Source organism: Bacillus cereus group sp. BfR-BA-01331 (genome assembly GCF_022663915.1).
In the GTDB taxonomy this organism is placed as follows: Bacteria; Bacillota; Bacilli; order Bacillales; family Bacillaceae_G; genus Bacillus_A; species Bacillus_A mycoides.
In genome coordinates, this window is sequence record NZ_JAKUGJ010000006.1 from 288358 (window position 1) to 332268 (window position 43911).

Sequence of the window (43911 nt, forward strand, 5' to 3'; positions counted from 1 at the left end):
TAATATGTCGCGCTGCCACTCTTCTAGCTCACGGCTGTATTCTTCAATAAAGAGTAGTAAATCTTTTTCTGGTTGCGGAGGGATTTTCTTCTTTTTATGCATATTAGGTCGTTCTCTCTTTTTGTTTCGATCATCTAAATTCCATAAATCATCGTACTGTGATATCTTTTTCTTTTCTACATCCTCTTCTAAATCTTCAATACTCCATGCAAGTTTCGGGCGCATAAGTGACGGGTCAATATGTTCTTGAATGGCAAGTACTGCATCCAAGAACGTTTCTACCTCTTCTTTTCCGTACTTATGCTCATATGCTTTTACACGTTCAGCTGTTGCTGACATGCTCTCCACCATATCACGTTTCGTATTAGAAAAACGAACATTATTTTTGAAGAAGTCACAGTGCGCTAAAACGTGCGCCACGATTAGTTTATTTTGAATTAAAGAATTCGTATCTAATAAAAAGGCGTAACATGGATCAGAGTTAATAACGAGTTCATAAATTTTACTAAGTCCTAAATCGTATTGTAATTTCATTCTGAAAAATTGCTTTCCAAAACTCCAATGTGAAAACCTCGTCGGCATCCCATATGCACCAAATGTATAAATAATTTCCGCTGGACATACTTCATAACGCATCGGATAAAAATCAAGCCCAAATCCAGTCGCAATTTCCGTAATTTCCGCAATCGCATATTGCAGCGCTTTATCTTCACTTGCTCTCATTATTTTCCCTCCTTACACTTTCCCTTAAGAAAGTGTATGATGAGGAACAAGCTTTCATGAGGATTGATTGCATAATAAAAAGACACCCTCTTAAAAAACGAGAATGCCTCTTTCTAATTAACCTTCAATAATCTCCATCTTCTCCGTAATCGGCGTACGAGCTTTTCCTTCTGGTGCTTTATCGAAATAGCCGATATGAAGAATTCCAATGACGCGTTGACCTCTTGTTAAACCGATTCCTTCTATAAATAGTGGATTGTAGTTTAATCCACCTGATTTCCAAACGCACCCTAAGCCGCGTTCCCAAGCAAGTAATTGGAAGTTTTGCATAAATGCACATGTTGCAGCGTAATCTTCGTCACGTTGAATTTGACGCGGATCTTCATTAATGTAAACAACGATTTGTGCAGGTGTGCTTAAGAAACGATCAGATAAAATCTTGCCGCGTTTCGCTCTTTCTTCTTCTGTGAAAGAGTTTAATACTGCGTCTACTAATTTCTGACGGCCTTCTCCAATGTATAATTTACAATTCCATGGTTCACGGTGTTTATGATTCGGTGCCCATGTTGCGTCGTTTAATAGTTCAATTAATAGCTCTTTTTCTACTGCTTTATCTGTAAATGTACGAACAGAACGTCTTTCTTTAATAACGTTTGCGATGGAAGTATATGTAGTCATATTTTTCTCTCCCTTATTTTTATCTATATGTATAAGTTTTTTATTGATATTGATTTTCAATTTCGATTATAACCTAGTTTTTCACTATTAATCAATGTTTTATGTTGGAAAACCATGAAAAACTTCTTTTTATACTGTGAATAAAAAAACTTAACTTGTTCACAAGTTTTTCACATTTTATGGAAATGATATGTGTAAGTTTTCCACATTACCCATCTAGGAGGAGTTTACATGTATAAGAAAATCGCAGTAAGTATGACTATGGCAGCATTATTGTGCGGGATATCTGTCTTTCCTGCTTCTGCTTCCGCTGCCACGCCAAAAGAAGTAACAATGCACCATCATAAGCCTATTTCAGAAGAAGAAATGCAGTCGCTCGAAAAACTCGGCTATAATAAACATGAAATTTGGAAAGCTGCCCACATTGCAAGAATAAGTAAAAAAGAAATTAAGGACGTTTTAGCTTACTATAAGCAAAATAAATCTTGGAAGAAAACAGCCGAGCATTTCGGTGTAGATCCAAGTAAATTGAAAAAGCATCATATGAATAAAGAAACGAAAAAAGCACTACTGCAAGAATTAGCAAACATGCACAAATCTACACCTGATCAGCTAAAACAAAAAATGAAAGAGTATAACATCGGCTTACGTCAGCTCGCGGTATTAACAATCATCGCTCAAAAAAGTAATACCCCTCTCGATGATGTACTAAAAATGAAAAAAGATGGCATGGATATTAAACAAATTGCGGAAAAATTAAATGTTAAAAAAGAAGATATACGAGCAGAGATGATTAAATTAGTACAATCTATTAAAGAAAAGAAAACAAATTAATATGCCAAAAAGGAAGAGATATTCATTACTCTTCCTTTTCTTTATCCCGCTATTTGTGGGCAGTAAAACTCCCACCTCAAAATTCTGCTGGAGCAAAGAGGTTAGGTTGGAGTCGGGCTGCCCGTAAAAGCCCGATTGGTGCGGGCTAATAATCAGTGGGGAATGAACAAAATCCCACTGATTAAAGTTTCACTTTATGAACTTTCAGTTTTCAAGTATAAATTCCCGTCTTTCCCAAAAACTAACACAAGTAAATGGTGCATGTCAGGGGTGAGAAAATGTTTCGTTCAACATCTAAAAAGAATAAAAAAACAATCTGTTCCATTCCCGAGTTTATCCACACGATGAAAGAATCTAGTGATTTCGTTTCTTATAACGTAGTAGACGATGGGACATTATGTTTGTTTTATTATAAATCTACAGTAGAATCACTTATTATTAATCGATTCATTTTAACACCTATCAAAAAAGAATTAGATCACATTCAAAATATAAGTGACATAGCAAATATCGTCACACTTGAGGAGATTATCACCAATCCTTCTATTGATGATATCCGTGAAAAACTGTTAGGTGGATATGTACTTTTGCAGCTAAAAGTTAATTCCAAAGCAGCCGAATATGCACTTCTTCGCGCTGAAAGTTTAGCTTTAGGTACACGATTATATAACGATACAGAAAATGAATATAGTGTAATCGGTCCCAAAGTCGGATTCGTTGAAAATATTGATACAAATACACACTTACTTCGCCGAAGTATTATAACGGAGCAATTAGTTTTTAAAGAAGTTGTAGTTGGCTCTATATCAAAAACAAAGGTCATAGTTGCTTACATCGAAGGCATTACAAATGATCAGCACGTCAATACTGCGATGCAGCGCCTACAGGGCATTGACTTTGATGTTCCTTTCGATGCGACTATGATCGAACAATTTATTAGCGATAATAGTAACTCTCCCTTCCCTGTTTTACTACCTACAGAGCGCTTAGATCGTTCTGTTTATGCACTCATTAATGGCGGTGTTGTCATTTTAACAGATGGTTCACCCTATGCATTAGCTGGACCGGCGACATTACTCGATTTCTTCGTATCTCCAGAAGATTATTATTTACCATGGATAGCAGGCTCATTTCTTAGATTGGTTCGTTTTTTCGGAGCAGCATTCTCCCTATTTTCATCAGCTATTTATACAGCTGTATTAACGTATCACTATCAAATGATTCCCGCAGATTTACTTGGACCAATTATTTATTCCCGAGCCAATGTACCATTCCCACCTGTTTTGGAGGCACTTTTTTTAGAAATTACAATCGAATTACTGCGCGAGGCTGGAGCTCGTTTACCGACTAAAGTTGGTCAAACGATTGGTATTGTTGGGGGGATTGTCATTGGCCAAGCATCTGTTGAGGCTGCTTTAACGAGTACTATTTTATTAATTGCGGTTGCGTTATCTGCGCTTGCTTCTTTTACAACACCAACAGTAAAAATGTCTTCCACTATCCGGATATTACGATTTCCCCTCATCATTTTAGCTGGAGCATTTGGAGGTGTAGGGCTAATCGTCGGATTTGTATTCATATTAGCTCATTTAATTCGCTTAAAATCACTTGGATCACCTTATTTATTACCTTTATATCCATTTCGCGGGTTAGGTACAGCTGAAGGGCTCCTTCGTCTTCCATTTAGTCAAACTGCAGGACGGGCTTCTTTTCTAAGACCAAAGAAGAAATGGCGCTATGATCCAAACCAAGCGAAAGAAAAACGCGACGGTGAGGAAAAATGAAAAATATTTTATTACGCTTTTCCATTATCATTTTAATTTTTCTATCCGGCTGTACACAACCTAACATAGTAGATACACAGCGGATTATTCATGTGGGTGGATTCGATATAACGAAAGAGAAGAAATTTCGTGGGACGATTCTCTATCCAGATTACACAAAAGGAGTGCAATCAAAACCAGAAACTCAATCCACTACCGCTGGTACCATTGAAACAATCTCTTCACTTCTAAACGCAAAATCACCACATACGATTGCTGTAGGTCAAATGCGCGTTGTCCTATTTGGAAAATCATTCGGTGAACGTGGAATCGGAGATATTATTAACAACTTACAACGTGACCCTAACATTGGCCGAGATGTGCAGCTAGCGCTTGTAGACGGTTCAACAGAAGAATTACTTAAACATGTCAAAACAAATGGATCGCTATATCTATCTGATTTATTGGAGCAAAATATAGAAACGGAGACAATCCCTCGGATGGCCTTAAATATTTTTCTATATGATTTTTATTCATCTGGCTGCGATCCATTTCTTCCTTACATTCAAGTTGCAGAAGACAAGTCTGCTTCCATTAAAGGACTCGCTTTTTTAAAAAAGGATAAAGTAGCTATGTATACAGATAAAACAGGATCTTTTTTATTTAAATTACTCATTAATCCAACTAACAATGGACGTTACGAAGTTCCGATACGTCAAGGTAAACATAAAGGCTTAATCGCAACCCAAAACTTATCTGGAAATAGTGTTTGTTCCCTTTCCGAAGCCGGTGACATTCCGAAAGTTCACATTCGACTGAAATTAAATGGACTTATAAAAAATGCCCCTGACTGGCTTGATTTATCAAAGAGCGAAAATGTAACTTACGTAAAAAAACATGTAGAAAAGACACTTGAAAAACATTTAAACGAATTAATAAAACAATTCCAAGAAAAAGAAATCGATCCAATCGGTATACGTGAAGAAATTCGTAGTCACTCAAGAAAATGGAGCATGAAACAAATTCAAGAAATGTATCCTAGCGTAGACGTTGCAGTTAATGTGAAAATTAATGTCGTACAATCTGGTATCGGAGAATAGTGAGGTGCTGTAATGGCTGGACAAGATAAAACACATACTGTTTCCCCTTATTTCACATTTCTTCTATTACACTCCCTTCAAATTGGAGTAGGTGTGTTAGGTTACCAAAGGATTATTGCACAATATGCCGGTTATGATTCTTGGATTTCTCTTATTGTTGCGGGCATTGCAACTCATATCGTGCTATTTTGCATGCTTAAAATGTTAGAAAAAGATAATGATTTAATGAATATTCATACGACATGTTTCGGAAAGTGGACTGGAACATTTTTGTCCGTATGCTTTGCTGCATACCTTCTATTATTTTGCCTTACTGTCCTTCGTACATATATTGAAGTCATTCAAGTTTGGGTCTTCCCTACAATTAAACCGTGGAAATTAACTTTATTATTTTTACTTGTGACTTACTACGTAATTAAAGGTGGTTTTCGCTCTGTAACAGGAATGTGTTTTTGGGGCGTCGTAATACCGATTTTCGTCCTATTTTTCTTAGTTTTCCCAATGAAATACGCGCATGTCCGTAACATTCTCCCAATTCTAACTCATTCACCTTTAGAAATTCTAACTGCAGCGAAATCATCTGCATTAGAATTTCTTGGATTTGAAGCAATTCTTATTTTTTATCCATTTATAAAAAAAGAAAAATCATTAAATAAATGGGCGCATGGTGGTATTGCTTTTACAACAATTCTATACGTAATACTAGCCATCGTTTCCCTTATGTACTATAGCCAAGGACAACTACATCATACAATTTGGCCAACATTAACAATGCTAAAAATCATAAAGATTCCTTTTATCCAAAGGTTTGAGTACATCATTATTTTCATATGGTATCTTATTATTTTACCTAATCTTTGTTTAACAATTTGGTCTTCTTGTTGCATTAGTAAAAGGTCTTTTCATGTACCATTTAAAATTACACTTCCATTTTTTATTGCAGCTATATTTATTTCATCCTTATTTTTCACAAACCGTGAAAGTATTAATACATTAAATACAGTACTGTCTCAAGCTGGTTTATATATTGTATACGCTTATATCCCAATTTTATTTCTATTCCATTCACTACGATGGCGCTTCAAAAATCAGTCGAAAAAATCTTCACCCGACACACCATGATATTTGATACAATTTGGTTAATACATTTGTAAAGGGGACAAGCGAATGAAAAAGTATGTATTTTCTTTACTTGCAGTACTGAGCCTAATTCTTGCTGGATGCGGAAGTACTAGTACAAATGACAAAAAATCTTCTGAATCAAAAAAAGAACATGATCATGCCACGCACACTCAGCAAGCTGATATTCAAGAAAAAACAAAAGGAGTCGACACACTCCCTACCTTTCTAGACAAGCTTGATCCGCAAATGAAAGATATCTACACTGTCGCTGGACAAAATGCAGAGCTATTAGATTGGATTCCATGTTACTGCGGTTGCGGTGAGAGTGTAGGACATAAAAACAATAAAAACTGCTTTATTCGTGAAATTAAAAAGAATGGTGAAGTTGTTTGGGATTCCCACGCAACAACTTGTGTCAACTGCCTAGAAATCGCGGTTGAATCGGCTTCTATGAAACAAAAAGGAAAATCAACGCTCGAAATTCGTAACTATATCGACAATAAATACAAAGAAGGCTATGGCAAGCCAACACCTACGCCAATGCCAAAAGCATAAAAACGAGGAAATCCCTCGTTTTTCTCTTTTCATTCACCTTTTTTCTTAACAAATTCTTTCAAGTGTATTTCTCCTTACTTGTCACACACTATATATAACTCCTCGGTAAGGAGGGTACACAGTGCAAACATATAACGACTATGATAAAGCTCTCTATTACACGTATTGCTGTAATTGGGATAAATTACTCGTTCTCATGGTTCAAACGAACGATCAATTATTTTCTAAGCGTATTGAGCATTTTTTACACGCTTATCAATACAGTAAAGAACTACCAGAAGTTGATAAACAATTGCAGCTCCTATTTCAATATATTGACCACGCATCCCAAAAGTCACATGTAGAAGAAGTAGAGCAAATTCAAATGTAAAATATAGCGCTATTCTCTTTATGAGAATGGCGCTTTTTAAAATGTTCATATCAATAAATGTTTCTCCTCATAAAACTTTTATTGATAAACATATTTTTTCTTTCTTTTCCCTACTACTTCATACTATAATTTAGTATGTAACTATTATAAGTGAGGTATAAAATATGGGACGAGAAAAAAAGCAAGAATATGCTTTACTTACTGCATGGGGAGCTTCGTTTATTGCTACATTAGGAAGTCTATACTTTTCCGAAATTATGAAATTTGAGCCTTGTGTCCTTTGTTGGTATCAACGTATTTTTATGTATCCATTTGTTTTATGGCTCGGTATCGCTGTAGTAAAGAAAGACTATCGCATTGCAAGTTATTCTTTACCAATCGCAAGTATTGGTGCTTGTATTTCTTTATATCACTATGCAATTCAAAAAATCGCAGCATTTTCAGCTGCTGGGGCAGCTTGCGGCCGCGTACCTTGTACGGGAGAATACATAAACTGGTTCGGCTTTGTGACAATCCCGTTTTTAGCACTTATCGGCTTTATCACAATCGCTGTTTGTAGCTTCATCGTAATTAAAAACAAATAAGGAGATGAAAGAATGAAAAAAATGCTTATATTTGGCGGTATTATTATCGCCTTGTTTGCAGCAATTTTCGCTGTAACACAAATGGAAGAAAAAAATGCTTCAACAAGCCAAAAAATTGATAATGCTACTGATAGTAAGACAAATGGCCCTGACTACTATACAAATAAAATCTCTCTTTCAGATCTCCAAAAGAATTTAAAAGAGAAAAAAGAAGAAACAGTATACTTTTATCAAACATCTTGCGTTCATTGTCAAAAGCTATCTCCTATCGTAGTACCAATGGCTAAAGACTTGAATGTTGATATGAAAGTTATGGATATTGAAAAATTAGATGCTCCTTGGGATGAATATAAAATTAAAGGAACTCCAACAATCATTCATTTTAAAGATGGTAAAGAAGTGAGCCGTATTAGCGGCGAACAACCGGAAGACAAATTAAAAGAGTGGCTTGAGCAAACGAAAAAATAATAAGAAAAGGAAACTCCTTCTATACATGAAATGCGTGTAAACTCCCACACTAATGTATAAGGAGGGGGTTTTATGCCAGAAGTGAAATGCTCTGTTTCCAATTGCTCATTTTGGGGACAAGGTAACCTTTGTCAAGCAAGTGCAATCGTTGTTCAACCTGATGCACAAGAAGCAGGTCAAATTGAAAACAGTTCATATACAAACGCTACTTTAACAAACGAGACGCTTGAAAGTTCTGTAACAACGAGTGTAGAAACGTGTTGTCATACATTTAAACCGAAATATTAAACGTAAAAGCATACGATTAGTCGTATGCTTTTTTACATTCCTCTCCAAACATCATGCATCATAAAAAAGTACAAAATAACGAGAAGGACCGTCCCGCATAAAGTAATGCGTCGATATACACTCTTCTCCCCTTCCCTCGCTTTAACAAATGCCCAAATAAATCCGACGAACAATATTAAATCAATATATGGAACATAAAAGGAAAAGACGAGTAACGCATATAAATACACGATAAATAAACAAGTCGTGATTAAGAAAATTTTAAATGCAAATTCACTTTTCATAATGTGACCGCCCCCCAGTCTGTACTGTATTATATTCAGAAAAACATAATAGTTGCTGTTTCAATTTTTTCATCTCACTATTTACAGGCGCTCGATTGGTATGAAATCATTAAAACCAACTAAACTTCATCACAAATAAGCTACCGTCTATTTACGGTAGCTATTACGGGACATTATATTTCCGTTTATATAGGTTACTTAAAATCGAATAAGGTAATTGTTCATAACGAATTTTTTCTCCTGTTTCATCTACAATATACAAATTGTTTCCTATATAATAGGTTCCATCTTTTCGTTTGGAATACACTGTGTATCTTTCATTTGGCAATACTGTTTTTACTTTCGTCAATTGTCCATTTGGTTCTTGCCAATATATATTTACACGATCTACTAACGTAAGCATTCCAATTTGTTCTTCTTCTACTTTACGACCATTCCAGCTCACAACACGATAACCTAGCTTATATGCTTCATATTCGGGACTCGTATGAAAACGAGAAATAATTACTTTCGTCTGTAATTGTACCCGGTCGTATAACCATTGTATGTCCCGATCGTGCATGCGAATACAACCATTCGACTCCCTGCTTCCAATCGTCCATTCCCGATTTGTTCCATGAATTGCATATTCCTTTTTATCTAGACCTAACCACCTCGTACCGAGAGGGTTATTCGGAGCACCCCCAGCTATTTTTTTACGATGGTATTCTTTATTTTTATATTTAGTTATAATACAAAAATTACCCTCAGGCGTCGGGGTCCTGTCTCTTCCTGTCGTTATCGGAAATGTCTTAGTATAGTTTCCATCTTCAAAAAAAGACAGCTGATTCGTCGTAAGGTTAACTAATATTAAATGATCTGTATTAGCAAAAACGCTAGCTGGCAGGCAGAAAAATAGGATTACGATAAACCATACTTTCTTCATCTAAATCCTCCCTAGCACTAACATCATAATAAAGTGAAACTTTACTCGGTGGGAGGGTTTGTCCATCCCCTACTGAATATTAGCCTTCACCAATCGGGCATTTACGGGCAGGTATCTCCCACCTAACTTCCTTGCATTCGCCGAATTTTGAGGTAGGAATCTTACTGCCCGCAAATAGCGGGATAAATGCAATTAGCTTTACTTTGCTCTTATAAATGAAAACTATCCATTCACAATTACTCCACCATTTACATGCATCATCTGTCCCGTTACATATGCCGAATCACTAGACGCTAAATATACATATGCAGGCGCTAATTCATACGGCTGACCAGGCCTTTGCATAGGAACATTACTCCCAAACTGTGATACTTTTTTCTCATCAAAACTGGATGGAATAAGCGGTGTCCAAACTGGGCCTGGTGCAACACCATTTACACGAATTCCTTTTTGTACTAACGACTGAGATAACGATCTTGTAAAAGCGACAATTGCTCCTTTCGTTGCAGAATAGTCGATCAACGTTTCATTTCCTTCATACGCAACGATAGATGCCGTGTTTATAATTACATCCCCTTTCTTTAAATGAGAGAGGGCTGCTTTTGCAACATGAAAATAAGAAAAAATATTAATACGGAACGTTTTTTCTAGCTGTTCCGCTGTAATATACTCTAGTCCTTGCTGCGGATATTGCTGTGCGACGTTATTCACAAGAACATTTAGCCCCCCTAGCTGCTGGGCGGTCTCTTCTACAATCTCTTTACAATGTTGTTCATTACTCAAATCTCCCGGCAATAATACACAATTCACGCCTTCTTTTTCCACAAGTTGTTTCGTCTCAGTTGCATCTTCGTCCTCATCTAAATAAGCAATCGCAATATTTGCTCCTTCTTTTGCAAAAGCGATAGAAACAGCTCTTCCAATCCCGCTATCTCCTCCTGTAATTAATACATTTTTTCCTTTTAACTTTTCACTTCCTTTATAATTTGGATCTTCAAACTTTGGAAGAGGATTCATTAACGATTCAATACCAGGTTGTTTATTTTGATGTTGTGCTGGCATTGTTAAAAAGTTTTTTTGCTGCGGCATAACTTCCTTCAACTCCTTTCCCCTTATAATGCGCACAATAAAAAAAACTACTTACACATTAAAAAACCGAAATTCACACACAGTTTTACGATTAATATTCGAATTTACGACATAAAATATGAGTTGTTCTAAAGTTTTTATGCAAAACTATTGCAAAATAGTTAAAAAACGAATATTATATATAACTGTTGTGAAAATTATTCGTAAAAAGAAAGGATGTTTATATGTTTAACCTTTCAAAACATAAAACTTCTATTAAAACTGAAATTATGGCAGGTATTATTACCTTTTTAACAATGGCATATATCATTGTCGTAAACCCTGTCATCCTTGGGGATGCAGGTGTTCCGTTTGAACAAGCATTTACAGCTACTATTATCGCCGCTGTTGTCGGAACATTATTTATGGCAATCTTTACAAACTTACCAATCGCAATTGCACCAGGTATGGGATTAAATGCTTACTTCTCTTACTCTGTTGTAAAAGCTCATGAAGGCATGACTTTCGCGATTGCATTCTCTGCTGTATTCGTAGCAGGTATGATTTTAATTTTGTTATCATTCACATCTTTCCGTACGAAATTAATGGAAGTAATTCCTGAGAACTTAAAACATGCACTTACTGCTGGTATCGGTCTTTTTATTGCTTTTATCGGTTTGCGCTTAACGGGAATTGTTACAAAAAATGATGCAAACTTAGTTGGGCTTGGCGATCTTCACTCTGCTCCAGTTCTACTAGCATTAGCTGGCCTTGGAATTACAATTATCCTTATGTCTTTAAATATAAACGGGGCACTATTTATCGGAATGTTATTAACTGGTATTATCGCTTACTTCACAGGTCAATTAACATTTTCAAGCGGCGTTACATCAATGCCTGGATTACCAGAAGGAATTATCGTTTCAAATCCAATTACTGCTGTATCTGATGTAATTAACTACGGATTATACGGCGTTGTGTTCTCATTCTTCCTTGTTACACTATTCGATACAACAGGTACACTACTTGGCGTTGCACAACAAGGTGGATTTATGAAAGATGGAAAGCTTCCAAAAGCAGGACGAGCTCTTCTATCTGACTCATTCTCAGCAACAATTGGAGCTATGTTCGGAACAACACCATCAACAGCTTACATTGAATCATCTGCTGGTGTTGCAGCTGGTGGTCGTACTGGTTTAACAACTGTTACAGTAGCTGTTCTATTTGCATTAGCAGCATTCTTCGGACCGTTAGTGAGCGCTGTTTCTGGCGTTTCAGCTATTACAGCACCATCACTAATTATCGTTGGTAGTCTTATGATGGGCTCAGTTCGCCACATCGATTGGGATACATTCGATGAAGCATTCCCAGCATTTTTAGTAATCTTAAGCATGCCACTTACATCAAGTATCTCAACAGGTATTGCACTTGGATTTATTTCATACCCACTTATGAAAGTGGCAAAAGGACAATTCCGTGCTGTTCACCCACTTGTGTATTTATTCGGGATCTTGTTCGCTTATCAATTAGTTTTCTTACCACATTAAAATCCCTCGTTGTGAGGGATTTTTTATTTACAAAAAAACATTTGACAACAGCATACACTTATGGAATAATTCGAAATAGTTAAATATTCGATGTCTTATCAAGAGCAGGTGGAGGGATGAGCCCTACGAAGCCCGGCAACCGACCCATTTATGGGCACGGTGCTAATTCTTACAACACATTGTGTTGAAAGATAAGAGTAATATGATAAGACGTCTTTTCTATATGAAAAGACGTTTTTATTTTCACTCCCTCCTCTCTTTTCTTAATTTAGGAGGGATTTTTTTATGAAAAAATTATGTTCCACCGTACTCATTATTCTCTTACTCGCATTAACAGCTTGCACAAATGAACAAGATGCTATCTCTTCACAAAAGCAACAAACGGTGAAGAAAGAAGCTACTACAGCAGCAAATCATTTACAAACAGAAATTCCAAGCCAAGTAAAAAACCCATTAAAAATCGCATTAATTATGCAAATGTCCATCGGAACTTTTTCCTCTCAATATATTGAGGGTGTCAAAAAACAAGTCGAGCTATTCGGCGGCAGTGTGCAAGTCTACAATTCTGATAATGATTTAGCAAAAATGGCAGCAAATCTAGATACTGCTATTAATTCAAAAGTTGATGGTATTTTAATTGATCACGGTCGCTCTGAAGCACTAAAACCCGGAGTAGAAAAAGCATTACAAGCGAATATTCCTGTAGTTGCATTTGATAACGACCTACGCTTACCAGGCGTAACGATTATTGATCAAGATGACTATAGTCTTGCATGGAAATCATTAAAAACGTTAGCGGAAGATCTGAATGGACAAGGGAATATCGCCGTCGTATGGGTTGGCGGATTTGCTCCAATGGAACGTCGCAATGTTATCATTGATGCTTTTTATAAACGTTATCCAAATATAAAAGAAGTTGCACGCTTTGGTACCGCTAGTAATAACACACCACTTGATACGCAAACACAAGTAGAGGCTTTACTAAAAAAATATCCGAAAAAAGGTGATTTACAAGCTATTTTCGCTTCGTGGGATGAGTTTGCTAAGGGGGCCGTCAAAGCACTCGAACAAGCTGGTCGTACAGATATAAAAGTATACAGCATTGACTTAAGTAATGAAGATTTACAACTCATGCAAAAAGAAAATTCACCTTGGACTGCTACGGCTGCAACCGATCCAGCTGAAGTCGGTAAAGTTCAAGTGCGTTTCTTATACAAGAAAATCGCTGGTGAACAAACGCCAGATATTTATTCACTAGAACCTTATTTAGTAAAGAAAAATAGTTTGCCACAAGAAAATATAACGATGGATCAATTATCAAAACATATAAACGGTTGGGGAGACTCGAAAGATGCATATTCACCTTGGATGAAAAAATTAGAGAAGGAGAAAAAATGATGACATTCTCTCTTCAAAACATTACACATTCTTATCACATCTCTACCCCTGTACTAGAAAATGTTTCTATTAACATACAAAAAGGAAAAGTTCACGCTTTACTAGGAATGAATGGTGCAGGAAAAAGTACTTTACTAAAAATAGCAACTGGTGAAATTCAACCCGTTGCTGGGAATATAAAAATTGATAATCAGTCTATTTCCTTTACTTCACCACGCGATGCAAAAAAGCATGGTATTTCTTTCGTAACACAAGAAGTGGATCACGGACTTATTCCTGGATTATCTGTATTAGAAAATGTACTAATCGATCATTTAGCAATGCAAAATAAAGTACTATTTTCAAAGTCAAAATTAGTCTCACTCGCTAAACAACATTTGCAAACTGTACAGGCTGATTTAAATGTTTCGGAAGATGTTTCAAACTGCTCATTACATGAAAAACAATTACTTCTTATCGCAAGAGCTTTATCCAACAATACAAATTATCTTTTATTAGATGAGCCTACTTCTTCTCTTGGACCGAAAGAAGTTGAAACCTTCGGGCAACTATTAAAAGATTTAACATCGAAAGGAATTGGCATCATCTTAATTTCTCATCGTTTATCAGAGATTCGAAATTTCGCGGATGATGTAACCATATTACATAACGGTAAAGTTGCAATTTCTGAAGCGATTACAAAGGTTACAGATCAACAAATTGTGGAAGCGATGACTGGAAAACAACTTACACTTCCTATTAATAGAGCGCCAAAACGAGGGAACGAAGAATTATTTAAAGTACAAGAACTTCCATTACACAAAGACCATTCTCCTCTTTCTCTCACCGTACGGAAAGGTGAAACTGTTGTGATATACGGATTAATTGGCAGTGGCAAAACAACACTTGCTGAAACGTTATTTGGTACTCATCATACTTATCACGCAGAAATAGATGGTCAAACAATAACAATTAAAACACCGCGAGATGCGATTAAAGCAAAGATCGCACTTGTACCAGAGGAAAGAAGAAAACAAGGCGTATTTCTTTCGGAAGATATTATAAGCCACACTAATTTACACCAATCAGGTTGGAGACGAAAGCAAACCGAATTAAATAATGCTACTACAGCAATTTCTTCTTTCAGCATTTCACCCAATGACCCAAAAGCATTTATTCATTCACTTAGCGGTGGAAACCAGCAAAAAGTCTCCATTGCAAAGTGGCATGGATTCAAACCGAATCTATTTCTTTTGGACGAGCCAACTAAAGGTGTAGACATAGCTGCAAAACAAGACATTTTTCAATTCATTCGCAACATTACAGATGGCGGAAGTTCCGTAATTTACTTCACAGGAGAACAAGATGAAGCACTACATATCGCTGATCGCATTTTTATACTCGCAAACGGAGAATTTGTAGGTGAATACTTACCAGACGAACTATCTCCTGAACAGCTTTTACATTTATCTGAAGGGAGTTATTCCATTGAATCTCGTTCATAAAACAAAAACTAAGAAACTATATTTACCTACTCATCTTTTTTATCAATTTAGTACGATTGCTATCATTATAGGTGTTACAATTTTCTTCTCTATCGTCAACGATTCTTTTTTAACATACAACAATATTAGTGATATTTTACGTTCCATTTCTATCGTAACGTTACTTGCAATTGGTGTTACCTTTACATTAATTGTAGATGGATTTGATTTATCAGTCGGCTCTACCGCTAGTTTAGCAACCATTGCCGCTGCTTCCTGTCTCATTTTATATCGACAAGAACTATTAGTCACACTCCTTGTTCCTATTCTTTGTGGGCTATTAGTTGGATTATTAAATGCACTACTCGTTATCCGCATTAAACTACCAGATTTACTAGCTACATTAAGTATCATGTATATCGTGAATGGACTACACTTAACATTTTCAAAAGGATCTTCTATTTATGAAGGAATGTCTGGTGCCAAAGGACATTTTATTCCATCCTTTTTATTTATCGGTCAAGGTTCTGTGTTAGGAATTCCAGTCCCTGTCATTATCATGCTTATCGTCGTTTTAATTGCATATGTATTTTTAGAAAAAACAACGTACGGTCGTTTCTTTTATATGACAGGTGGGAATCGAGAAGCTGCTAGACTAGCTGGTATTCCTACTGATCGTTACCGTGTATATGCTTATATGATTAGCGGTTTACTTGCCTCTATTGGCGGTATTATTCTATGTAGCCGCGTTGGAACAGGACAAGTTTCAGCTGGCGCCCCATTATTAATGGATGCAGTTGCAGCTGCCTATATCGGTTATGCAATGTTCGGTGCTAAGAAACCAAATGTCATCGGAACATTTCTTGGTTCCGTATTAATTGGAATCATATTAAACGGCCTTACAATGATGAACGTTCCTTATTATGCGCAAGATATCATTAAAGGCAGTATTTTAATTGCAGCTTTAGCCTTTTCATTTATTAAAAAGAAGCGTAAATAAAAAAGTAGCGCATCGAATTCCGATGCGCTACTTTCCTTTTGCAACAATCAAACGAACTACTTTCAATGCAAGAAGTAAAAGACCGTTCACAATCGCTGCAATCCCTAAGAAGACCGCTATCATCAGCTCTTCCATTCCGTTATTCAATACAAACATAACAGAAGAAATGACAGCCAAAATAAACAATATTAACGTTGGTATATATTTAATAACAGGCTTCTTATATGATTTTTTTGAAAGAAGAAACGTAATTAACAACGTCATAATGAAAACAAAAGATTGCCCGTAGTTAACCCTCACTACTAGCCAATCACTTGACTAGCAGGGCTTACTGATATATTTAATTCACTTTGGTTATAATTGGTTAAATAAATCGTAACAGTTAGTTACCCTTTATATACATTTTCCATATGTATCACCTCTCCACATACTTTTATCCATATTACACCATTATATTTATTGAATATTGCCATCAAGTAGTCGTATTGTCCTCTGGCAGTATGCAGCTACCTTTTGATCGTGTGTTACAACTAGTACCGTTTTTCCTTGTTTATTAATTTCTTTTAAAATGCTCATAATTTTTTTCCCGTTTTCTTGATCAAGAGCACCAGTCGGCTCATCTGCTAGGATAATTTTTGTATCTTGCGCTAATGCTCTTGCTATCGCCGTTCTTTGCTGCTCTCCTCCTGATAACTCGTAGGGATATTTGTTAATATGTCTCTCAAGCCCTACCATTTCCAGCATTTCTTTTGATATTTGCATACGTTTCTTATGAGAAATCCTTCTATATACAAGTGGAAGCATTACATTTTCAATAATTGTATAATCATCTAGTAGCGAAAAGTTCTGAAACACAAATCCAACTTCCTTATTTCTATACTTATGATAGTTTGATTTTAATGTACTAGTATCCATGCCATCTAAAAAATACTTCCCAGTAGAAGGGCTATCAATTAAGCCAATAATGTTGAGAAGAGTAGATTTCCCCGAACCAGATGGCCCCATAATAGCTATCATTTCACCTTTCTCTATTGTAAGATTAATATCTTTTAAAGCACTAAAATTACTCTTTCCGAAGTCCTTAACCACATTTGCGAGCTGAATCATCTATAACACCTCTTTCATATATGTATTTTTTATTTTTAATACATTGAAGTAAATAATTGCATATATAATGAGCATCATTATAATTGATAACGCACTTATAGCAATTAATGATTCTTTAGAAACTTTTAACGTTCCAAAAAAAGATACCGTGCTATTCTCGAAATCTTTCTGAATATTAATTATTCCGCTATTATCCCATTGAAAATACATAGTTCCTATACATATTGATAAGATGAATAGCAACATATACTCAATAATAAACGGAAGACATATTTGAAAAGTACTTGCTCCTAATGCTGATTTAATAGAAATATTTTTACGCTCCATATAAAGCGCTGCCATTGATGTTAATAAAATAGATATAAATGAAAAGGATAAGACTGTACCGCTTAATAATAAGGGGTATGACATATTATCAATGCCTTGCTTTTCGTTTTCTAACAATTTATTCGGATTTGTAACATAATACGAATACCCCTTACCTTCTGTTACCTTTAATACTTTCTTTTGAAATTCATTTATATCCATTTTCTCATTTATTTCTATAATTAACCCATTATATAAAAGTTCTACACTGTGGAATTCTATTTCTTCTGTTCCAATGGGTAAAATAGCCATGTTATCTAATAATGTAATACGATTGTCTAATATTTCACCACTCCTAGGATGTGTAAAGGGTGAATTTTTTTCTAAAAAACCAATTACTTTTAGTTTCGTTTTTCCAGATGGTATGACATCACCAATAGATACTTTTTCTTTATAATTAGCACCTAATATAACCGGCCTAATATTGAATACTGATTTATGAAATTCCCATTCCTCAAAATATCTTCCTTGTGAAAGTCGTATATGAAAATATTTATTAATACCTTTATCAACAAGCAGAGTCTTTATCGTTTCATTTTCTTTATTTAAGGTAAATGAATATTCACGAAACAAATAATTTGTTGTATTTGTAATTGGTATCGTATTAGATAAACTTTGAATGAAATGTTGATAGTCATTTTTTGCTTTTTCTTCGCTAAACAACGTTATATCTTGTGTTGCATAAAGTTCATAGAAATTGTCATTAGTCGATAAACCGTTTGCTACTGTCATCATTTTTCGATATCCCGAAAGGTTACTAATAAATTCTATAGCTGAAGAAAATGCAATAACTAAAGAAATTACTATAATCACACTCGGTAACAGCCGTTTTTTCATAGACCGTATAGAATCAAGTATAAAAAACATGAAGACCTCCTATGTTCTTAAATGTTTTCCGGGATATATATTTATAATGTGCTTGATCGGAATTAAAGTAACAAACATTGTAAGAAATATTATAAAACCAACATTACATATCAATACATATAGTGTTAACGGTTTTGATAAGTATGTCTGAAAATACGTATGAATTGTTCCAGAAAATATTTCTAAAGTAAGAAAAACCAACAACATCGCTGCTAGAGAAACCAACAAAATTTGAATATATAGTTCGCAGTAAATAGATCTATTAGACGCACCTACTGCTTTTTTTAACGAAATCTCCCTTTGTTTCTTATAAATCCAAAATAAGACTGCGGAAATGCCAGAAACTATTGCAACAAGAATAAACTTATAATAATATTTATTTGCTGAATCTATATCTGTTACATTTAGTTCCTGAAGATCTCGTTCATTCAGTATTTGAACCTCTCCCGAAAGCACTTCTTTGCTCCTATTTATAAACGTTTTTATTTCGTTATGAATAGATGATGTAGGGTTAACAACTGTTAATTGTAATTGTTTACTAGCGATAATACCTTTTTTAGATATATTAGGTAAGTTTTGAAGTGGAATGTATATGTCTGATACACCGACATCACTGTCTTTCCTCGATACAGTTCCTATTTTTTTATATGTATCATCAAATTCATATAATTCCTCTACATTTGTTTGATCACCAACAACCATATCACTTGAATTTCCACGATAAAAATATTGCCCTTCAGAAATATATGGCTTCCAATAATAATCATCTTTTAAGTTCAAAGCTATAATTTTTATTGCACCTGAACTATTCAATGCTTTTAAATTCTCTACGTAAATATCACTTTTTACAAAAGTATCTTGAATGAAAGGAATGATTGATTCAAGCTCTGTTTCATTATCTATAGGAACTGTTAACATTTGATTCTTTTCTGGAAAACCGATTTGAAAAGCAGATATGAAATTTCGTTTAGATTCCGTTAAAAGCGCGGCAACTGATATAGAAAGAAAAGAAATAAAAAATGACATAAGAAGAATTATGGAAAACAGTTTGTTGCTTTTTATATTTTTAAAAGCTAAATACATACTTTGGCTCCTTTTAAATAAGAAGGAGATGATATACATCCCCTTCTCCTTATCCAAATATTTATAAAGACAACTGTTTAATGTTTTTTACCACTGTAATCGTAAGTTACCATTACTATCAAAAGTACCTTTGTGTGTATCTTCTTGATAGTCATTATTCTCATTAGCATAATGCTCAGAGTAGAGTCCTTTTGCACCAAAGGCGTTATATGCACCATTACTAACAGTAGCATTTAATGCTCTTCCAGATTCATGGGATCCTAACTTATCCGAGGCGCTTTCAATATATGAATAGCTTCCTTTTGAATTAATAAAAGAGATTGCTACTGAACAGCGAGATGCATTTTGATTCGTAGTCGTTTGAGCTCTGTAAGATAGTAGATTACCGCTTTTGTGACCACTTAAAGTTGGATAGAATGCACTTGTTGAGATTGATGTTGCTAATAATACTAAAGTCGTAATTGAAAAAACCTTTCCTTTCATTAACAATCACCTCATAAATTAAATAGTTTAGTAGCGCTACATCGTCATAATACCCTTCAAGCAAATTTTGCTCAATAATAAACCCATATGTTTTACAAACTCTTTAAACACTTAAACATTAATACATTTTTAAAAAGTAACGTATAAGTAGCAATACAAAAAAGGCTGCAGAGAACTCCTTCTCCACAGCCTAATTATTATTTTTGCAAAAACGCCTGTAAATCTGCAAATTGTCTCTTTGCATCTTCATAGCCTTGCTCATATAAACTTTGTAATTTAGCCGTATCCTTTTCCATACGATCTACTTGAAGCGGCACTTCTGGGCGAATAACAAATAAATTACCCGCTTGCTCTTCTTTTTCAATGTAGTGAAGTGTTTCATTATACACTTCATAACGATTCAGCATCGTATTTACAAGGTTTGGATACTTCTTATAAGCCTTTGCTGCAATCCAACCAAATTTTGATTTTTTCTTCGCGTAACCATGATTTCTCGTCAAAATAACGACTGATTTTTTAAATCCATCTTCCTGTGCTTTACGAACTGGGATCGGATCTGAAATCCCGCCATCTAACAATTGCTTACCTCGGTAGTTTACTGCCGGTGCAATGAAAGGTAATGAACTAGATGCTTGCAATAAATTTAGTGCATCATCATTCGTTCCCTCTTTTTCAAAATAAACAGACTGTCCTGTTTCACAATCAGTTGTTCCTACAAGGAAACGCTCTGGACTATTAAAGTATGTTTCAAAATCAAACGGTACATGCTTTTCTGGAATTTCATGAAAAATGAATTCCATATCAAATAGCTGACGTTTTTTCCACAAGTTTTTATACGATAAATACTGCGGATGTGATGCATAATCAATATTTACTGTTTTATTTCTATTTCTTTGTCTGGAAAGATACGACGCTGCATGACAAGCACCAGCTGATACACCAATTACATATGGAAAATATAAATCTTGTTCCATAAAATATTCTAATATCCCGCCCGTATATACACCACGCATACCGCCGCCTTCTAATACTAATCCCGTATTTTCAAGCATGTTATTCTCTCCTCTTTATATATATTGACTCTTTAATTATTCACTATGTTAAGTATCTTTTTCTATTATATATGAGTTCTTTCAGAAATTATATTTAAAAGGCTTGAAATGGAGGGATTTTTTCTTCCAATTATATTTCCAAATGACCAGAGACATCCTTTATAAACCTTTGAATAAAATCTTGCTCTTCTTTCGTATATCCATCTAAAAGTAACAGCCACTTTTCTTCAGCTTGTTTATGCAATTTTTCATGAGCTTTATATATTTCATTTCCTCTTTCCGTTAAGCGGAAGAAAATTTCTTTTTGATTATCTAACATTTGCATTTTCTCAACGAATTGCTTTTGAAACAACTTTGTACAAATTTTAGAGATTGCACCCTTCGTCATTCCCATTTCTGTCGTAATAGCCGTTACATTCATAAGACCCTTTTTTCCGATACACTCGATAACATGTAACTCAGATAAAGACATACCGCTTACACCTGTCTCACGAAGAAACTTCTCATTATTTCCTTTCAACTGCTCTTCTTTTTTATGAAAAAGTGTACGAATATCCGAAAGTATTTCCATTTGTTTCGCTGTACGTTCCAATCCGTTCGCCTCCTAAGTTTCCAAAGAAACAATTTAACTATATACCATTTTAAAATCATTTCTCCATCTTTACAAGTTAGAAAATCATGTTAAAATTAATTTAGTTTCCAAGGAAACTAAATGACAAGGAGGTTAACATTATGGAAAAAACCAAACTGAATTTCATTTTATATGTTGTCTGTATGAGTGCCTTACTCGGTTCCTTCGCTCAAAATATTTATACACCTATCTTGCCGATGATTCAAAATTCGTTTCATACTTCTCTTTATCTTGTAAATTTAACCGTTTCACTTTTCACATTCGTTCTTGCGGTTATGCAGCTCATATACGGACCTTTAATTGATACAAAGGGCAGAAAATCTGTCCTTATCCCTAGTTTAATTATTAGTACAATCGGCTCAATTGGTTGTGCTTTCTCACCTAACATTTACTTATTTCTATTCTTTAGAGCTGTTCAAGCTTTAGGAATAGCGGCTATACCTATAGTTGCAGCAACTATTATCGGTGATTTATTTGAAGGAAAAGAACGCGGAGAAGCGATGAGCCTTTATCAAATGTTACTTGCTCTCGCACCTGCGATCGGCCCTCTCATAGGTGGTTATCTCGGCAGTATAAATGGCCACTTATCTGTATTTCTGTTTTTATCTACAATTGGCATCATCTTATTAATTATAAACATTTCACTACTTCCAGAAACAAAACCAAATGTAATTGAGCAACCTAAAGCAAAAAAGAATTACTGGCTTATCTTAAAAAATAAAACTGGATTTTCTATTACACTTATTGGCTTTATTCAATTTTGTATGTATTTCTGTTTCCTCGTTTTTTTGCCTAGCATATTAACAAATATATATCATCTACACGCAAGTGAAATTGGTCTTATGTTTGTACCAATGTCCCTTTCTATTATGTTAGGAAGTTATGGCTACAAATTTTTGCAAGAACGGTTCACAACAAAGCAAGCTTTATTCATTACTAGCTTCTTCAATATTATATGTATCACTTTATTCTCTTTCACATATAGCATCAATATCCCAATCATCATTATCGTTACCTCTTTATACGGTTTTAGCATGGGACTCTCTATGCCAACTCACACTACTTTATTAACGGAAGAATTCGTACAAGAACGCGCAACAGCTATCGGTATGTACAACTTCATTCGCTATTTTGGCATGGGTACAGGACCTATTGTAGGTGGGTTTCTTTTATTTAATCAAAATTACTTTTGGATTTTCTTTATAGGAGCAGTTACATTTCTACTTATAGTTTTATACGCAATGAAAATGTTACATTCCCATGCTGCACAAAAAGCAAAATAGAGACCTATAGATGGTCTCTTAAGCTCTTTGATCAGCAACGATATGAATATCAATACACTTCGTTTGTCTCATAATTTCATTTACAATAGAACCTTTTCGTATTTCTTCCCACCGTGTTCTCGCCGATTGCCCGAGTAAAACTTGTGTCACCTGTAGTCTTTTTGCAACTTCAATAATAACATCAGCGGGCTTTCTTCCCTTTGCTTCTTCTAATACAAAGCTCGCATCAAATTGATTCGTTAGCGATTTCCATTCTTCAATCGTTTGCTTTTTGCCAGCTGAAATAGAATCTATATTTTCTCTTTCAACGTTTAACACATACAATTCAGCATTTAACCGATCAGCCATGCGCCAACCTCTCCGTATTAATTTCTCTGCTGTTGAACTGTATTGTACACAAACGAGAATTTTTTCTTTCACACCGATCGGTTCTATTACTGTTTGGCTAATTTTCTCATCCATATCATCTGCAACTTCTCGAAGTGATAACTCTCTTAATGCCCCTAAATTATTTATCGTAAAGAAGTTTTGTAAGCTTTGTTGAATTTTTTCTTCCTTATATATCTTTCCATCGATTAATCTCTTCCGGAGTACCTCAGGTGTTGCATCAACAAGTTGAATTTCATTTGCTTTTTGCAAAATAAAATCTGGAATACGCTCTCTTACTTTTACATTCGTAATTTGAGCTACAATGTCATGAACACTTTCTAAATGTTGAATATTAAATGCTGATAATACAGATATACCGGCATCTAACAATTCCTGCACATCCATGTAACGTTTCTTATTTTTCGACCCGGGAATATTACTATGCGCAAGTTCATCCACAACAACAATTTGTGGTGCCCGCTTTATAATTCCTTCTACATCAAGCTCATAAAATACTTTCTCTTTATAATCTATTTCTTTTAAAGGAACTTTTTCTAAATCAGCAATTGCTTCTTCTGTCTCTTCCCTCCCATGTGTTTCAATTAAACCAATTACAATATCAATACCATCCTTTTTCATTTCTCTAGCATCATAGAGCATTTTATAACTTTTCCCTACTCCTGGAGCCGCTCCTACATATAGCTTTAACTTCCCTCGATTTTGTTGACGAATGTATTCTAGATACTCTTCTGGTGTTCGCCTTTGAAACGTCGGTTTATAGTCATCCGCATACAAAACACTCACAACCTTTCTTTCGAAACAACACTACCTCAATCCGTTAGATTGAGGTAGCACTGTTACTATTTCATTAATTTCTGTAATTCTAAATTTAACTTTAAGACGTTCACGCGATCTTCTCCAAACAAGCCAAGTGCAGCACCTTCCGTTTGATCCTTAATCAGTTGATTCAGCTTTTCTTTCGGAATATTCGTTAATTTCGAGATGCGATCTACCTGCACAGAAGCCGCTTTTGGACTAATGTCAGGATCAAGCCCTGAACCCGAATTCGTCACTAAATCTATCGGTACTTCTGTAACTGGAACAGCCCGGTTTTGTTTCTTCCAGTCTTCAATACTTTTCTCAACTCGTTTTGCTAAATCTGGATCAGACGGCGCATAGTTATTTGAGCCAGATGCTTCTGCTTTATATTCTATACTAGAAACACGTCCATGAAAATAACGTGGATCTGTGAAATTTTGACCGATTAATTTTGAACCAACTACTTCATCCTTATCATTATATATAAGACTTCCATCCGCATTATCCTTCATTACCGCTTGCGCAATACCAGTTACAATAAGCGGGTATACAAGGCCGCACAAGACTAAGAACGTAAAAGTAATACGAATAATTGGTGAAAGTATACTTTGTTTTTCCGCCATCTTTTTTCCCCTCTTCCTTATATGAACAAGCCGACAATCATATCAATTACTTTAATTCCAATGAATGGAACGATCACTCCGCCAAGCCCGTAAATGAGTAAGTTTCTGCTAAGCAATGCATTAGAACTCATTGGTTTATATGCGATACCTTTCATCGCTAGCGGAATAAGTAACGGAATAATAACCGCATTAAATATTAATGCTGATAAGATTGCTGAAAGCGGTGATGTTAATTTCATAATGTTTAATGCTTCCATTTGCGGAATCGCAAGTGTAAACATTGCTGGAATGATTGCAAAATATTTTGCAATATCATTCGCAATACTAAACGTCGTTAATGCACCTCGTGTCATTAACAATTGCTTACCGATTCCTACAACCTCAATAATTTTAGTTGGATTCGAATCTAAATCGATCATATTTGCTGCTTCTTTCGCAGCTGTCGTACCACTATTCATCGCTAACCCAACGTCAGCTTGCGCTAATGCCGGGGCATCATTTGTACCATCACCTGTCATCGCTACAAGTTTACCTTTATCTTGCTCTGCTTTAATAACTGCAATTTTATCTTCTGGTTTACACTCGGCAACGAATTCATCTACCCCTGCTTCTTTTGCAATTGTTGCTGCTGTTAATGGGTTATCCCCTGTACACATAACCGTTTTAATTCCCATTTGGCGCAATTGTTCAAAACGCTCACGCATACCAGGTTTTACTGTATCCTTTAAATAAATTAAACCGTAAATACGATCATCCACTGCAACTACAAGTGGTGTTCCACCCTCTTTTGAAATTAAATCTGCTTTTTGATTCACATCTTTCGGAATCGTTCCGCCTTTTGATTGAACCCATTCAATAACGGCACCAACAGCACCTTTTCTTACTTTCGTTCCATCCTGTAAATCAACACCACTCATTCTCGTTTCTGCTTTAAACGGAACAAATTCACCTTGTTCTGCAAGTTCTCTATTATATGATATAGATTTCGTTTGTACATATTCTATAACTGATCGACCTTCTGGTGTTTCGTCTAAAACTGAGCTAATCGCAGCCCATTTTCCTACTTGCTCAATCGTTTCATTCCCTACAGGGAGTAGTGTATGTGCCATCCGGTTCCCGAAAGTGATCGTACCTGTTTTATCTAAAATAATTGTATTAATATCACCCGCAGCTTCTACTGCTTTCCCTGACATTGCTAATACATTGAACTTTGTTACGCGGTCCATCCCAGCAATACCAATTGCCGATAATAACCCACCAATTGTCGTTGGAATGAGACAAACTAACAATGCAACAAGTACAGCTGTATCAATTTGAAACCCTAAATAATTTGTGAAAATCGGCAACGTCACAACAACGATTAAGAAAATAAGAGTTAAGCTCGTTAATACTGTATTTAAAGCAATCTCATTCGGCGTTTTTTGACGAGCAGCTCCTTCTACTAAAGAAATCATTTTATCAATAAATGATTCACCAGGATTACTCGTAATCACAATCGTAATCTCATCACTTACGACCATCGTACCGCCTGTTACTGAACAAAAATCGCCACCTGCTTCTTTTATAACAGGAGCTGATTCCCCTGTAATTGCTGATTCATCTACAGACGCTAATCCTTTAATTACTTCACCATCATTCGGAATCATTTCCCCTTGTTTTACAATAACAACGTCACCTTTTCTCAGCTCAGTTGCTGAAACTTGAACAATGTCTCCATTTTCTTTTACAACATTTGCAAACACATCTTTCTTCGATTGTTTTAAAGAATCAGCTTGCGCTTTACCACGCCCTTCAGCTAAAGCTTCTGCAAAGTTAGCAAATAAAACTGTAAATAATAGAATGAGAGAAACTGTTATATTAAACCACCCTGGTACACTACTAGAACTACTTGGAAGAAAGGATAAAATTAACGTAATGATAAATCCAATTTCCACAACGAACATAATCGGATTCTTTATCATTACTTTCGGATTCAATTTCGCAAAGGATTGTTTCATCGCATGTGTCACGATATCACGATCCATCGTTTTCGCTTGTCTAACCTCATCTTCTACAGCATGTATTTGTGACTGATCTACTTGTTTTTCTTTTACTACTACCGGTCTCATCATTTACCCTCCATTACTTCAATGTAAGAAATTCTGCAATTGGGCCGAGTACTAACATCGGGAAGAATGTTAACGCACCAACAATTACAATTGTTCCGATAAATATCCCTCCAAATAAACCATTATCTGTACGGAACGTTCCGACTGTTTCTGGTACTACCGTCTTCTCTTTCAGTGAAGCTGCAACAGCTAGCATCGTAATTAAACTGAAATAGCGTCCTAAAAACATAACTAAACCAGTCGTAATATTCCAAAACGGTGTATTATCCCTCAATCCTTCAAATCCAGATCCGTTATTCGCAGCTGATGATGTATACTCATAAACAACTTGCGTTAAACCGTGGAAACCGGAATGAGAAATTGCATCCGTTCCTAAACTTGTTGAAAGAGCTAATGCCGAAAATCCTAAAATAAGCAATGGATGAAATAATATCGTTACCGCAATTAATTTCATTTCCTTCCCTTCAATTTTCTTACCTAAAAACTCTGGTGTCCGTCCAACCATTAACCCAGATATAAAGACTGCAATAATTGCATACATGATAATGTTAACAAAGCCTGCTCCAACACCGCCGTATACTGTATTTAACATCATATTTACGAGTGGAACTAGACCACCAATTGGTGTTAACGTATCATGCATCGTATTAACGGCCCCTGTTTCCGCAGCTGTCGTTACTGTCGCATAAAGGGAAGAAAATACTGTTCCAAATCGGACTTCTTTTCCTTCTGTACTTCCTTGTACATGTTCGATACCCATTCCATTTAACACTGGATTTCCATGTAATTCAGATGTTGTAATCGTTATAAATCCTAGTAAAAATACCATGAATAGTGAAACGAAAAGGATACGACCTTGTTTTTTATTTCCTACCATTCGTCCGTACGTAAATGGAAGTGCTGTTGGCAATAACATCATAAGCATCATTTGCAAAATATTACTCATTTGCCCTGGATTTTCAAAAGGATGTGTAGAGTTTGCCCCGAAAAATCCACCGCCGTTATTTCCAAGTTCCTTAATTGAAACGAATGATGCAACTGGACCACGTAAAATACTTTGCTTCGCACCATCAATTGTTTGTGCTGTAACTGCTCCATCTAACGTTTGTGGTACACCAAGTGCGACAAAGACTAACGCCGCAATAAATGCGATAGGAAGAAAAACTCTCGTTAATGCTCTCGTAAAATCAACGAAAAAGTTACCGAGTTCTTTTCCAGCGAGTCCTCTTATAAAAGCCATAACGAGCGCTAACGTCGTTGCTGGTGCCGCAAACATTAAAAATGTAATTCCGACTAATTGTGATAAATAAGATAAACCATTTTCGCCGCTATAATGCTGTAAGTTTGTATCAGCCATAAAACTAATTGCCGTATTAAAAGCGAGCGTAGGCTCCATCCCTTCAATATGCGCTGGATTTAATGGCAATACGCCTTGTAATCTGAAAATGAAATATACGACAACAATCATAAATCCATTGAGTAAAACTAATGATAATGCGTACTGTTTCCACGTTTGATTGTATGCTTTTACACCCGTAATTTTAAAAATAAGTTTTTCAAAAGGCCCAAATACTTTATCTAGCGTTTTGCTACCTTGAAAAGCTTTTTCTAAATAAATCCCCGTTGGCTTTGCTACTAGAATAAACAAGAGCATTGTAATAACGACTGCAACCCAAATCATAATGAATGATTCCCCCTAATTAAAACTTTTCTGGATTTAATAATGCGTACACTAAGTACACCGTAATCGCTGCAACAATAACCGATAAGGCAATCATCATGATTGCTTCCCTTCTTTCACAACTTTATCTGACCAACTTGCAAGACTTGCCATCGATGCGACTAACCCAACAAAAATACCGATCATTACGACATCTAACATAACTACCCCTCACTTTTTGTTAAATTTTACCATCTAGTTATCAAAAAAAGAACACTAAGCTCTACTTAGTGTTCGAAACGAACAACACAAAGTAAACCTCCTCTCTAAACGCTTACGAGGTTAGCTGTCGGATTCGGGCCTAAAGAGTAGCCCTACTTTCAAAATTGAAAGATTCACCCCAAGTGACGATGCACAAAATTGGTTCCCCCGCTCCATTTCTGGAACTCAGCGATTTTAGGTTTTTTTTGGAAATTTCATGAATGATTTATGAGAGTAAATATACTCCTCTAAATTTAACTTGTAAAGGGGTAAATTACTGAAAATAAGAAAATATCCATCTATTTAAGCGTTTACATTAGTTGTTATTAATATTTTTTCATCTGTTTTCTCGTCTTTCCTTTCTTTTTCACAGAAATGATCTTTTAAATACGAAATAAAAAGAGCGAATTACATGAAGTGCATAGCATGTTGCACTCAGCATTCGCTCTTTTTTCATTCAATCTTTATTCTCCTCGTAAAAAAGCACGCAAATTTCTCCCTCGAATATAAACTTGTGATAATTCTGCATGTAACTGCTCATATTCGGTAATATCCGCCTCTAAATACAAAACATCTTTTGATGGTAATATAATATATGGCCCTGGAAAAAGAGGATCGAGCACTACCAATTCGTGAACTCTCTCTACCGATACCGCCCAACGATTCGCTATATCTCCTAGTAACAACACTTTCATCTTTATTTCCCCCGCCCTATTCAAAAAATAAAAAAGAAATATTATCACAGTTCGTAAACACTACAAATTTAGCTCCAATTGTTTCATAGAGCCTGGCCGGATATCGTTTATTCCTTGTAACAACAGTAATAGGCGCTTGAAAAGAAAAACGAATGCGTTCTGTGAAAAAACTAACTATCGGAAGCTCATCTCCTAGTAAAATCACCTTCTTAATACGCTCGCAAATACTAGTAAAATCCTGATCCTTATTACAGCTATAAGTCCAATCAAATCCACAATTTCTAACTTGATCTGCTATCTCTTCATTTGCTGTAAAAATAATTAACTCATGCTGAAATGCTGCTAGCTCTCTTAAACTCTTTACCTTATTTTCTTCTCCAACGCAAATAAGCGTTAATTCCATGTACCTCATCCTCCTTAGCATAAAAGAACTCAAACATAGATTGATATTCTCCTATACTAATCAGACCGACGAAGTGATATATCCATCATGGCACCGCCCTCTCTCAAGACGCTTACGAAGTTAGCTGTCGGATTCGGGCTTTGAGAGTAGCCCTACTTTCAAAATTGAAAGATTCACCCCTAGTGACGACGCACAAATTGGTTCCTCCGCTCCATACATTTGGACTCAGCGTATTACAAAAAATGTATTCTGGCTGATATATTACTCCTGTATTTGGAAAAAGTAAACAATGAAAAATCCTTAAGGTGGATTTTTCATTGTTGCTAGACATTATAAATATTTATATTCAATAGGAATTTTCATGAGTCGTATTGTAATAATACTAAATAAAAAAATGATTAAAAATTAAACGTGAAACGAGGATACTATATGACCGAGGATAAAAAGAATAATTTTATTAAAATAATAAACATTCTAGGTAATTCGTTACTTTTAATTCTAGTGATTTTAGTTACTATTACTAGTTATACTGAATTCCGTACTACACTAGAAATCATTTTTTTAATTTCTTGTTTGTTATTAATTTATAGTAAATACTTAAGTAATAATAAGAAAGCTATGATTCCATACCTTATATTTTTAATATTAATATCATCACACCTTTTATATATTTTATTTATCTAAAAGGACGCATTTAAACAAGATACCCAAATCAAATTCACTACCATATATTAAACTTTTATTAATCATTAACCTTAATAACCAGTGAGGATATAGCCCCACTGGTTGAATTTCCACTTATGCACGCGCTTTATTCAATTTATACGCAAAATGATTCGTCGGCCCATGACCACTTCCAATATTCAACGGCTCTTCAATCGCTATACTAATAAATCGTTTTGCTTCTTGAACCGCCTCTTCCATCAAGTAGCCTTTCGCAAGTCCTGCTGTAACCGCTGAAGCAAATGTACACCCGCTTCCGTGCGTTTGCTTCGAAGGAATTCGCTCGCTTCTAAATTCAATAAACGCTTCTCCATCGAAGAGTAAATCAATTACTTCATTCCCTTGATATTCTGCATGTCCGCCCTTCATAAGAACATATTTAGCTCCTAATTCATGCAATACTTTTGCAGCTTCCTTACTATCTTCTACATTATGAATCTCCATTCCAGTTAACACTTCTGCTTCAGGAACATTCGGTGTTACAACAGTTGCTACTGGCAATAAATATTCCTTTAATGCTTGTACTGCTTCTTGTTGTAATAATGATGCCCCGCCTTTTGCAATCATAACAGGATCTAGCACAATATTATTCCAGCCGAATTTTTTAATATGTTCTGCAACAATTTGAATAATTTCACTGCTAAATAACATTCCTAATTTTACAGCATCTGGCGTTAAATCCGTACCAATTGAATTCAGCTGTTCCGTAATTCCTTCTAAAGAAACAGGATATACCCCTTGAACGCCAAGCGTATTTTGAGCAGTAATTGCTGTAATAGCCGTCATTCCATACACACCAAGCTCTTGGAATGTTTTTAAATCCGCCTGAATCCCAGCGCCGCCTCCGCTATCAGACCCTGCAATTGTTAAAGCTTTATTCACTTTCATTCCACTCATCCTTTTCTACCCAAAATAGCGATGATAAATTGTTTTCGCTTCGCTTATATCTTTCGTTCCATGTACAAGTACACGGCCATCTTTAAAAGCAACTAATCTCTTTTCTTCAACCGAAAATGATAATAAATATGGATTTACATTTAAATCATTCACACGATCATTCAGCAATTTTTTATATTGTTCAAAATCCATTTCCTCTTTATGAGGTGGTCTAATTTGAACTGTATTTCTCCCGCATAACACCGCTGTTTTTGAAGTATTTTCCTTATTTAAATACGGATATAATGCTTGCTCACCACATGATAGACAATTATGTTTACGAAGCTTTTGCACATTCATACATGAATACTCATTTTTCCATACATCAAATGACACAAGTCCATCTCGAAGCGAGTCATAATCTTCTACTAGCAGTTTAAGTGTTTCCGTTACTTGATGAGAAACGACGAGAGATACAGCAGGTGATATAATCCCCGCTGTGTCACATGTCGCTCCGCCAAGTGGAATCGATTGTAATAAACAAGATAAACATGGCGTTTTGCCTGGAAGAATAGTATAAGAAAGACCGTAACTTCCTACACATGCCCCGTAAACCCATGGAATAGAATATTTTTGCGCTACATCATTCACAATGAAACGCGTTTCGAAATTATCAGTCGCATCGATGATTACATCAACATTTGTAACGTGTTCTTCTAATTCTTCAGCCGTTACATCTTGAACGAGAGCTTCTACTCTTACTTCACTATTAATCTCTTCTAGACGTTTTTTTGCCGCCACAGCCTTCGGAAGGTTATTCTCTACATCACGCTCTGCATACAATTGCTGCCTTTGTAAATTACTCCAATCTACATAATCGCGGTCAACAATTGTTACCTTACCAACGCCTGCCCTTACAAACATCTCTGCATTTGCACTACCTAATGCACCCGCACCGATAATAAGTACATGCTTTTCCCCTAGCTTTTGTTGCCCTTCTTCCCCAATTGGAGAAAATAGTTCTTGGCGAGAATATCGATTATTCAACTACGCTCATTCCTTCTAAAGGACTACTTGCTGTCGCGCAGCGCTTGCGTGCAATACGACCTGCTTCAAACCCTAATCGTCCTGCCTCAATACCTAATTTCATTGCGTATGCCATTTTAATAGGATCGTTCGCTCCAGATACTGCAGTATTTAATAACACACCATCTGCTCCTAATTCCATTGCAAATGCTGCATCAGCTGGACTACCAATACCAGCGTCAACGATAACTGGTACTGTCGCTTGTTCAATAATGAAACTTAAATTTAATGGATTTACAATACCAAGCCCTGAGCCAATCGGTGATGCTCCTGGCATAATCGCGTGTACACCAAGTTCTTGTAGTTTGCGTGCTAATACAACATCATCAGATGTGTAAGGAAGAACGATAAATCCTTCTTCTAGTAACATTTCAGATGCCTTTAACGTTTCTACTGGATCAGGTAATAACGTTCTATCATCACCAATAACTTCTACTTTTATCATGTCACAAAGTCCAGAGGCTTTTGCTAATTTTGCAATACGAACAGCTTCTTCAGCATTTTTTGCTCCTGCTGTATTCGGTAATAACGTATATTTTTTTACATCAAGTTTCTCTAATAAATTAGGCTGCTTCGCATCAAATATATCCATACGACGTACTGCGAATGTTAAAATCTCAGCCTCAGAAACATCAATTGCCTTTTGCTGCACATCAAAATCAGGGAATTTCCCTGTTCCTAATAAAAGTCTAGAATGAAATGAAAATTGTCCAATGTTTAACATAATCAACCGCCTCCTACGAAAGTTACAATCTCAATTTGGTCCCCATCAAAAACAGATGTATCGTTATGATCATCTTTTTGTAAAATATCTTTATTACGTTCTACTACAACAATTCTGTTATCTAACTCTAAATGTGTAAGTAGCCCAGCTACTGTTTTTACACTCTCTGGTACTTCAATTTGGTTACCATTAATTTTTAAATTCAAACTTCCATCCCCTTTCTACACCATTTTAGAAAGCAATAAATCTAGCAAGTGATTCTCCTGCTCTCCTTCTATTAAATCAGCCATATACTGACCAGAAACAGGACTTAATAAAATGCCGTTTCGATAATGGCCCGTACAAGCATATAAACCTTTTATTTCTTCATGCTCTCCCATATAAGGAGCTTGATGATTAGACTGCGGTCTTAACCCAGCCCACGTACTTTCCCATTCTGCTTCTTTTAAAGCAGGCAATATTGTGTAGGCACGCTCTAATATGGAAGTAATACTTTCTGGTTGTACAGATTTATTAAATGTATGAGGCTTCATCGTTGCCCCAATCACATAACGGCCACCGCGCTTCGGCGTAATATAAAACCTCTCCTGGAAAATAGGAGCTTTCAACAGAGGTTTCCTGCTTCTTACTGCAACAACCTCCCCCTTAACAGGATATGTACCCCAATCACTCTGAAAATAATGTAGCAATTTCGTACTCCATGATCCTCCGGCGATAACGACCTTTTCACATGTGATTACACCTTCGCTTGTCACAATTCCAGTCACTTTATTATTTTCAATACGAATATCAAACACTTCTGTTTGTTCATATATATCAGCTCCGGAAATTGCTGCAGAATGTGCGAATGCTTTCGTAAGCTCTGGCGCAATAACGTGACCATCTTTCGGATAATATACCGCTCCTATAATTGACTCGGATAGAAATGGCTCTTTTTCCCGTAAATGGTCCCCCGTTAGAAAATAGGAATCTTCACCTGTTTTCTGTTGCCAATCCATAATATGAAGAATTCTTTCCTTCTCATCTTCATTTTGAGCGATGCGATAAATGCCCTTTTCTTCATACCCAATATCGATGCCTGTTTTTTCACGTAAAACTGCTGCAAGTTGTGGAAATATAGCACGGCTTTCTCTAGCAAGCTCAAACAGCGGATCATATGCATCCCACTCTGCCTGAACACCGAGCAAACCAGCAGCTGCTTTCGAAGCTTCAGATGCGATTCTTTGTTTCTCTATAATCGCTACTTTATGCCCTCTTTCTGCTAGAAAGTGTGCAACTGAGCTACCAATTACACCTCCGCCAATAATCGCTACATCATACTTCTTACACATGTTTTTCCGCCCACTTTCTTATTGATTCCTTATAAGATTTCGCCCTGCTATACGGATTACTACTGCTTATAATCCCAGACATAACAGCAATGCCACTTACACCATTTGCAAGAACATCACCTGTATTTTCAGGGGTAATCCCACCAATTGCAGTTATTGGTATGGATAAGCATCTTGCCATATGAGCAATTTCTTCTAATCCTCTTGCTGGCACATCCTTTTTACAAGCCGTTGGAAATACATGACCGTAAACGAGTGAATCCGCTCCATTTTTAAATGCCACTATCGCTTCATCTAAAGAATGTACTGAATAGCCAACATGCAAATAAGAAAACTTTTCTTTCACCGACCTTACATCTGCGCTTCGATATCCTAGCTGCACACGCGGAATATTTAATAGAATAGCAATATCAATTCGATCATTTATCACTATCTTCGATGCCGGAAAGCCTTTCCCCAAAAGACTTTCCACACCTTCATACAATTCCTTCGTGCTCTTCTCACGCTCACGAATATGCAAATAATCAATCTCACTCTCAATTTGCATCGCTACATTCACTAATTCTTCAAATGGCATATGGCCATTTGAGATTACATGAAGCTCATTTTTCATATTCATTCGCCTACTTTAAAATGTTTTCGAATAATTCATTGGCTGGAACAATTTCTTTCGCCATTCCTTTGTCTTTCAACCATTTATTTTGTTTCTCCCATGACTCTTTTGAATCCGATAAGAATGGCTCATCTTTCGTTTCCATCTTCTCTAATAAAATTTTCATACTTTCTTTTTCAACTTCTGGTACAAGTGGGAAGTTTTCTTTTTCTTGATGATCTAATAAAATATTTAATGCTTCATCCGGATTTTTCTTCATGAAATCATATCCCTTTTTCGCACCACGTAAAAAGGCCTGTAATGCTTCTTTATCCTTTTTCAAAGTTTTATCACCTGTTACAAACACAAGCTCATGATAATTCGGCACACCGTAATCAGCTGGATTAAAGTACGCTGGTTCATGGCCCTCATGACGCATAACAGGTACTTCATGGTTAATGTATGCTCCTGTTACAGCATCCACTTTTTTCGTAATTAACGCTGGTACTAAATCGAATCCAACATCGACTACTTTTACTGTATCTGGATTACCACCATCTTCTTTTACCATCGTTTTTAAATATGCTTCACTTAAAGGGGTCCCAGAATATCCAACTGTTTTTCCTTCTAAGTCTTTAGGTGACTTAATACCTGCTGATTTCAGCGATACAACATGATTTAACGGCGAACGTACGACAGCTCCAATTGATTTCACTGGAATTTGTTCATTTGCTTTTGCCATGACAACATCTGGTTGATAATACAAGCCAACGGTCACTTTCCCTGCTGCCGCTAGCGTTAATGGATCAGTCGGATTAGAAGGGAATTTAATATTCACCTTGACTCCTTCTTCTTTAAAGTATCCTTTTTCAATTGCCGTATAAATAAAGCTATGTACCGCATTCGGGTACCAATCAAGCATTACTGTTATTTCTTTTTCTGATTTATTCTTATCTGATGCCGAGTTACTCGAACATCCCGCAATCATTGCAACTAATAATGTAAACACAAAGATGCGTTTTAATAATTTCATGAATGTTTCCTCCAACTAATGAATTTCTTTTCTAATGTGGAAATAAGTATGACGAAGAAAATAGCTAATAATGATAACAATACAATTGGTGCAAATACACCAGCTCCGTCTAACTGTGTCATCATTCTTTTACTGAAATATCCAAGCCCAGCTTGTGCACCGAGCCATTCTCCAATTGCTGCCCCGATCACACTAAGCGGAACTGCAATTTTTAACGCTGAGAAAAAGTAAGGAAGAGCAGATGGCAACTTTAGCTTTAGAAAAATATCTTTTTTTGTTGCACCATACGTGACTAAGAGCTCCTCCCATTCTTTTTTCGTACTACGCAGTCCATCATACGTATTGACCGCAATTGGGAAAAACGTAATTAAAACGGTAACAACAACCTTGCTCCAGATGGTATATCCAAACCATAAAACGAAGAGCGGCGCAAGCGCAGTAATCGGGATTGTTTGTGAAGCAACTAATAACGGATAAAATGCTCTTTCCATCCACGTACTCGCATTCATTAACATTGCTAGCCCTACGCCCAGTACGATAGAAATAACAATGCCTATTAAAACGACGTACAACGTTGCAGGTAAATGAACCGTAAATAATATATCTTTCAGCACCCATATCTTCATTACAATTGCAGAAGGTGATGGCAAAATGTACATCTCATCTACAATTCTTGCTCCTACTTCCCATAGAGCAAGTAGAATTCCACTTAATATAAGGGCAGGTAATAACTCCTTCAAGCGATTCATCATACAAGTACCTGCCTTTGTAACATACTAAGGAGCTCTTCTTTAAGCGCTAACACTTCAGGTTTATATAAATCTTTTCTTGTTCGGTTACGATCAAGCGGCACAATTCGCTCAGTTAAAGTTGCTATCGGTTGATTTTCTACAACCAAAATTCGATTAGAAAGAAACAATGCTTCTTCAACATCATGAGTGATAAATAAAATTGTTTTTTTCCACTCTTTCCATTGTTCAAACAACCATTCTTGCAAAGATGCCTTCGTTAAAGCGTCCAATGCACTAAAAGGTTCATCTAACAATAATATCTCCCCGCCTGTTAATAAAGTTCGGATAAAAGATACGCGTTGCCTCATACCACCAGATAAATCTTTCGGATATTTTTTCTCGTACCCTTGTAAACCAAATTTATGTAACAGTTCTTTCGCTTTTACTTGCGCTTCTTTCTTCTGCACACCTTGGCACTCTAGCGGCAGAGCCGCATTCTCAATAATCGTCCTCCACGGCAAGAGCATATCTTTTTGGGGCATATACCCTACAGGATGACTCTTTGTTTTTGTCAGCTCTATCTGTCCAGTACTTGCCTCTTCTAAGCCTGTAATAAGGCGAAATAAAGTACTTTTCCCGCATCCACTCGGTCCGATAATACTTACAAACTCTTTATCTTGTATAGAAGCATTTAATTCATCGATGATTGGTTTCTCATCATAATGAAAGGAAACATTATGAAACTGTAGTATGTTCTTGCTCCTCAAAACCCCACATCTCCTTACGATAAGCCATATCCCAGAATAAATATTCAAATCGGCTGGAATATAAGAAAATCTCCTCTAATCGGTCTAGCTCTTTCTCTGACTTTCCAACTGCCATTTCATTTAATAAATCTATTAACCAAATACAAAGGTTACCGTATTCTTCAGAACTATATCCTTGAATCCACTCTCCAAAGAACTCATGATCTCTTGCTCCAGGAATATCATTTAAACGCTTTCCAATCTCCCAATAACTCCACATACATGGAAGTAAAGCTGATATTAATTCTGCAAGTGTGCCATTTTGAGATACAGACATCATGTAATTTGTATATGCTAAATTTTTAGCAGATGGTTTCGCAGATTCTATCTCCTCTACAGTAATGCCAAGTTTGTTTGCATACTGTTTATGGATCGTCATTTCTCCATTTAAAATCCCATCAATTTGCTCTGCAAATTTTGCCATAACTTGTGGATTCGTTGCCTTTACAACCCCAATTGCATATAGCTTTGCATAATCTAACAAATATAAATAATCTTGAATAATATAGTACTGGAATTTGTCTTTTTCCAACGTACCATCCCCCATACCTACTACAAACGGATGATTATGACTTTTCTCCCAAACAGGCTGCACCGTATTAAATAATCTTTCACAAAATTTCATTAATAATTCCCCTTCCTATATATCTATTTATTTCAATAAAAAAACCACTTCTGTATATAAGAAGTGGTTACAGCAAATAAAATTATAATTTATTCGTTGTTCCACTTCCCTTCGCTAGTATTATCTAGATCAGGTGTTGTAAGGGTTAAGGATTATTCCTCTCTCAGCACGAAAAGCACCCCTAGTGGTGTTAATATGAAATTTTCAAATAAAAAAGCCCCGTTTCTATACGCAAAGAAACGGGGACTCATTGTTAATGTCCGAATTGCTTCCCTACGCTAGCATAATCTAGATCAGGTAATAAAAAGGATCAAAGGCTTATGGCCCTACTCTCAGCTGGCAACACCAGCCCTCCTAGCAAACTATAAAATTATCACTGTCAGTATAACATCGCCATAAGACATCATCAACTGTTTTAATTTTCTTAATTGCGAATTAAATCTTAACGTGTTAAACAAATATAAATGCGACCTCACAAATGATATATACAATATTTATATACGAATCTCTCTTCTGACATTATTTTTATTGATTTCATATTACATTTATGTGAATACGACCAATATATTATATCTTTATACTATAATAAAATTACAACTATACAACTAGAGGAGGTCTTTATTACATGAATATGAAAGCCACAGCTTTAACAGCAACTACTATCGCAATTGCTTCTTTACTTCCTTCTATGGGAGAATCCGATATACAAACAGCGGCTGCTAAGCAACCATCTACAGTAAAAACTGGATATGTAAAAATTGACAACGTTGCACTACATCAAAATAGCCATACAGACAGTGCAATAGTTGATACCATTCGATTTAATAGCCCGGTTACTATTCTTGAAACAGTTCAAGATTGGTATAAAGTATCTGTTAACAACAAAACAGGCTATATGAAAAAAGATGCAATTCTATTCAAAAAAAATGTTCAACCAAAGTCTCAATATATCGTAAATGCAAACGCATTAAACGTTCGTTCTGAACCTAATACAGAGTCTTCTATTCTAGATATATTACCAAATGGTCAATTCATTACCATTCAAGGTGAACAAGGAGATTGGTACAAAATATTACATAACGGTCAAATTGGTTACGTACAAAAAACATTTGTATCTAATGGATCCACACCTCTAGTAAAAGGTGTAACAGTACAAGGTTCTCCTTCTTATACTGTTGCAACACCAAAATTAAATGTACGTAGCAATGCTAGCACAAGTGGCACTCTACTTGGCTCATTACAAAATGGTACACAAGTACAAGTAGTAGAAACGGTAGGTACTTGGTATAAAATTCGTTTTGGCACAGGATACGGATATGTAGCAAAACACTATGTAGTGCAAAATCAAAATCAAGCACAAGCTAAAACAGCTCAACCTGCATCAATTCCAGCAGTTTTCAAATTCCCTACTCAAGGGAAAATCAGCTCCACTTTTGATATGCGCTGGGAGCAAATGCATTATGGTATAGATATAGCAGCACAAGGAAATGTCTCTATTCAAGCTGCTGCTGCAGGTAAGGTTGTGAAATCTTATTATTCGGCTAGCTACGGCAATGTCGTGTTCATCGCCCATCAAATAAATGGGAAATTATATACAACAGTTTATGCTCATATGAAGGATCGCACTGTACAAGCTGGTGATCAAGTACAAACTGGACAATTAGTAGGTCATATGGGAAACACAGGTCATTCATACGGGCAACATCTCCATTTTGAATTACATAATGGGGAATGGAATTTTGAAAAAACAAATGCAGTAAACCCACTGCCATATTTAGTTAGGTAAATTATATGCCACGCAATATACCTCTCTTTATTGAATACCTGGCCTTTTTAGGTTTAATCTGTTGTTTAATCATTTATAATACGAACACTGTATTTTTATCTATTATTATTGCTTTTGTTGCTTTAGAAATCATTATGGAAGCATTACAAATGCGGCTAAAACAAAAAATTGCCCATATTTATAATGTGATTTTTCTTTTAAGTGCTCTTATAACAAATATAATTAGTAATGGTTTTTATTTATCTACCGTACTTCCTGTATTCTTTATAGGTGTTTTATTATTCATAGCTAGATACGTTCATGTTCCTAATAACCAAAAACATGAACAAGAAGCTTAGAAAGAGGAGACACTGTGTACCAATCTTTCAAAGATAATCCAATGAAATATATATTGAATTTATATGAAAAAATGAATACTTTTTTTGGTATACAAGGAAGTTATACTGCACAATTTCTCCTTTATGGAATGTTATTTCTTATCTTAGTTACTTTCTCCTTGCTTTACTAACAAAAAAAGGATCTCACATAAACTTGAGATCCTTTTTAATTTATATTAATTTTTAATATGAAAAATATGGTTTATCCACAAGCATATTTTTCATAAATGAAACTAAGATTATATTTTTTCTCTAAGCTCATTCTTTGTTCATCGTCGCACCAATAGAAAAGAATATCATGAATCGTTGCATAACGCTTATTTTTAAGAAATAGTTTAAAGAATGATGGTAAACAATCATGTAATTGTATAAATATATAATTGCGTAGTATTTCTTCTTTGTATTCAATTCCCTTACAAATATACAGTAATTCTTCACAGTAATATGCATGCTGTGGAACTTGGATCATTTCGAAAAATGGTACATATGATAGTAGCTTTCCAATAAAATGACCATACCGATCCATTACCCCTATCGTCATATGCTCCATCATTTCTTTCATCACATATAAATAATCATCTACATGAGTTGTCTTTAAAGGGTCTAATCGATCGGAAATTTGTGAAAGTACAGCTCTTTGACAAGCTAAAACTGCTTGACTAGGTCCATAATATGATAGGAAGTCTGTACACTTACGATACTTTCGTAATAAGTCATGTGTATATAAATCATATACAAAAGTATTACAATACATTGCCAGACTCATCATATCACTATTTAATTGCTCTTTTGACAGTGTTTTAGCTCGCTTACACATATAAAAGAATGTAAATTCCAATACTTCTTTATGAGATAATAGATGTTTGCAATCTGTTATACATTTCTCACTAAATTTAACTCGATCCCAAATTTCTACATCCTCAGCTGTTAATTCACCAATACGATATTTAATAATTAAATAGTTTAAAGCAACTGCTTTCGTCAAAAGATCCCATGTTTCATACTCCAATGAAGTTCGGACAAATTCATCTAGCCCTTGGGTTATCATAAAAGCATTTGCCTCTTCATACCAACCAATCTCTTGACATAAACGAAGAATACGTACTAGAGTTGGAATTTCATCTTTATGAAACTGCGGTAAATTCTTTACTTTATTCATGCCATATACGATAAATGGCGCTAAATTTTCTTCTTTATAAAATTCTTTTTCTTTCCATACTAATATAGTTCGCTCTTTCCCTTCACCTTTTGGATGACAAGGTACAAGCAAAGAAAATAACTCAGCGAAATCATTTGGTTCTATATATGTATCTGTAACCAAATTCCAATTTGGATCGCCCTGTACAGCCCTCATATAATTCCCCTTCCCTTTTTATCCCGCTATTTGCGGGCAGTAAGACTCCCACCTCAAAATTCTGCGAATGCGAGGAAGTTAGGTGGGAGATAAAACTGCCCATAAAAGCCCGATTGGTTCAACTAATAATTATTGGGGGATGGACACCCCCCAATAATTAAAGTTTCACTTTATCTACGTAGGAAATATTAATTCATTATTACATCATTAACAACGAATATTGTTATATTCAAAATCTATAATAACACTTATATCTCTCAGTATATCATTTTTTCTCTTATTAAAAATTAGGAATGACAAATTTAAAAAAACTGTCAAAAATATTGACTCTATACTTATTATATAATGTCTCAGATACATCACGCTAACATATTAGTTTAATCCGTATATACTAGAATAATGTATCTGATCTTTATACATAATTTATTCCATATGCTCTGAGATTTCACTTAAAGCAAACCCTGCTTGATCATCTGCTGATTTTCTTATAGCTAAATCACCTAGTGCTAGCATCCCAACAAGTTGACCGCTCTCAACAACCGGTAACCGTCTAATTTGATATTGTGCCATTAATTCTGTAGCTTTTTCAATAGAATCGTCTGGAGAAACTGAAACAATGTTTGTTGTCATTACATTTGTAATTTGATTAGATCCAGGATGTTTTTCAGCAATCCCACGAACAACTAAGTCTCGATCAGTAACAAGCCCAACAACTTGTTTATTTTCAATAACAGGAATCAATCCAACCGATTCTTCCTTCATTTTTACAGCTGCCTCATATACATTGTCTAATGGTGTACAATGTACGATATGAGTACTCATAATTTCTCGAACTTGCGTCATTTTTCATCTCCTCCTTTTAATACATACCATAGCTTTTCCTAAATCCCTTTATTTATTTCAGGAAAATAAGGTGATAAAAAGAGGCTTATACATAATAAAAAAGAGTCAGCATATTGCTGACTCTTTTTTTATGACCCGTACGGGATTCGAACCCGTGTTACCGCCGTGAAAGGGCGGTGTCTTAACCACTTGACCAACGGGCCATGGCTCCGCAGGTAGGACTCGAACCTACGACCGATCGGTTAACAGCCGATAGCTCTACCACTGAGCTACTGCGGAATATATATGGTGGGCCTAAATGGACTCGAACCATCGACCTCACGCTTATCAGGCGTGCGCTCTAACCAGCTGAGCTATAGGCCCATATACTTTACAGGGGCAGTAGGAATTGAACCCACACTGGAGGTTTTGGAGACCTCAGTTCTACCTTTAAACTATGCCCCTAAATGGTGCCGGCTAGAGGACTTGAACCCCCAACCTACTGATTACAAGTCAGTTGCTCTACCAATTGAGCTAAGCCGGCATAAAAAAAACAAAAAAATGGTGGCTCGGGACGGAATCGAACCGCCGACACGAGGATTTTCAGTCCTCTGCTCTACCGACTGAGCTACCGAGCCAACATAAAATGGCGGTCCCGACCGGGGTCGAACCGGCGATCTCCTGCGTGACAGGCAGGCATGTTAACCACTACACCACGGGACCATTGGTTGCGGGGACAGGATTTGAACCTGCGACCTTCGGATTATGAGCCCGACGAGCTACCGTACTGCTCCACCCCGCGACGATATTATGTTTTAAAAATAAATGGAGGAGGTAGAGGGATTCGAACCCCCGCGCGACTCTCGCCGCCTGTCGGTTTTCAAGACCGATCCCTTCAGCCGAACTTGGGTATACCTCCATGAAGGAAAAATTAATATCTTATTCATTTTTATATGTAACTAAACCACTTTTTAAAAAAATGGAGGAGGTAGAGGGATTCGAACCCCCGCGCGACTCTCGCCGCCTGTCGGTTTTCAAGACCGATCCCTTCAGCCGAACTTGGGT

General features: G+C 35.9%; 48 protein-coding genes, 9 tRNA genes and 5 riboswitches (1 of these 62 only partly in view). Of the genes, 16 read left to right on the forward strand and 41 right to left on the reverse strand.

Going from position 1 to position 43911, the window contains the following annotated elements; translation table 11 throughout:
* Both spoVR and MR155_RS14210 read right to left on the reverse strand, forming a co-directional pair.
* Positions 1-723, reverse strand: the 5' portion of a protein-coding gene (spoVR, locus tag MR155_RS14205) for a stage V sporulation protein SpoVR (protein ID WP_113936751.1). 693 nt of this gene lie to the left of the window's left edge; only the first 723 of its 1416 coding nucleotides appear in the window; it begins with the start codon at positions 721-723; its stop codon lies off the left edge, out of view.
* 117 nt (positions 724-840) lie between these two features.
* Entirely contained in the window at positions 841-1401 is a 561-nt protein-coding gene (locus MR155_RS14210; RefSeq protein WP_113936752.1) for a nitroreductase family protein, read from the reverse strand.
* Between the two features lie 231 nt (positions 1402-1632).
* On the opposite strand from MR155_RS14210, the gene MR155_RS14215 reads away from it, so the two are divergent.
* From MR155_RS14215 to MR155_RS14255, 9 genes are all read left to right on the forward strand, one after another.
* Positions 1633-2235, forward strand: a complete 603-nt coding sequence (locus MR155_RS14215) for a hypothetical protein (protein WP_242310278.1) — start codon at positions 1633-1635, stop codon at positions 2233-2235.
* Between the two features lie 278 nt (positions 2236-2513).
* Complete coding sequence (locus tag MR155_RS14220; RefSeq protein WP_219299972.1) at positions 2514-4019, forward strand: spore germination protein; 1506 nt, start codon at positions 2514-2516, stop codon at positions 4017-4019.
* Positions 4016-5098 (forward strand): spore germination protein GerYC, encoded by a 1083-nt coding sequence (gene gerYC, locus MR155_RS14225; RefSeq protein ID WP_242310279.1) that lies wholly within the window; start codon positions 4016-4018, stop codon positions 5096-5098. Before MR155_RS14220 ends, gerYC begins: the two co-directional genes overlap by 4 nt.
* A gap of 12 nt (positions 5099-5110) precedes the next feature.
* Positions 5111-6220: a GerAB/ArcD/ProY family transporter gene (locus tag MR155_RS14230; RefSeq protein WP_219299976.1), complete on the forward strand. Its 1110-nt coding sequence runs from the start codon at positions 5111-5113 to the stop codon at positions 6218-6220.
* A 45-nt stretch (positions 6221-6265) separates the two neighbouring features.
* The gene (locus tag MR155_RS14235; RefSeq protein WP_219299978.1) at positions 6266-6775 is read left to right on the forward strand and encodes a PCYCGC domain-containing protein; all 510 of its coding nucleotides are present in this window, start codon (positions 6266-6268) and stop codon (positions 6773-6775) included.
* Between the two features lie 121 nt (positions 6776-6896).
* Positions 6897-7145, forward strand: a complete 249-nt coding sequence (locus MR155_RS14240) for a YhdB family protein (RefSeq protein ID WP_001195459.1) — start codon at positions 6897-6899, stop codon at positions 7143-7145.
* Between the two features lie 164 nt (positions 7146-7309).
* Complete coding sequence (locus MR155_RS14245; protein ID WP_000532269.1) at positions 7310-7729, forward strand: disulfide formation protein C; 420 nt, start codon at positions 7310-7312, stop codon at positions 7727-7729.
* A gap of 12 nt (positions 7730-7741) precedes the next feature.
* Positions 7742-8197 carry a thioredoxin family protein gene (locus tag MR155_RS14250; RefSeq protein WP_016093295.1) on the forward strand — a complete coding sequence of 152 codons (456 nt, stop codon included), beginning with the start codon at positions 7742-7744 and terminating at the stop codon, positions 8195-8197.
* A 72-nt stretch (positions 8198-8269) separates the two neighbouring features.
* A complete protein-coding gene (locus MR155_RS14255) occupies positions 8270-8485 on the forward strand; it encodes a DUF1540 domain-containing protein (RefSeq protein WP_002029883.1) in 216 nt (71 codons plus the stop codon).
* A 32-nt stretch (positions 8486-8517) separates the two neighbouring features.
* Here MR155_RS14255 and MR155_RS14260 read toward each other — a convergent pair whose 3' ends face one another.
* The 3 genes from MR155_RS14260 to MR155_RS14270 all read right to left on the reverse strand — a co-directional run bounded on the left by MR155_RS14260 (position 8518) and on the right by MR155_RS14270 (position 10783).
* Positions 8518-8769, reverse strand: a complete 252-nt coding sequence (locus MR155_RS14260; RefSeq protein WP_002029881.1) for a hypothetical protein — start codon at positions 8767-8769, stop codon at positions 8518-8520.
* A gap of 163 nt (positions 8770-8932) precedes the next feature.
* Positions 8933-9694: a L,D-transpeptidase gene (locus tag MR155_RS14265; RefSeq protein WP_219299980.1), complete on the reverse strand. Its 762-nt coding sequence runs from the start codon at positions 9692-9694 to the stop codon at positions 8933-8935.
* A gap of 222 nt (positions 9695-9916) precedes the next feature.
* Positions 9917-10783: an SDR family oxidoreductase gene (locus tag MR155_RS14270; RefSeq protein WP_219301278.1), complete on the reverse strand. Its 867-nt coding sequence runs from the start codon at positions 10781-10783 to the stop codon at positions 9917-9919.
* Between the two features lie 224 nt (positions 10784-11007).
* On the opposite strand from MR155_RS14270, the gene MR155_RS14275 reads away from it, so the two are divergent.
* From MR155_RS14275 to MR155_RS14290, 4 genes are all read left to right on the forward strand, one after another.
* A complete protein-coding gene (locus MR155_RS14275; protein ID WP_002029878.1) occupies positions 11008-12309 on the forward strand; it encodes an NCS2 family permease in 1302 nt (433 codons plus the stop codon).
* A gap of 92 nt (positions 12310-12401) precedes the next feature.
* Positions 12402-12507: riboswitch (SAM riboswitch) on the forward strand.
* Positions 12508-12594: 87 nt separating this feature from the next.
* Entirely contained in the window at positions 12595-13707 is a 1113-nt protein-coding gene (locus MR155_RS14280; RefSeq protein WP_002134502.1) for a sugar ABC transporter substrate-binding protein, read from the forward strand.
* Positions 13704-15191 carry a sugar ABC transporter ATP-binding protein gene (locus MR155_RS14285; protein ID WP_242310281.1) on the forward strand — a complete coding sequence of 496 codons (1488 nt, stop codon included), beginning with the start codon at positions 13704-13706 and terminating at the stop codon, positions 15189-15191. The genes MR155_RS14280 and MR155_RS14285 overlap by 4 nt, the downstream gene beginning before the upstream one ends.
* Complete coding sequence (locus tag MR155_RS14290) at positions 15175-16170, forward strand: ABC transporter permease (protein ID WP_001054974.1); 996 nt, start codon at positions 15175-15177, stop codon at positions 16168-16170. Before MR155_RS14285 ends, MR155_RS14290 begins: the two co-directional genes overlap by 17 nt.
* A 27-nt stretch (positions 16171-16197) precedes the next feature.
* Here MR155_RS14290 and MR155_RS14295 read toward each other — a convergent pair whose 3' ends face one another.
* From MR155_RS14295 to MR155_RS14325, 7 genes are all read right to left on the reverse strand, one after another.
* Positions 16198-16434 carry a sugar ABC transporter ATPase gene (locus MR155_RS14295; RefSeq protein WP_242310283.1) on the reverse strand — a complete coding sequence of 79 codons (237 nt, stop codon included), beginning with the start codon at positions 16432-16434 and terminating at the stop codon, positions 16198-16200.
* 192 nt (positions 16435-16626) lie between these two features.
* Positions 16627-17277 (reverse strand): ABC transporter ATP-binding protein, encoded by a 651-nt coding sequence (locus MR155_RS14300; RefSeq protein ID WP_219299986.1) that lies wholly within the window; start codon positions 17275-17277, stop codon positions 16627-16629.
* Positions 17278-18510 (reverse strand): ABC transporter permease, encoded by a 1233-nt coding sequence (locus tag MR155_RS14305; RefSeq protein WP_242310285.1) that lies wholly within the window; start codon positions 18508-18510, stop codon positions 17278-17280.
* 9 nt (positions 18511-18519) lie between these two features.
* Entirely contained in the window at positions 18520-19593 is a 1074-nt protein-coding gene (locus MR155_RS14310) for an ABC transporter permease (RefSeq protein ID WP_219299990.1), read from the reverse strand.
* A gap of 87 nt (positions 19594-19680) precedes the next feature.
* Complete coding sequence (locus MR155_RS14315) at positions 19681-20076, reverse strand: hypothetical protein (protein ID WP_000676986.1); 396 nt, start codon at positions 20074-20076, stop codon at positions 19681-19683.
* A 197-nt stretch (positions 20077-20273) separates the two neighbouring features.
* Positions 20274-21128 carry a patatin-like phospholipase family protein gene (locus tag MR155_RS14320; RefSeq protein WP_002140445.1) on the reverse strand — a complete coding sequence of 285 codons (855 nt, stop codon included), beginning with the start codon at positions 21126-21128 and terminating at the stop codon, positions 20274-20276.
* A 130-nt stretch (positions 21129-21258) separates the two neighbouring features.
* Positions 21259-21699 carry a MarR family transcriptional regulator gene (locus MR155_RS14325; RefSeq protein WP_372585447.1) on the reverse strand — a complete coding sequence of 147 codons (441 nt, stop codon included), beginning with the start codon at positions 21697-21699 and terminating at the stop codon, positions 21259-21261.
* A 161-nt stretch (positions 21700-21860) separates the two neighbouring features.
* Here MR155_RS14325 and MR155_RS14330 point away from each other — a divergent pair, with 161 nt between their 5' ends.
* Positions 21861-23042, forward strand: coding sequence for an MFS transporter (locus MR155_RS14330; protein WP_242310287.1), 1182 nt, complete (start codon positions 21861-21863; stop codon positions 23040-23042).
* An 18-nt stretch (positions 23043-23060) separates the two neighbouring features.
* Here the strand turns inward: MR155_RS14330 and kdpDN are convergent, their stop codons facing one another.
* The 18 genes from kdpDN to tenA all read right to left on the reverse strand — a co-directional run bounded on the left by kdpDN (position 23061) and on the right by tenA (position 38507).
* Positions 23061-24215, reverse strand: coding sequence for a KdpD-like non-kinase potassium sensor (kdpDN, locus tag MR155_RS14335; RefSeq protein ID WP_242310289.1), 1155 nt, complete (start codon positions 24213-24215; stop codon positions 23061-23063).
* A gap of 56 nt (positions 24216-24271) precedes the next feature.
* Complete coding sequence (gene kdpC, locus MR155_RS14340; protein WP_219300001.1) at positions 24272-24853, reverse strand: K(+)-transporting ATPase subunit C; 582 nt, start codon at positions 24851-24853, stop codon at positions 24272-24274.
* Positions 24854-24870: 17 nt separating this feature from the next.
* Complete coding sequence (gene kdpB / locus MR155_RS14345; protein ID WP_219300003.1) at positions 24871-26961, reverse strand: potassium-transporting ATPase subunit KdpB; 2091 nt, start codon at positions 26959-26961, stop codon at positions 24871-24873.
* 13 nt (positions 26962-26974) lie between these two features.
* On the reverse strand, positions 26975-28642 hold the full coding sequence (kdpA, locus tag MR155_RS14350; protein WP_113936764.1) for a potassium-transporting ATPase subunit KdpA: 1668 nt from the start codon (positions 28640-28642) through the stop codon (positions 26975-26977).
* A 19-nt stretch (positions 28643-28661) separates the two neighbouring features.
* Positions 28662-28742, reverse strand: coding sequence for a K(+)-transporting ATPase subunit F (gene kdpF / locus MR155_RS14355; protein WP_000972378.1), 81 nt, complete (start codon positions 28740-28742; stop codon positions 28662-28664).
* The gene (locus MR155_RS14360; protein ID WP_000887888.1) at positions 28739-28843 is read right to left on the reverse strand and encodes a SipW-dependent-type signal peptide-containing protein; all 105 of its coding nucleotides are present in this window, start codon (positions 28841-28843) and stop codon (positions 28739-28741) included. The genes kdpF and MR155_RS14360 overlap by 4 nt, the downstream gene beginning before the upstream one ends.
* Before the next feature lie 95 nt (positions 28844-28938).
* A riboswitch (cyclic di-AMP (ydaO/yuaA leader) is annotated at positions 28939-29084 on the reverse strand.
* A gap of 262 nt (positions 29085-29346) precedes the next feature.
* A complete protein-coding gene (locus tag MR155_RS14365; RefSeq protein WP_044444605.1) occupies positions 29347-29577 on the reverse strand; it encodes a hypothetical protein in 231 nt (76 codons plus the stop codon).
* Positions 29578-29593: 16 nt separating this feature from the next.
* Positions 29594-29980, reverse strand: coding sequence for a hypothetical protein (locus MR155_RS14370; RefSeq protein WP_219300005.1), 387 nt, complete (start codon positions 29978-29980; stop codon positions 29594-29596).
* Positions 29981-30073: 93 nt separating this feature from the next.
* Positions 30074-30221: riboswitch (cyclic di-AMP (ydaO/yuaA leader) on the reverse strand.
* Between the two features lie 557 nt (positions 30222-30778).
* On the reverse strand, positions 30779-31600 hold the full coding sequence (thiD, locus tag MR155_RS14375) for a bifunctional hydroxymethylpyrimidine kinase/phosphomethylpyrimidine kinase (RefSeq protein WP_219300006.1): 822 nt from the start codon (positions 31598-31600) through the stop codon (positions 30779-30781).
* Positions 31601-31606: 6 nt separating this feature from the next.
* Complete coding sequence (thiF, locus tag MR155_RS14380) at positions 31607-32626, reverse strand: thiazole biosynthesis adenylyltransferase ThiF (protein ID WP_219300008.1); 1020 nt, start codon at positions 32624-32626, stop codon at positions 31607-31609.
* Positions 32619-33389 (reverse strand): thiazole synthase, encoded by a 771-nt coding sequence (gene thiG / locus MR155_RS14385; protein WP_002186754.1) that lies wholly within the window; start codon positions 33387-33389, stop codon positions 32619-32621. The genes thiF and thiG overlap by 8 nt, the downstream gene beginning before the upstream one ends.
* A gap of 2 nt (positions 33390-33391) precedes the next feature.
* A complete protein-coding gene (gene thiS, locus MR155_RS14390; RefSeq protein WP_001049509.1) occupies positions 33392-33595 on the reverse strand; it encodes a sulfur carrier protein ThiS in 204 nt (67 codons plus the stop codon).
* Between the two features lie 15 nt (positions 33596-33610).
* A complete protein-coding gene (gene thiO / locus MR155_RS14395; RefSeq protein WP_219300009.1) occupies positions 33611-34720 on the reverse strand; it encodes a glycine oxidase ThiO in 1110 nt (369 codons plus the stop codon).
* A complete protein-coding gene (gene tenI, locus MR155_RS14400; protein ID WP_113936771.1) occupies positions 34713-35333 on the reverse strand; it encodes a thiazole tautomerase TenI in 621 nt (206 codons plus the stop codon). The genes thiO and tenI overlap by 8 nt, the downstream gene beginning before the upstream one ends.
* A 10-nt stretch (positions 35334-35343) precedes the next feature.
* Positions 35344-36345: an ABC transporter substrate-binding protein gene (locus MR155_RS14405; protein ID WP_113936772.1), complete on the reverse strand. Its 1002-nt coding sequence runs from the start codon at positions 36343-36345 to the stop codon at positions 35344-35346.
* Positions 36342-37094, reverse strand: coding sequence for an ABC transporter permease (locus tag MR155_RS14410; RefSeq protein ID WP_113936784.1), 753 nt, complete (start codon positions 37092-37094; stop codon positions 36342-36344). The genes MR155_RS14405 and MR155_RS14410 overlap by 4 nt, the downstream gene beginning before the upstream one ends.
* Positions 37094-37843, reverse strand: a complete 750-nt coding sequence (locus MR155_RS14415; protein ID WP_219300010.1) for an ABC transporter ATP-binding protein — start codon at positions 37841-37843, stop codon at positions 37094-37096. Before MR155_RS14415 ends, MR155_RS14410 begins: the two co-directional genes overlap by 1 nt.
* Positions 37812-38507 (reverse strand): thiaminase II, encoded by a 696-nt coding sequence (tenA, locus tag MR155_RS14420; RefSeq protein ID WP_219300011.1) that lies wholly within the window; start codon positions 38505-38507, stop codon positions 37812-37814. Before tenA ends, MR155_RS14415 begins: the two co-directional genes overlap by 32 nt.
* 89 nt (positions 38508-38596) lie before the next feature.
* Positions 38597-38700, reverse strand: a riboswitch (TPP riboswitch).
* Positions 38701-38760: 60 nt separating this feature from the next.
* A riboswitch (TPP riboswitch) is annotated at positions 38761-38873 on the reverse strand.
* A gap of 259 nt (positions 38874-39132) precedes the next feature.
* On the opposite strand from tenA, the gene MR155_RS14425 reads away from it, so the two are divergent.
* Both MR155_RS14425 and MR155_RS14430 read left to right on the forward strand, forming a co-directional pair.
* Positions 39133-40293 (forward strand): SH3 domain-containing protein, encoded by a 1161-nt coding sequence (locus tag MR155_RS14425; protein WP_002029853.1) that lies wholly within the window; start codon positions 39133-39135, stop codon positions 40291-40293.
* A gap of 5 nt (positions 40294-40298) precedes the next feature.
* A complete protein-coding gene (locus tag MR155_RS14430; RefSeq protein WP_002010638.1) occupies positions 40299-40631 on the forward strand; it encodes a hypothetical protein in 333 nt (110 codons plus the stop codon).
* 241 nt (positions 40632-40872) lie between these two features.
* Here the strand turns inward: MR155_RS14430 and MR155_RS14435 are convergent, their stop codons facing one another.
* From MR155_RS14435 to MR155_RS14485, 11 genes are all read right to left on the reverse strand, one after another.
* Complete coding sequence (locus tag MR155_RS14435; protein WP_098635838.1) at positions 40873-42024, reverse strand: DUF3965 domain-containing protein; 1152 nt, start codon at positions 42022-42024, stop codon at positions 40873-40875.
* Positions 42025-42447: 423 nt separating this feature from the next.
* Complete coding sequence (locus MR155_RS14440; RefSeq protein ID WP_242310291.1) at positions 42448-42867, reverse strand: CBS domain-containing protein; 420 nt, start codon at positions 42865-42867, stop codon at positions 42448-42450.
* A gap of 131 nt (positions 42868-42998) precedes the next feature.
* Positions 42999-43070, reverse strand: a tRNA-Glu gene (locus MR155_RS14445).
* A 1-nt stretch (position 43071) separates the two neighbouring features.
* Positions 43072-43146, reverse strand: a tRNA-Asn gene (locus MR155_RS14450).
* A gap of 7 nt (positions 43147-43153) precedes the next feature.
* Positions 43154-43230: transfer RNA gene (locus MR155_RS14455), tRNA-Ile, on the reverse strand.
* Between the two features lie 10 nt (positions 43231-43240).
* Positions 43241-43311 (reverse strand) — tRNA-Trp (locus MR155_RS14460).
* Between the two features lie 3 nt (positions 43312-43314).
* A tRNA-Thr gene (locus MR155_RS14465) sits at positions 43315-43390 on the reverse strand.
* 18 nt (positions 43391-43408) lie between these two features.
* Positions 43409-43484, reverse strand: a tRNA-Phe gene (locus MR155_RS14470).
* 9 nt (positions 43485-43493) lie between these two features.
* Positions 43494-43569, reverse strand: a tRNA-Asp gene (locus MR155_RS14475).
* A 2-nt stretch (positions 43570-43571) separates the two neighbouring features.
* Positions 43572-43648, reverse strand: a tRNA-Met gene (locus tag MR155_RS14480).
* A 24-nt stretch (positions 43649-43672) separates the two neighbouring features.
* A tRNA-Ser gene (locus tag MR155_RS14485) sits at positions 43673-43765 on the reverse strand.
* Between the last annotated feature and the right edge of the window lie 146 nt (positions 43766-43911).

Excerpts from the sequence above, each read along its gene's own strand:
- MR155_RS14210 (WP_113936752.1), bottom strand. The coding sequence starts at position 1,401 with ATGACTACATATACTTCCATCGCAAACGTTATTAAAGAAAGACGTTCT.
- MR155_RS14215 (WP_242310278.1), top strand. The coding sequence starts at position 1,633 with ATGTATAAGAAAATCGCAGTAAGTATGACTATGGCAGCATTATTGTGC.
- MR155_RS14220 (WP_219299972.1), top strand. The coding sequence starts at position 2,514 with ATGTTTCGTTCAACATCTAAAAAGAATAAAAAAACAATCTGTTCCATT.
- gerYC (WP_242310279.1), top strand. The coding sequence starts at position 4,016 with ATGAAAAATATTTTATTACGCTTTTCCATTATCATTTTAATTTTTCTA.
- MR155_RS14230 (WP_219299976.1), top strand. The coding sequence starts at position 5,111 with ATGGCTGGACAAGATAAAACACATACTGTTTCCCCTTATTTCACATTT.
- MR155_RS14235 (WP_219299978.1), top strand. The coding sequence starts at position 6,266 with ATGAAAAAGTATGTATTTTCTTTACTTGCAGTACTGAGCCTAATTCTT.
- MR155_RS14245 (WP_000532269.1), top strand. The coding sequence starts at position 7,310 with ATGGGACGAGAAAAAAAGCAAGAATATGCTTTACTTACTGCATGGGGA.
- MR155_RS14250 (WP_016093295.1), top strand. The coding sequence starts at position 7,742 with ATGAAAAAAATGCTTATATTTGGCGGTATTATTATCGCCTTGTTTGCA.
- MR155_RS14255 (WP_002029883.1), top strand. The coding sequence starts at position 8,270 with ATGCCAGAAGTGAAATGCTCTGTTTCCAATTGCTCATTTTGGGGACAA.
- MR155_RS14260 (WP_002029881.1), bottom strand. The coding sequence starts at position 8,769 with ATGAAAAGTGAATTTGCATTTAAAATTTTCTTAATCACGACTTGTTTA.
- MR155_RS14265 (WP_219299980.1), bottom strand. The coding sequence starts at position 9,694 with ATGAAGAAAGTATGGTTTATCGTAATCCTATTTTTCTGCCTGCCAGCT.
- MR155_RS14270 (WP_219301278.1), bottom strand. The coding sequence starts at position 10,783 with ATGCCGCAGCAAAAAAACTTTTTAACAATGCCAGCACAACATCAAAAT.
- MR155_RS14275 (WP_002029878.1), top strand. The coding sequence starts at position 11,008 with ATGTTTAACCTTTCAAAACATAAAACTTCTATTAAAACTGAAATTATG.
- MR155_RS14280 (WP_002134502.1), top strand. The coding sequence starts at position 12,595 with ATGAAAAAATTATGTTCCACCGTACTCATTATTCTCTTACTCGCATTA.
- MR155_RS14285 (WP_242310281.1), top strand. The coding sequence starts at position 13,704 with ATGATGACATTCTCTCTTCAAAACATTACACATTCTTATCACATCTCT.
- MR155_RS14295 (WP_242310283.1), bottom strand. The coding sequence starts at position 16,434 with ATGACGTTGTTAATTACGTTTCTTCTTTCAAAAAAATCATATAAGAAG.
- MR155_RS14300 (WP_219299986.1), bottom strand. The coding sequence starts at position 17,277 with ATGATTCAGCTCGCAAATGTGGTTAAGGACTTCGGAAAGAGTAATTTT.
- MR155_RS14305 (WP_242310285.1), bottom strand. The coding sequence starts at position 18,510 with ATGTTTTTTATACTTGATTCTATACGGTCTATGAAAAAACGGCTGTTA.
- MR155_RS14310 (WP_219299990.1), bottom strand. The coding sequence starts at position 19,593 with ATGTATTTAGCTTTTAAAAATATAAAAAGCAACAAACTGTTTTCCATA.
- MR155_RS14315 (WP_000676986.1), bottom strand. The coding sequence starts at position 20,076 with ATGAAAGGAAAGGTTTTTTCAATTACGACTTTAGTATTATTAGCAACA.
- MR155_RS14320 (WP_002140445.1), bottom strand. The coding sequence starts at position 21,128 with ATGCTTGAAAATACGGGATTAGTATTAGAAGGCGGCGGTATGCGTGGT.
- MR155_RS14325 (WP_372585447.1), bottom strand. The coding sequence starts at position 21,699 with ATGGAAATACTTTCGGATATTCGTACACTTTTTCATAAAAAAGAAGAG.
- MR155_RS14330 (WP_242310287.1), top strand. The coding sequence starts at position 21,861 with ATGGAAAAAACCAAACTGAATTTCATTTTATATGTTGTCTGTATGAGT.
- kdpC (WP_219300001.1), bottom strand. The coding sequence starts at position 24,853 with ATGGCGGAAAAACAAAGTATACTTTCACCAATTATTCGTATTACTTTT.
- kdpB (WP_219300003.1), bottom strand. The coding sequence starts at position 26,961 with ATGAGACCGGTAGTAGTAAAAGAAAAACAAGTAGATCAGTCACAAATA.
- kdpA (WP_113936764.1), bottom strand. The coding sequence starts at position 28,642 with ATGATTTGGGTTGCAGTCGTTATTACAATGCTCTTGTTTATTCTAGTA.
- kdpF (WP_000972378.1), bottom strand. The coding sequence starts at position 28,742 with ATGATGATTGCCTTATCGGTTATTGTTGCAGCGATTACGGTGTACTTA.
- MR155_RS14360 (WP_000887888.1), bottom strand. The coding sequence starts at position 28,843 with ATGTTAGATGTCGTAATGATCGGTATTTTTGTTGGGTTAGTCGCATCG.
- MR155_RS14365 (WP_044444605.1), bottom strand. The coding sequence starts at position 29,577 with ATGAAAGTGTTGTTACTAGGAGATATAGCGAATCGTTGGGCGGTATCG.
- MR155_RS14370 (WP_219300005.1), bottom strand. The coding sequence starts at position 29,980 with ATGGAATTAACGCTTATTTGCGTTGGAGAAGAAAATAAGGTAAAGAGT.
- thiD (WP_219300006.1), bottom strand. The coding sequence starts at position 31,600 with ATGAGTGGAATGAAAGTGAATAAAGCTTTAACAATTGCAGGGTCTGAT.
- thiG (WP_002186754.1), bottom strand. The coding sequence starts at position 33,389 with ATGTTAAACATTGGACAATTTTCATTTCATTCTAGACTTTTATTAGGA.
- thiO (WP_219300009.1), bottom strand. The coding sequence starts at position 34,720 with ATGTGTAAGAAGTATGATGTAGCGATTATTGGCGGAGGTGTAATTGGT.
- tenI (WP_113936771.1), bottom strand. The coding sequence starts at position 35,333 with ATGAAAAATGAGCTTCATGTAATCTCAAATGGCCATATGCCATTTGAA.
- MR155_RS14405 (WP_113936772.1), bottom strand. The coding sequence starts at position 36,345 with ATGAAATTATTAAAACGCATCTTTGTGTTTACATTATTAGTTGCAATG.
- MR155_RS14410 (WP_113936784.1), bottom strand. The coding sequence starts at position 37,094 with ATGAATCGCTTGAAGGAGTTATTACCTGCCCTTATATTAAGTGGAATT.
- tenA (WP_219300011.1), bottom strand. The coding sequence starts at position 38,507 with ATGAAATTTTGTGAAAGATTATTTAATACGGTGCAGCCTGTTTGGGAG.
- MR155_RS14425 (WP_002029853.1), top strand. The coding sequence starts at position 39,133 with ATGAATATGAAAGCCACAGCTTTAACAGCAACTACTATCGCAATTGCT.
- MR155_RS14430 (WP_002010638.1), top strand. The coding sequence starts at position 40,299 with ATGCCACGCAATATACCTCTCTTTATTGAATACCTGGCCTTTTTAGGT.
- MR155_RS14435 (WP_098635838.1), bottom strand. The coding sequence starts at position 42,024 with ATGAGGGCTGTACAGGGCGATCCAAATTGGAATTTGGTTACAGATACA.
- MR155_RS14440 (WP_242310291.1), bottom strand. The coding sequence starts at position 42,867 with ATGACGCAAGTTCGAGAAATTATGAGTACTCATATCGTACATTGTACA.